At 67.4% G+C, this 54,925-nt stretch carries 57 protein-coding genes (1 of these 57 cut by a window edge); 27 read left to right on the forward strand and 30 right to left on the reverse strand.

The features are described from left to right. Positions 1-120 precede the first annotated feature (120 nt). The 4 genes from ER13_RS00005 to ychF all read left to right on the forward strand — a co-directional run bounded on the left by ER13_RS00005 (position 121) and on the right by ychF (position 5,244). Positions 121-2,199, forward strand: a complete 2,079-nt coding sequence (locus ER13_RS00005; RefSeq protein WP_035305025.1) for a TonB-dependent receptor — start codon at positions 121-123, stop codon at positions 2,197-2,199. Further along, the gene (locus tag ER13_RS00010) at positions 2,199-3,569 is read left to right on the forward strand and encodes a PepSY domain-containing protein (protein ID WP_035305027.1); all 1,371 of its coding nucleotides are present in this window, start codon (positions 2,199-2,201) and stop codon (positions 3,567-3,569) included. The genes ER13_RS00005 and ER13_RS00010 overlap by 1 nt, the downstream gene beginning before the upstream one ends. 12 nt (positions 3,570-3,581) lie before the next feature. Then, positions 3,582-4,079, forward strand: coding sequence for a copper chaperone PCu(A)C (locus ER13_RS00015; protein WP_035305029.1), 498 nt, complete (start codon positions 3,582-3,584; stop codon positions 4,077-4,079). A gap of 70 nt (positions 4,080-4,149) precedes the next feature. After that, positions 4,150-5,244 carry a redox-regulated ATPase YchF gene (ychF, locus tag ER13_RS00020; RefSeq protein WP_035305032.1) on the forward strand — a complete coding sequence of 365 codons (1,095 nt, stop codon included), beginning with the start codon at positions 4,150-4,152 and terminating at the stop codon, positions 5,242-5,244. Here ychF and ER13_RS00025 read toward each other — a convergent pair. Beyond that, positions 5,237-5,770: a hypothetical protein gene (locus ER13_RS00025; protein WP_155988040.1), complete on the reverse strand. Its 534-nt coding sequence runs from the start codon at positions 5,768-5,770 to the stop codon at positions 5,237-5,239. The two genes, ychF and ER13_RS00025, sit on opposite strands and share 8 nt — an antisense overlap. A gap of 110 nt (positions 5,771-5,880) precedes the next feature. Here ER13_RS00025 and ER13_RS00030 point away from each other — a divergent pair, with 110 nt between their 5' ends. Further along, on the forward strand, positions 5,881-8,085 hold the full coding sequence (locus tag ER13_RS00030) for a TonB-dependent hemoglobin/transferrin/lactoferrin family receptor (RefSeq protein WP_035305038.1): 2,205 nt from the start codon (positions 5,881-5,883) through the stop codon (positions 8,083-8,085). Between the two features lie 39 nt (positions 8,086-8,124). Next, positions 8,125-9,105 carry a DUF6607 family protein gene (locus ER13_RS00035; protein ID WP_035305041.1) on the forward strand — a complete coding sequence of 327 codons (981 nt, stop codon included), beginning with the start codon at positions 8,125-8,127 and terminating at the stop codon, positions 9,103-9,105. 66 nt (positions 9,106-9,171) lie between these two features. Here the strand turns inward: ER13_RS00035 and ER13_RS00040 are convergent, their stop codons facing one another. From ER13_RS00040 to petA, 5 genes are all read right to left on the reverse strand, one after another. Continuing rightward, positions 9,172-10,821, reverse strand: a complete 1,650-nt coding sequence (locus tag ER13_RS00040; RefSeq protein WP_052004621.1) for a M28 family peptidase — start codon at positions 10,819-10,821, stop codon at positions 9,172-9,174. 69 nt (positions 10,822-10,890) lie between these two features. Then, on the reverse strand, positions 10,891-12,549 hold the full coding sequence (locus tag ER13_RS00045; protein ID WP_035305043.1) for a M28 family metallopeptidase: 1,659 nt from the start codon (positions 12,547-12,549) through the stop codon (positions 10,891-10,893). 151 nt (positions 12,550-12,700) lie between these two features. After that, complete coding sequence (locus tag ER13_RS00050; RefSeq protein WP_230307486.1) at positions 12,701-13,570, reverse strand: cytochrome c1; 870 nt, start codon at positions 13,568-13,570, stop codon at positions 12,701-12,703. Positions 13,571-13,578: 8 nt separating this feature from the next. Further along, a complete protein-coding gene (locus ER13_RS00055; protein ID WP_035305046.1) occupies positions 13,579-14,907 on the reverse strand; it encodes a cytochrome b N-terminal domain-containing protein in 1,329 nt (442 codons plus the stop codon). A 16-nt stretch (positions 14,908-14,923) separates the two neighbouring features. After that, on the reverse strand, positions 14,924-15,466 hold the full coding sequence (gene petA / locus ER13_RS00060) for a ubiquinol-cytochrome c reductase iron-sulfur subunit (protein ID WP_008260246.1): 543 nt from the start codon (positions 15,464-15,466) through the stop codon (positions 14,924-14,926). Positions 15,467-15,660: 194 nt separating this feature from the next. On the opposite strand from petA, the gene ER13_RS00065 reads away from it, so the two are divergent. Beyond that, positions 15,661-16,110, forward strand: coding sequence for a tRNA (cytidine(34)-2'-O)-methyltransferase (locus ER13_RS00065; protein ID WP_035305049.1), 450 nt, complete (start codon positions 15,661-15,663; stop codon positions 16,108-16,110). Here ER13_RS00065 and ER13_RS00070 read toward each other — a convergent pair. Further along, entirely contained in the window at positions 16,107-17,717 is a 1,611-nt protein-coding gene (locus ER13_RS00070; RefSeq protein ID WP_035305051.1) for an ABC-F family ATP-binding cassette domain-containing protein, read from the reverse strand. The two genes, ER13_RS00065 and ER13_RS00070, sit on opposite strands and share 4 nt — an antisense overlap. A gap of 205 nt (positions 17,718-17,922) precedes the next feature. Between ER13_RS00070 and ER13_RS00075 the strand changes: the two genes are divergently transcribed. Next, the gene (locus ER13_RS00075) at positions 17,923-18,417 is read left to right on the forward strand and encodes a group III truncated hemoglobin (protein ID WP_052004623.1); all 495 of its coding nucleotides are present in this window, start codon (positions 17,923-17,925) and stop codon (positions 18,415-18,417) included. Here ER13_RS00075 and ER13_RS17785 read toward each other — a convergent pair. Then, complete coding sequence (locus ER13_RS17785; protein WP_081836048.1) at positions 18,414-18,707, reverse strand: type II toxin-antitoxin system RelE/ParE family toxin; 294 nt, start codon at positions 18,705-18,707, stop codon at positions 18,414-18,416. The two genes, ER13_RS00075 and ER13_RS17785, sit on opposite strands and share 4 nt — an antisense overlap. Further along, positions 18,704-18,988 (reverse strand): hypothetical protein, encoded by a 285-nt coding sequence (locus ER13_RS00080; RefSeq protein ID WP_035305053.1) that lies wholly within the window; start codon positions 18,986-18,988, stop codon positions 18,704-18,706. The genes ER13_RS17785 and ER13_RS00080 overlap by 4 nt, the downstream gene beginning before the upstream one ends. A 130-nt stretch (positions 18,989-19,118) precedes the next feature. Here ER13_RS00080 and uvrA point away from each other — a divergent pair, with 130 nt between their 5' ends. After that, positions 19,119-22,064 (forward strand): excinuclease ABC subunit UvrA, encoded by a 2,946-nt coding sequence (gene uvrA / locus ER13_RS00085; RefSeq protein ID WP_035305252.1) that lies wholly within the window; start codon positions 19,119-19,121, stop codon positions 22,062-22,064. Between the two features lie 28 nt (positions 22,065-22,092). Here uvrA and ER13_RS00090 read toward each other — a convergent pair whose 3' ends face one another. From ER13_RS00090 to ER13_RS00100, 3 genes are read right to left on the reverse strand one after another with little or no spacing between them, the layout of a single operon-like run. Beyond that, positions 22,093-22,974 carry a hypothetical protein gene (locus ER13_RS00090; RefSeq protein ID WP_035305055.1) on the reverse strand — a complete coding sequence of 294 codons (882 nt, stop codon included), beginning with the start codon at positions 22,972-22,974 and terminating at the stop codon, positions 22,093-22,095. Positions 22,975-23,003: 29 nt separating this feature from the next. Beyond that, entirely contained in the window at positions 23,004-23,963 is a 960-nt protein-coding gene (locus ER13_RS00095) for a hypothetical protein (RefSeq protein WP_035305058.1), read from the reverse strand. Next, positions 23,956-24,759 (reverse strand): hypothetical protein, encoded by an 804-nt coding sequence (locus ER13_RS00100; RefSeq protein WP_035305061.1) that lies wholly within the window; start codon positions 24,757-24,759, stop codon positions 23,956-23,958. The genes ER13_RS00095 and ER13_RS00100 overlap by 8 nt, the downstream gene beginning before the upstream one ends. A 71-nt stretch (positions 24,760-24,830) precedes the next feature. Here ER13_RS00100 and trmFO point away from each other — a divergent pair, with 71 nt between their 5' ends. Further along, entirely contained in the window at positions 24,831-26,225 is a 1,395-nt protein-coding gene (gene trmFO / locus ER13_RS00105) for a methylenetetrahydrofolate--tRNA-(uracil(54)-C(5))-methyltransferase (FADH(2)-oxidizing) TrmFO (RefSeq protein ID WP_035305063.1), read from the forward strand. On the opposite strand, the gene ER13_RS00110 is transcribed toward trmFO, so the two are convergent. Beyond that, the gene (locus ER13_RS00110; protein ID WP_035305066.1) at positions 26,222-26,875 is read right to left on the reverse strand and encodes a squalene/phytoene synthase family protein; all 654 of its coding nucleotides are present in this window, start codon (positions 26,873-26,875) and stop codon (positions 26,222-26,224) included. The genes trmFO and ER13_RS00110 overlap by 4 nt on opposite strands. Beyond that, the gene (locus ER13_RS00115; protein WP_035305255.1) at positions 26,865-27,839 is read right to left on the reverse strand and encodes a polyprenyl synthetase family protein; all 975 of its coding nucleotides are present in this window, start codon (positions 27,837-27,839) and stop codon (positions 26,865-26,867) included. The genes ER13_RS00110 and ER13_RS00115 overlap by 11 nt, the downstream gene beginning before the upstream one ends. A gap of 172 nt (positions 27,840-28,011) precedes the next feature. Here ER13_RS00115 and ER13_RS00120 point away from each other — a divergent pair, with 172 nt between their 5' ends. Then, positions 28,012-28,761 carry a tRNA1(Val) (adenine(37)-N6)-methyltransferase gene (locus ER13_RS00120; RefSeq protein WP_035305257.1) on the forward strand — a complete coding sequence of 250 codons (750 nt, stop codon included), beginning with the start codon at positions 28,012-28,014 and terminating at the stop codon, positions 28,759-28,761. A gap of 180 nt (positions 28,762-28,941) precedes the next feature. On the opposite strand, the gene ER13_RS00125 is transcribed toward ER13_RS00120, so the two are convergent. Further along, positions 28,942-29,724, reverse strand: a complete 783-nt coding sequence (locus ER13_RS00125; protein WP_035305070.1) for a HisA/HisF-related TIM barrel protein — start codon at positions 29,722-29,724, stop codon at positions 28,942-28,944. Between the two features lie 115 nt (positions 29,725-29,839). Between ER13_RS00125 and ER13_RS00130 the strand changes: the two genes are divergently transcribed. Both ER13_RS00130 and ER13_RS00135 read left to right on the forward strand, forming a co-directional pair. Continuing rightward, the gene (locus ER13_RS00130) at positions 29,840-30,109 is read left to right on the forward strand and encodes a type II toxin-antitoxin system Phd/YefM family antitoxin (RefSeq protein WP_035305073.1); all 270 of its coding nucleotides are present in this window, start codon (positions 29,840-29,842) and stop codon (positions 30,107-30,109) included. Positions 30,110-30,114: 5 nt separating this feature from the next. Beyond that, the gene (locus tag ER13_RS00135) at positions 30,115-30,492 is read left to right on the forward strand and encodes a type II toxin-antitoxin system VapC family toxin (protein ID WP_231492408.1); all 378 of its coding nucleotides are present in this window, start codon (positions 30,115-30,117) and stop codon (positions 30,490-30,492) included. On the opposite strand, the gene thiS is transcribed toward ER13_RS00135, so the two are convergent. Further along, entirely contained in the window at positions 30,493-30,690 is a 198-nt protein-coding gene (gene thiS, locus ER13_RS00140) for a sulfur carrier protein ThiS (RefSeq protein ID WP_035305079.1), read from the reverse strand. 115 nt (positions 30,691-30,805) lie between these two features. Here thiS and aroQ point away from each other — a divergent pair, with 115 nt between their 5' ends. From aroQ to lepB, 6 genes are all read left to right on the forward strand, one after another. Then, entirely contained in the window at positions 30,806-31,252 is a 447-nt protein-coding gene (gene aroQ, locus ER13_RS00145; protein ID WP_035305081.1) for a type II 3-dehydroquinate dehydratase, read from the forward strand. A gap of 47 nt (positions 31,253-31,299) precedes the next feature. Next, positions 31,300-31,791 (forward strand): acetyl-CoA carboxylase biotin carboxyl carrier protein, encoded by a 492-nt coding sequence (gene accB, locus ER13_RS00150; RefSeq protein ID WP_035305082.1) that lies wholly within the window; start codon positions 31,300-31,302, stop codon positions 31,789-31,791. Between the two features lie 9 nt (positions 31,792-31,800). Next, positions 31,801-33,153, forward strand: a complete 1,353-nt coding sequence (accC, locus tag ER13_RS00155) for an acetyl-CoA carboxylase biotin carboxylase subunit (protein WP_035305084.1) — start codon at positions 31,801-31,803, stop codon at positions 33,151-33,153. Positions 33,154-33,180: 27 nt separating this feature from the next. Next, positions 33,181-34,197: a 2-hydroxyacid dehydrogenase gene (locus ER13_RS00160; RefSeq protein ID WP_035305087.1), complete on the forward strand. Its 1,017-nt coding sequence runs from the start codon at positions 33,181-33,183 to the stop codon at positions 34,195-34,197. Beyond that, positions 34,194-34,880, forward strand: coding sequence for a leucyl/phenylalanyl-tRNA--protein transferase (gene aat / locus ER13_RS00165; RefSeq protein WP_052004625.1), 687 nt, complete (start codon positions 34,194-34,196; stop codon positions 34,878-34,880). The genes ER13_RS00160 and aat overlap by 4 nt, the downstream gene beginning before the upstream one ends. Before the next feature lie 81 nt (positions 34,881-34,961). Beyond that, a complete protein-coding gene (gene lepB / locus ER13_RS00170; RefSeq protein ID WP_008261214.1) occupies positions 34,962-35,717 on the forward strand; it encodes a signal peptidase I in 756 nt (251 codons plus the stop codon). On the opposite strand, the gene ER13_RS00175 is transcribed toward lepB, so the two are convergent. From ER13_RS00175 to ER13_RS00205, 6 genes are all read right to left on the reverse strand, one after another. After that, positions 35,714-36,055 (reverse strand): hypothetical protein, encoded by a 342-nt coding sequence (locus ER13_RS00175; protein WP_035305262.1) that lies wholly within the window; start codon positions 36,053-36,055, stop codon positions 35,714-35,716. The genes lepB and ER13_RS00175 overlap by 4 nt on opposite strands. A 21-nt stretch (positions 36,056-36,076) precedes the next feature. Next, a complete protein-coding gene (locus ER13_RS00180; protein WP_008260685.1) occupies positions 36,077-36,742 on the reverse strand; it encodes a DUF2155 domain-containing protein in 666 nt (221 codons plus the stop codon). After that, the gene (locus tag ER13_RS00185) at positions 36,739-37,131 is read right to left on the reverse strand and encodes an NADH:ubiquinone oxidoreductase subunit NDUFA12 (RefSeq protein ID WP_035305092.1); all 393 of its coding nucleotides are present in this window, start codon (positions 37,129-37,131) and stop codon (positions 36,739-36,741) included. Before ER13_RS00185 ends, ER13_RS00180 begins: the two co-directional genes overlap by 4 nt. A 212-nt stretch (positions 37,132-37,343) precedes the next feature. After that, the gene (locus tag ER13_RS00195) at positions 37,344-38,612 is read right to left on the reverse strand and encodes a TolC family protein (RefSeq protein WP_008258841.1); all 1,269 of its coding nucleotides are present in this window, start codon (positions 38,610-38,612) and stop codon (positions 37,344-37,346) included. Next, positions 38,609-38,812 (reverse strand): DUF2892 domain-containing protein, encoded by a 204-nt coding sequence (locus ER13_RS00200; protein WP_008259227.1) that lies wholly within the window; start codon positions 38,810-38,812, stop codon positions 38,609-38,611. Before ER13_RS00200 ends, ER13_RS00195 begins: the two co-directional genes overlap by 4 nt. Positions 38,813-38,841: 29 nt before the next feature. After that, the gene (locus ER13_RS00205; RefSeq protein ID WP_035305103.1) at positions 38,842-40,119 is read right to left on the reverse strand and encodes an NAD(P)/FAD-dependent oxidoreductase; all 1,278 of its coding nucleotides are present in this window, start codon (positions 40,117-40,119) and stop codon (positions 38,842-38,844) included. 118 nt (positions 40,120-40,237) lie between these two features. On the opposite strand from ER13_RS00205, the gene ER13_RS00210 reads away from it, so the two are divergent. Genes ER13_RS00210 through ER13_RS00225 form a run of 4 tightly spaced genes read left to right on the forward strand, consistent with a single transcriptional unit; the run spans position 40,238 to position 45,180 of the window. Continuing rightward, positions 40,238-40,576 carry a rhodanese-like domain-containing protein gene (locus tag ER13_RS00210; protein WP_008261203.1) on the forward strand — a complete coding sequence of 113 codons (339 nt, stop codon included), beginning with the start codon at positions 40,238-40,240 and terminating at the stop codon, positions 40,574-40,576. Positions 40,577-40,616: 40 nt separating this feature from the next. Next, positions 40,617-41,642 (forward strand): efflux RND transporter periplasmic adaptor subunit, encoded by a 1,026-nt coding sequence (locus tag ER13_RS00215; protein WP_035305106.1) that lies wholly within the window; start codon positions 40,617-40,619, stop codon positions 41,640-41,642. After that, positions 41,639-44,860, forward strand: coding sequence for an efflux RND transporter permease subunit (locus ER13_RS00220; RefSeq protein ID WP_035305110.1), 3,222 nt, complete (start codon positions 41,639-41,641; stop codon positions 44,858-44,860). The genes ER13_RS00215 and ER13_RS00220 overlap by 4 nt, the downstream gene beginning before the upstream one ends. Then, on the forward strand, positions 44,857-45,180 hold the full coding sequence (locus tag ER13_RS00225; protein WP_035305112.1) for a helix-turn-helix transcriptional regulator: 324 nt from the start codon (positions 44,857-44,859) through the stop codon (positions 45,178-45,180). The genes ER13_RS00220 and ER13_RS00225 overlap by 4 nt, the downstream gene beginning before the upstream one ends. Before the next feature lie 32 nt (positions 45,181-45,212). Here ER13_RS00225 and ER13_RS00230 read toward each other — a convergent pair whose 3' ends face one another. Beyond that, positions 45,213-45,650, reverse strand: coding sequence for a helix-turn-helix transcriptional regulator (locus ER13_RS00230; protein WP_035305115.1), 438 nt, complete (start codon positions 45,648-45,650; stop codon positions 45,213-45,215). Continuing rightward, positions 45,647-46,306 carry a peroxiredoxin gene (locus tag ER13_RS00235; RefSeq protein WP_035305117.1) on the reverse strand — a complete coding sequence of 220 codons (660 nt, stop codon included), beginning with the start codon at positions 46,304-46,306 and terminating at the stop codon, positions 45,647-45,649. Before ER13_RS00235 ends, ER13_RS00230 begins: the two co-directional genes overlap by 4 nt. A gap of 417 nt (positions 46,307-46,723) precedes the next feature. Here ER13_RS00235 and ER13_RS00240 point away from each other — a divergent pair, with 417 nt between their 5' ends. Genes ER13_RS00240 through ER13_RS00255 form a run of 4 tightly spaced genes read left to right on the forward strand, consistent with a single transcriptional unit; the run spans position 46,724 to position 50,299 of the window. After that, a complete protein-coding gene (locus ER13_RS00240) occupies positions 46,724-47,077 on the forward strand; it encodes a hypothetical protein (protein ID WP_154725215.1) in 354 nt (117 codons plus the stop codon). A 2-nt stretch (positions 47,078-47,079) separates the two neighbouring features. After that, positions 47,080-47,682 carry a cysteine hydrolase family protein gene (locus tag ER13_RS00245; RefSeq protein ID WP_008259980.1) on the forward strand — a complete coding sequence of 201 codons (603 nt, stop codon included), beginning with the start codon at positions 47,080-47,082 and terminating at the stop codon, positions 47,680-47,682. Further along, a complete protein-coding gene (locus ER13_RS00250) occupies positions 47,669-49,753 on the forward strand; it encodes a glycoside hydrolase family 65 protein (protein ID WP_035305120.1) in 2,085 nt (694 codons plus the stop codon). Before ER13_RS00245 ends, ER13_RS00250 begins: the two co-directional genes overlap by 14 nt. Positions 49,754-49,768: 15 nt before the next feature. Beyond that, positions 49,769-50,299, forward strand: a complete 531-nt coding sequence (locus ER13_RS00255; RefSeq protein WP_008261341.1) for a hemerythrin domain-containing protein — start codon at positions 49,769-49,771, stop codon at positions 50,297-50,299. 211 nt (positions 50,300-50,510) lie between these two features. Here the strand turns inward: ER13_RS00255 and ER13_RS00260 are convergent, their stop codons facing one another. The 6 genes from ER13_RS00260 to ER13_RS00285 all read right to left on the reverse strand — a co-directional run. Then, on the reverse strand, positions 50,511-51,686 hold the full coding sequence (locus ER13_RS00260; protein ID WP_035305121.1) for a zinc-dependent alcohol dehydrogenase: 1,176 nt from the start codon (positions 51,684-51,686) through the stop codon (positions 50,511-50,513). A 32-nt stretch (positions 51,687-51,718) separates the two neighbouring features. Continuing rightward, on the reverse strand, positions 51,719-52,288 hold the full coding sequence (locus ER13_RS00265) for an SRPBCC family protein (RefSeq protein WP_008263669.1): 570 nt from the start codon (positions 52,286-52,288) through the stop codon (positions 51,719-51,721). Between the two features lie 242 nt (positions 52,289-52,530). After that, positions 52,531-53,256: a Crp/Fnr family transcriptional regulator gene (locus tag ER13_RS17500; protein WP_155988041.1), complete on the reverse strand. Its 726-nt coding sequence runs from the start codon at positions 53,254-53,256 to the stop codon at positions 52,531-52,533. A 118-nt stretch (positions 53,257-53,374) separates the two neighbouring features. After that, a complete protein-coding gene (locus ER13_RS00275) occupies positions 53,375-54,274 on the reverse strand; it encodes a Crp/Fnr family transcriptional regulator (RefSeq protein WP_231492410.1) in 900 nt (299 codons plus the stop codon). A gap of 36 nt (positions 54,275-54,310) precedes the next feature. After that, complete coding sequence (locus ER13_RS00280) at positions 54,311-54,538, reverse strand: hypothetical protein (RefSeq protein WP_035305126.1); 228 nt, start codon at positions 54,536-54,538, stop codon at positions 54,311-54,313. A gap of 23 nt (positions 54,539-54,561) precedes the next feature. Further along, positions 54,562-54,925: the final stretch of a manganese catalase family protein gene (locus ER13_RS00285; protein ID WP_008258843.1), read on the reverse strand. The gene runs 536 nt beyond the window's last position; only the last 364 of its 900 coding nucleotides appear in the window; the start codon falls outside the window, past its right edge; the stop codon is at positions 54,562-54,564.

Here is a 54,925-nt window from a genome sequence, read left to right on the forward strand (position 1 = left end):
CCCCCGGCGCGCGCGCCGCCGCGTCCGCCGTCCACCGCACCGCCCCACGCCTGAACCAGACCCAAAGCCCGCGCCGGCCCTTCGCCCGCGCGCCCTTCTCGTTCTGACTTCAGGATCACCATGTCTCTCAAGACCACTGCGGCGCCCTGCGCCCTGCTGCTCGCCGCCCTGGCCGGCCCAGCCTTCGCTCAGCAGCCCGCCACGCCGCCTTCAGAGCCGACCGTGCTGGACAGCGTCATTGTCACCGCCCGCCGCAACGCCGACGACCCCGCCGTTGTCGCCGAGGCGCGGGCACGCCTGTCGCGCACGCCCGGCGCGGTCGCCGTCGTCTCGGCCGAATCCTACGCTGATCGCTACGCGCCCAATCTGGCCGACGTTCTGCGCGACGCCCCCGGCGTCTATGCCCAGAAGAAGTGGGGCGGCGACATCCGTCTGTCGATCCGCGGCTCGGGCATAGGCAACTCCAGCCACAATCGCGGCACCCTGCTGGCCCAGGACGGCGTGCCGTTCAACGAGGCCGACGGCTTCGGCGACTTCCAGCTGATCGACCCGCTGATCGCCCGCTATACCGAGGTCTACAAGGGCGGCAACGCCCTGCGCTTCGGCGGCGCCCTGCTGGGCGGGGCGATCAATCTGGTGACGCCGACTGGCCGCACGGCGGCGTCGAACCTGAACCTGCGTCTGGACGGCGGCTCTTATGGCACGGTGCGCGCCCATGCCGAGGTCGCGGGCGTGCGCGGCGACTGGGACGGCTTCGCCGCCGTCACCGGCCAGAGCGTGGACGGCTGGCGTCAGCAGAGCGAGGGCAAGTCCCTGCACCTGTCCGCCAACATCGGCCGTAGCTTCGGTCAGGACCGCGAGGTGCGCCTGCTCGTCTCGGGCGGCGACATCCACCAGGAAATCCCCGGCAGCGTCAGCCTGAACGACGCCCTGACCCAGCCGGAGAAGGCCAACCTGGGCAATCTCAGCCTGAATTATCAGCGCAATATGCAGTCGATCCGCACGACGGTGCAGACGCACTGGCGGCTGGACCAATCCACCGTGTTCGAGGGCGCCGTCTATGGAACCTGGAAGGATCTGGACCACCCGATCTTCCAGGTCATCGACCAGGAAAGCCGCAACTACGGCGCCTTCGGCCGGTTCGACTGGCAGGGTCAGGTCGCCGGCCTGCGCGCCGACGCCTTCTACGGCGCCTGGTACCGCCAGGGCGATCTGGACGCCAAACAGTGGGCCAATCTGGCCGGCCAGCAGAACGGTCTGCGCGCCCGCAGCTTCCAGAACGGCAAGGGGCTGGACGTCTTCGGCGAGGGGCGGCTGTTCGTCACCGACCGCCTCGCCCTGGTCGCCGGGGGAACCTGGGGCCGCGCAGAACGCGACTATCAAAGCTATGTGGTCCCCGGCGTCGCCGGCACGATCGACCTGAGCGTCGATAAGACGTTTGACTGGTTCGCGCCCCGCGCCGGCCTGTTGTGGGAAAGCGAGGAAGGCGATCAGGTGTTCGCCAATGTCACCCGCTCGGTCGAACCGCCCAACTTCTCGGCCCTGTCGCCGACGGCCGACGGCTATCAGCCCCTGGTTCCGCAGGAGGCCGTCACCTGGGAAATCGGCACGCGCGGTCGCCGCGGCCCCGTGACCTGGGACGTCACCGCCTATCGCGCCGAACTGGACCACGAACTGCTGAACTTCCTGCCTAATGTGACGGGGCTTCCCGCCACATTCAACGCCGGACCGACCGTTCACCAGGGGATCGAAGCGGGGCTGGATTGGCGGATCGCGCCGCAATGGCGGCTCCGCCAGACCTACGCCTTCTCGGACTTCTTCTTCGACGGAGACAAGGTCTACGGCGACAATGACCTGCCGGTCGTGCCGCCTCATCTGTACCGGGCCGAGCTGAGGTATGATCACCCGGCCGGCTGGTTCGTGGCGCCCAGCTTGGAATGGTCGATGGCCGATTCCTGGGTCGACTACGCCAATACGCCGACCCTGAAGTCGCCCGCCTATACGGTGGCGAACCTGAACATGGGCTGGACCGTGCGGGACGGACTGACCGTCTTCGCCGACGTACGCAACCTGTTCGACGAGGCCTATGTCTCGAACTTCAGCGCCGTCACCGACGCCAGCCTGGCCAGCGTCTCGACCGCCGTCTTCTTCCCCGGCGAGGGCCGCTCGGCCTATGTCGGCGTGAGGATGAGCTACTGATGGCCGGCAAGGCCGCAACCTCGGCGCCGGACGATCTGTCCGGCGCCTACCGGGCCGTCTGGCGCTGGCATTTCTACGCCGGCGTCTTCGTCATGCCCATGCTGATGCTGCTGGCCCTGACCGGCGGCCTTTATCTGTTCAAGGACGAGATCGACGGCGCCCTCTATCGCGACATGATCCGCGTGCCGGCGGTTCAGTCCCAAGCAGGTCAGGCCCAGGCAGCCCCAGAAACATGGCTGACGTCGGCGGTCCAGGCCGCCGGCGGCGGCCGGGTCGCCAATCTGGTCCTGCCCGCCCGGCCGGACCAGGCCGTCCGCCTGCGGGTGGATCGGCCCGACGGGGTGCAGAAGACGGTCTTCGTCGATCCGCACACAGGCCGCGCCACCGGCGTGATTCCCGCCGGCGGTTTCATGGAGCTGGTCAAGAAGACCCACAGCCTGACCCTGCTGGGTCGGCCGTTCAACGTCCTGGTGGAGATCGTGGCGGGCTGGACCATCATCCTGTTCGCCACCGGCCTCTATCTGTGGTGGCCGCGTGGGCGGGCCGTCGCCACCGTCTCGCTCCGAACGACCGATGCCCGACATCGCCCCTTCTGGCGCGACCTGCACGCCCTGACCGGCGTCTATGTCGGCGGGGTCGTGCTGTTCCTGGCGGTCACCGGCATGCCCTGGTCGGCCTTCTGGGGCGCTACGGTCATGGACGTTGTCAAATCCAGCGGCCTGGGCCGCCCCCCGGCCCCCGTCGCCGGGGCCTGGCAAAGGGCCGAACATCATGACCAGCCGCTCGGCGCCGGATGGACCCTGGAGGGCATGGTCATGGCCCACGATCATGCGGGCCACGGCGCCCTGGGTCGGGTGCTGAAGACAGCCGACGACGCGGGTCTCGCCCGCCCCTACGCCGTCTCCATTCCCGCCGCCCCGGGCACGGCCTATACGATCACGACCCAGGCCCGCCGGGTCCAGGACAGCCGTTCCCTGTATGTGGACGCCGCCTCGGGCCATGTGCTGGCCGACCTCGGCTACGACCAGTTCGGCGCGGGCGCCAAGGCGATCGAATGGGGCGTCTACACCCACCAGGGCACACAGTACGGCCAGGTGAACCGGATCGTCATGCTGCTGGGCTGTATCGGCGTCTGGCTGCTGGCGATCAGCGGTCTGGTCATGTGGTGGAAACGCCGCCCGCCGAACCTGTCGCGGCTTCGCCTGGGCGGCCCGCCCGCCCCGCCGGGACCGCGCGTCCGCGCCGCCGTGCTGGGCATCGTCCTGCCCCTCGCCCTCCTCTATCCCCTGACGGGCCTGAGCCTGGTCTTCGCCGTATTGCTCGATCGAGCCGTGCGGCCGATGATCCGGCGCAGTCCCGCCGTTTCCTGAAAGAACGACGCCATGAAGACCCATCTATCCCTCGCCGCCATCGCCCTCGCACTGGCGGCCTGCAACCCGCCGCAAGAGGCCAAGACGGCGCCGGAGTCGCCCACAGCCACGGCGGCCGTGACCGCCGCCAACGCCTGGTGCCGGCCTTCGCCGAACGGGGCCAAGGCCGGCGGCTGCTACGTCACCCTGACCGCGACCACCGACGACCGACTGACCGGCGGCGCCACACCCCGCGCCGGCGAGCTTCAGGTCCACGAGATGAAGACCGAGAACGGCATGATGAAGATGGCGCAGTTGACCGAAGGCCTGCCGCTACCGGCCGGTCAGGCGGTCGGTCTGGCGCCCGGCGGCAATCATCTGATGCTGATCGGCCTGACCGCCCCCCTGGTCGCCGGCGAGACCGTGCCCCTGACCCTGAAGTTCGCCTCGGCGCCCGAGGTGACGGTGCAGGCGGCGGTGCGCCAACCCGCAATGGCGGCCATGGCGGGCATGGATCACGGCGCGCACTGACGCCTTTTGAAGCGCGAGCCTGACAAACCGGTTTGAACCGGCTAAAGGCTCGCGCCTCACGAGGAATACCATGGCCCTTAAAGTCGCGATCGTCGGCCTGCCCAATGTCGGCAAGTCCACCCTGTTCAACGCCCTGACCAAGACGGCGGCGGCCCAGGCGGCCAATTATCCGTTCTGCACCATCGAGCCGAACACCGGCGACGTGGCCGTGCCAGAGCCGCGCCTGAACGCCCTGGCCGAGGTCGCCGGGTCCAAGGAGATCATTCCCGCCCGCATCACCTTCGTCGATGTCGCCGGCCTGGTGCGCGGCGCGTCCAAGGGCGAGGGCCTGGGCAATCAGTTCCTGGCCAATATCCGCGACTGCGACGCCGTGGCCTTCGTCGCCCGTTGCTTCGTCGATGACGACATCACCCACGTCGAGAACCGCATCGATCCGATCGCCGATCTGGAGATCATCGAGACCGAGCTGATGCTGGCCGACATGGAAAGCCTGGAGCGCCGCCGGCCCCAGCTGGAGAAGCGCGCCAAGGGCGGCGACAAGGAGTCCGGCCTGACGCTGAAACTGGTCGATCTGGCCCTGACCCAGCTGAACGCCGGCAAGCCCGCCCGCACCGCCGAGGTGTCCAAGGAGGACGCCAAGGCCTGGCACATGCTGCAACTGCTGACCGCCCTGCCCGCCCTCTATGTAGCCAATGTCGAGGAAGGCTCGGCCGACAAGGGCAATGAGCTGTCGGACAAGGTCGCCGCCCGCGCCGCCACCGACAACGCCAACTCGGTCGTCATCTCGGCCCAGATCGAATCCGAGATCGCCGTGCTGGACGACGAGGAGCAGAAGGAGTTCCTCGAGACCCTGGGTCTGGAAGAACCTGGCCTGAACCGCCTGATCCGCGAGGCCTACAAGCTGCTGGGCCTGCAGACCTATTTCACGGTCGGCCCCAAAGAGGCCCGCGCCTGGACGATCAACGTCGGCGACACCGCGCCCCAGGCGGCCGGCGTCATCCACACCGACTTCGAAAAGGGCTTCATCCGCGCCGAAACCATCGCCTTCGACGACTTCGTCGCCCTGCGCGGCGAGGCCAAGGCGCGCGAAGCCGGAAAGCTGCGTGCCGAAGGCAAGACCTATGTCGTCAAGGACGGCGACGTGATGAACTTCCTGTTCAACTAGGTTTCGAAGCGGGGGTCTCCGGCTCCTTCTTCATCATGCTTTCCAACGGATTGGCGGGATCCGGCGCGCGCGGCGAGCCGGGGCAGCGCGCCAGTTTCACCGCTTTCATGTCCCGGTCGACGTAGGTCAGGTTCATCACGTCGCCCGAGGCGGCCATATGAACCTGCTCGCGCTTGGCCTGCCCCTGAGCGGCGCAGGCCAGGGTGGCCACATAGCCCGCACCGGTCTCTTCAATCCGAGCGATGTCACAGGCGACGCCAGGGGCTTCGAACCGCATCGGCGTCAGGGTGATGGGCGCCCGCTCGCCCTGCGGATGGGCGCACCAGACGGGGTTGGCGGCCCAGATTCCCACAAAGCTGCGCGGGCCGCGGCCGGCCAGAGAGGACGGGCCCGGCGCCTCCACCTGTTGCATCGCCTCAGGCGTCCTGAGCGGACGCGCCGGCTCGTCCGGAGGATTGACCCCGTTGTCGCCACAGGCGGTCAGCAGGGCGATGGCCGCAACCATCGGGAACAACGCGTATTTCATCCGCCTACAACACCACGGCCAAGGCTGGGGTTCAAACCCACGCCTTCATTGCGGTTGATTCTGATAATCGTTCGCAGTAACACCTCCGCCTGTCATCAAGCGGGGCCATTATGCGCAACCTACTCCTCCTCTCCACCGCCGCAGCCGCCTTCGGTTCGGTCTTGATCGCCCAGCCCGCGTGCGCCGAAGCGGCCGACGCGCCGGCGACCGAGGTCGATCCGGTCATCGTGATCGGCACGCGGTCGGAGCGTCTGGCGTCACGCACGCCCGCCACGGTCAGCGTCATCAGCGCCGACCAGATCGAAACCATGCTGGCCACCGACATCAAGGATCTGATTCGGTTCGAACCGGGCGTCAGCGTGCCGACCTCCCCCGCCCGCTTCAACCTGGCGCTGTCAGGCGGCGGTCGCGACAGCAATTCGGGCTTCACCATTCGCGGCATGGGCGGCGACCGCGTGCTGATCATCAACGACGGGGTGCGCCTGCCCAGCGGCTTCAGCTTCGGCGCCCAGGCGGTCGGTCGCGGCGACTATAACGACCTGGACATGGTCAAGTCGGTCGAGATCCTGCGCGGCCCCGCATCGGCCCTGTATGGTTCGGACGGCGTCGCCGGCGCCGTCGCCTTCACCACCAAGGACCCGTCCGATTTCCTGAAGGTCAGCCAGGATTTCGGCGCACGGGCACGGGCGGCCTATAGTTCGGCAGATGAAGGCTGGACCGAGAGTCTTGCCGTCGCCGGCCGCACGGGGTCGGTTTCGGGCCTGCTGGCCTACACCCGCCGCGATCACCAGGAGACGGAGAACCAGGGCGAGGTCGGCGGCGTCGGTTCGGCCCGAACCCAACCCAATCCGCAGGACTTCACCTCCAACGCCATCCTGGCCAAGCTGGTCTGGGACGTGGCGCCCGGCCATGCGCTGCGCCTGACCTATGACCACCTCGACTCCGAAATGGACGGCGACGCGCTGACCGCCCGGTCGGCGACGGTTCTGGCCGTCACCGCCCATGACGAAGCCCAGCGCGACAGCCTCAAGGGCGAGTGGCGCTTCCAGGACTTCGCCGGCTTCGAGAGCGGTTCGGTCAGCGCCTACTGGCAGGATGCGACCACCCGCCAGTATACCTATGAAGATCGAAGCCCCGCTGTGGACCGGGTCCGCGACACCACCTTCGACAACACCGTCTACGGCTTGGCCGCCCAAGGCGCGCGCGTCTTCGGCGCGGGCGGGGCGGTGGAACACCGTGTCACGGTCGGCGGCGACTGGTCGATGACCACGCAGGAAGGCGTCCGCGACGGCGTCACCCCGCCCGTCGGCGAAACCTTCCCGACCCGCGCCTTCCCCAAGACCGACTACCAGTTGGCGGGTCTGTTCGTTCAGGACGAGATCGAGATGCTGGGCGGCGCGCTCAGCATCATCCCCGCCGTACGCTACGACTGGTACGACCTGTCGCCGGAAGTCGACGCCCTGTTCCCTGCCTCGGCCACGGGCCAGTCGGAAGACCACATCTCGCCCAAGCTGGGCGTCGTCTGGTGGGCCGACCGTCGCTTCGGCCTGTTCGCCAACTACGCCGAAGGCTTCCGCGCCCCGTCGCCGATGCAGGTGAACAACTATTTCGAAAATCCCGTCTACGGCTACACCTCGATCCCCAACCCGGACCTCAAGCCCGAAACCAGCGACAGTATCGAAGGCGGCCTGCGGTTCCGCGACATCGCGGCCTTCGGGGGCGAGCTGCGGCTCCAGACCACGGCCTTCAGCACCCATTATGACAACTTCATCGAACAGGTGGTGGCGTCGGGCACGGGCGTGCCGGGCGTCGATCCGCTGATCTATCAGTACGTCAACCTGACCAATGTCGACATCTGGGGGCTGGAAGCCAGAGGCGACATCGCCTGGAGCAATGGCCTCAGCCTGATCGTCTCCGCCGCCTTTGCGGACGGCGAGCAGGAAACGGACGGTGAGAAGACCCAGCTCAGCAGCGTCGATCCGATCAAACTGGTCGGCGGCCTGAACTATGCCGCGCCTTCGGGGGTCTGGGGCGGTTCGGCCGTCGTGACCTGGTCGGACAGGAAGGACGCCGCCACCTATGAACTGTCGTGCGGATCGGCCTGCTACACCGGCGACAGCTTCACCCTTCTCGACGTGACCGCCTATTGGAACGTCACCGAGCGCGCCACACTGCGGGCCGGCGCCTTCAACCTTCTCGACGAGAAATACGGCTGGTGGAGCGACGTGCGCGGCCTGTCCGCCGCCTCGTCCATCAAGGACGCCTACACCCAGCCGGGCCGCAACTTCGGTCTGTCCCTGACCCTGCGTCTGTAAGCGACCATGCACATCCCCCACATCAAGAGCCCTCGTCCCATGCGCGCCATCCTGATCGCCGCCGCCCTGCTGACCGCCGCTGCGCCCGCCGCCCAGGCGCTGGAAGCCGGAGCCGTCGCCCCGACTGCGGCTTCCACCCCCGCCAGCGCCTTCGAACGGGATCGCCAGTCGATCCTGGCCCAGGCCGGCCAGTATCGCGTCCATTTCGACATGCGCGAGAACGTCAGCTTCCAGGCCGACTACGACCCGCTGGAGGAGCAACTGTCGGGCGGCAGCGAGATCGTCCGCGTCGTCTATGACCAGGGCGACCGGATCAGTCTGCAACACATCCTGGTCATGGAGCATGAGGGCCAGGTCATCGTCATCAAGCACTGGCGTCAGGACTGGGTCTATCAGCCTCAGACGGTGCTGACCTACGCCGGGCCGAACCAGTGGGTGCTGACGCCCGTCCCGGCCGATCAGCGCCAGGGCGCCTGGTCCCAGACCGTGTGGCAGACCGACGACTCGCCCCGTTACGGCGGCGTCGGTCGCTGGACCTATGACAACGGCCTGTCGGCCTGGACGTCCGACCCGACCTGGCGGCCGCTGGCGCGGCGCGATGCGGTGCGGAACCCCGTCTATGACCGCTATCTGGGGACCAACCGCCACATCCTGACGCCGAACGGCTGGGTCCATATCCAGGACAATGTGAAAATGTCGGGCAAGGCGGGCGGCGCGCCGGTCGCCGTGGTCCAGGAGGATGTGATCAACACCTATGACCGGTCGACCGGCTATTCCCCTGCGGCCGGCGACGCCTATTGGGCCAAGACCCAGGGCTTCTGGGCCGCCGTGCGCCAGGCCTGGGATGACGCCATCGTCGCCGGAAACGGCGTCCATCTGCAGCAGGAGGCCCAGACCGGCTCCGTCACCGGCGCGCCGCTGATGGACCTAGCCCAGTCCCTGGCCGACGGCGAAACTACAGAGGCGGACGCGATCGCCCAGGCGCGCGTCCTGATCGCCGAGGCGACATCCGCCCGCTGACCGCTAAGGCCAGCGACGGATGATCGACGGCGGCCCGGGCTCCCCTCCGGGCCGCCGTTTTCGTATTTAGCGCCGCTGATCGGCGCTGGCGTCGCGGATGGCGTTGAATTCCGCGCTGGGTTTCCAGGCCGGCCAGGTCTCGCTGTCGGCCACCGTCAGCCCCAGCCGGTACAGCAGATCCAGGTTCTGGAAGGCCGCGGTGAAGTCGTAGTCGGCCCGCCATTCGTCGGTCAGCTTGTGATAATAGCGCGCCATCTGGGCCTCGTAGTACGGCGCGCCCGCCTCCAGCCCGCCCTCTACGAAGTCACGACCGCTCCACGGCATCAGGGCCGGCACCCCGCCCGCGGCGAAGTTGAAATGGTCGGAGCGGTAGTAGAAGCCTTCCTGCGGATAGCCGTCGCCGGTCACCGTGCGGCCCTGCACGGCGGCGAACCGGCCCAGGATGTCTTCCAGCTCCGACTTGCCGACGCCGAACACCGCCACGTCCCGCGTCGCGGGGGTGAAGGGCAGCATGTCGATATTGATGTCCGCCGCCGTCTTCGCCAGCGGATAGACCGGATCGGAGGCATAGGCTTCCGAGCCCAGCAGTCCCTGTTCCTCGGCCGTGACGTGCAGGAAGACCACCGTCCGTTCCGGCGTCGGTCCGGCCTTGAAGGCGCGCGCCATCTCGATCAGGCCCGCCGTGCCAGAGGCGTTGTCCCAGGCGCCGTTGAAGATGTCGTCGCCCTCGGTGTTCGGTTCCCTGGCCTTGCCGACGTGGTCCCAATGGGCGGAATAGACGACATATTCATCGGGCCGCGTCGTTCCGGGGATCTTGGCCAGCAGATTGTTCGAGTGAATGACCTCGGTCGTTTCGGCGATATCGACGTCCAGCCGCACGCCCAGATCCACCACCCCGCCCAGGCCGCCGGTCTTGGCGCGCGCCAGGGCCTCGGTCAGAACGTCTCCACCGATGGCGGTCCCCGTCGCCGGACTGATGGATCCGGTGAACCGCGCATCCTTCGCGCCCTTGACCGTCATCTGCGGCCGGGTCGCGCCGCCGACGGCCCGACGCCAGCGACCGTCGTTGTCCTGAAGACTGATCACCCCGACCGCGCCGTGCTTCAGCGCCTCCTGGGTCTTGTGCGTGCCCGAGCCGTAGAAGTTCGGATCGACGCCCAGGGCGTCGGGCTGGGCGCGCAGGATCACCACCACCTTGCCCGTCAGATCGGCGTCGCCATAGTCGTCCCATCCCCGCTCCGGAGCCACGATTCCGTAGCCGGCGAAGACCAGCGGCGCACCGTCGATCTTGACCATCGGATCGGCCGGCCCCGCGCGCAAGGTGATGTCCGTTCCCGAAACCAGGGCGTGGCGGACGCCGTCGGCGCCGGTCCAGGCGGCCGTCGGCGCACGCTCCGGCGTGAACCGCACCAGATCGACCGGTTGCAGCCAGGATCCGTCCCGTCCGCCCGGCTCCAGCCCCATGGCCTCATACTGGCGCTGGAGATAGGCCAGAGTCAGTTGCTCGCCGATCAGGCCGGGGAAGCGGCCCTCCAACTCGTCGGAGGCCAGGTACTTGATGTGGTCGGACAGACGCTGGGCGCTGAACTGCGGCGTCGCCGCCGAGGCCGTGGCGAAGGCGTCCAGCCGGGCGGGCGGCGGGCTGACGGACGCGCCTGCGCAGGCGGTCAGGACCAGCGCCGCCAGGGCGATGAAGGGGGAACGACGAAGGATCATGCGGGCGGCTCGAACAGACGAATAGGTAGGGGGCCAGGATCGCGTCCCGGCCCCCGGTTTTCACGGATATCAGGGACGCTCGGACGCCGTCGTGGCCCGCACGGGGCCGAACTCGGACCCCGTCTTCCATTCCGGCCAGTCCCGGCCGTTCGCCAGGGCGCGACCGACATCATAGAAGACCGTCAGATCCTCGATCATGCCGCTGTAGTCCCAGTCCGGCGACCATTCGTCCGCCGCCTGGTGATAGCGTTTGGCGCCATATTCGGCGCGCGCGGCCTGGCGTTCGGCGATCGGTTCATCGCGGAAGTCGCCCCGGCTGCCGGCGTAGGCCATGGGCACGCCGCGCTTGGCCAGGGGGAAGTGGTCCGAGCGATAATAGGTGCCGGCCGCGTTCTCGTAGTCCGGGACCAGACTACGGCCCTGTGACTGGATCGCGACGGCCAACCGCTCATCGAAATCGGACTGGCCGTATCCGGTGACGCCCAGCCCCGTGACGCGGCCATAGACGTTCATCGAATCCATGTTGAACCCGCCCACCGTCCTGGGCAGCGGATAGACCGGGTTCACGGCGTAATATTCCGAACCCAGCAGACCGCTTTCCTCGCCGGTGAAGCTGATCATAACGACAGAGCGTTCGGTGCGAGGGGCGCGTCCGTACATCCGCGCCAGTTCCAGCAGGCCGGCGGTGCCCGAGGCGTTGTCGACGGCGCCGTTGAAGATCCGGTCGCCCGTCGCGTCCGGCTCGCCCATGCCGATATGGTCCCAGTGGGCGGTGTACAGCACCGTCTCGTCCGGATGGGTCGTGCCCGGCAGGCGGGCGATGACATTGTGGCTGGTGACCTGGTTGGTCGCCACGTCGAACTCGGTCGAGAAGGACGCGCCGGTCAGGGCCACGGGCTGGAAGTCGCGGCTGCGCGCCTTGACCTTCAGCGCATCGAAATCCAGCCCCGCGCGGCGGAACAGGTCCACCGCAACATCGCGCTGGATCCAGCCCTCCATCGGCACCCGCTCGGCCGCCGCATTGGGCCTCAGGATGTCGAACTGCGGCACGCCCCAGGAGTTGGCGACCGTCGCCCAGCCGTAAGAGGCCGGCGCCGTCTCGTGCACGATCAGCACGCCCGCCGCCCCGTGCTTGGCGGCCTCCTCGTACTTGTAGGTCCAGCGGCCGTAATAGGTCATGGCCTTGCCGCCGAAGGTGTTCAGCGCCGGTTCTTCGAAGTCGGCGTCATTGACCAGGACGACCAGGATCTTGCCGCGCAAGTCCTGGCCCTTGAAGTCGTTCCACTGGCGCTCAGGCGCATTGATGCCGTAGCCGACGAAGACCAGGGGCGCGTCCTTCAGGCTGACATGCTCGGCCGGACGGCGGGTGGAAATGGCCACCTCGCGGCCCTGGGTCATCGGCAGGCTCCAGTCCCCCAGCTTCAGCGAGGCATGGACGTTGGACTGGACGAAACGGTTCAGGATGACGTCCTGGGTCCACTGGCCGTTGGGACCGCCCGGCTCGAAACCGGCGGCCGCATATTGAGCGCTCAGGTACTGGACGACCTTCTCTTCAGCCGGGGTGGCGATGCCGCGTCCCTCATAGGCGTCGCTCGACAGGACGCGGATATCCTCCGAAATCCGCGCGGCGTCGAAGGACGGCGCGGCCTGATCCGCTCCGACGGTGGCGCAGGCGGACAGGGTGACGCCGGCCATCAGCACGGCGGCGAAAGAAGAGACGATACGCATGAACACGAGGCCCCACAGCCGGAAATGAAGTCGCCGACCCTAGGGGGCGAAATCCATCATGTCGATTCCGTGTCACGCGCCATTTGTCGCAAACAAAAGCCCGCCGAAGCGGACTTCGGCGGGCTGATGATCAGGTCATTTGAACCTGCGCCTAGTGGGCGACGCCCTTCCAGACGCGGCGATAGCTGGCGTAGGTGAGGCCGGCGAAGATCAGCAGGAAAATGATCACACCGAAGCCGGCCTGTTTGCGTTCGACCATCTTCGGTTCGGACGTCCAGGCGATGAAGGCGGCCACATCCTTGGCGTACTGGTCCACCGTCTGGGGCGAGCCGTCGTCATAGGTCACCTGGCCGTTCCGAAGCGGCGGCGGCATGGCGATGAAGCCCCCCTCCGGCACATGGTGCTTGTCCCCCGTCCAGAAGGGCGTCAGGTCGCCGGCCATATAGGGGTTGTAATGCTGCCCCTCTCGGATGGTCAGGCCCGCCGGCGCCGCGCGATAGCCCGACAGCAGAGAGTAGATATAGTTGGCGCCGTCGTGGCGGGCCTTGGCCATCACCGACAGATCAGGCGGCGCCGCTCCGCCGTTGCCTGCGGCGGCGGCCGTCGCGTTCGGGTAAGGGCTGCGGAACTTGTCGGCCGGAGTGGCGTCGCGCTGGATCGGTTCACCGGTCTCGCTGTCGATGTCCGGGACCTGGACCTCCTTGGCCAGGGCCTTGACCACCGGATTGTCGTTCGGGTTCGGATATTTCGGATTCCAGAACGGCCCGTGGCGATCACCCAGATTGCGATAGTGCATCAGGTTCATGCTGTGGCAGGCGGCGCAAACCTCCTGATAGACCTTGTAGCCGCGCTGAAGCTGGCCCTGGTCATAGACGCCGAACGGCCCTTCGAAGCTGAACCCGCCCGAGCGCGGATGGGCGGCCCCGCCAGCAGCCAGGGCCGGGGCCGCGGCCAGCAGGCCGAAAGCTACAGCCGCCGAGGCGATGAGCCTGGACATCGAGGCGTTGGTTTTCACGGTCATCATGGCCCTCACCCCCTCTTCTCGGGCGAGGCCGGGGCGAAAGCCGGCATCGCGTCCGCACCGGTCAGGACCGGCTCGGAAATGGTCGCCGGGATCGGCAGCGGCGTCTCCTTCAAGCCCACGAACGGCAGGATCACCAGGAAGAAGAGGAAGTAGTAGGCCGTGAACAGCCGCGTCAGCCACAGGTAGGAGTTCAGGTTGCCGTCCAGCAGAACCACGCCGCCCAACCCCGGAATGACCGGCGCGTCCGGAAGCTGACCACCGCACCAGCCCAAGCCCACGCCGACCACCAGGAAGATGAAGAAGAAGGTCCGCATGGTCGGGCGATACCGCATCGACCGCACCTTGGACGTATCCAGCCAGGGCAGGACGAACAGCACGCCGATGGCGCTGAACATCGCCACCACGCCGCCGAACTTGTCCGGAATGGCGCGCAGGATGGCGTAGAAGGGCAGCATGTACCACTCGGGCACGATGTGCGCCGGCGTCTGCAGCGGATTGGCCGGGATATAGTTGTCGGCGTGGCCCAGGGCGTTCGGCTGATAGAAGACGAAGATCGCGAACAGCAGCAGGAACAGGATGATCGCGAACCCGTCCTTCAGCGTGAAATAGGGGTGGAAGGGCAGCATGTCCTTCTTCGAGCGATCCGCAGGGATCAGGATGCCGACCGGATTGTTCTGACCCGCCGAGTGGAGCGCCCACAGGTGCAGGACGACGCAGCCCAGTATGGCGAAGGGCAGCAGATAGTGGAGCGAGAAGAAGCGGTTCAGCGTCGCATTGTCGATCGCCGGTCCGCCGCGCAGCCAGATCAGGATCGGCTCGCCGATCACCGGGATGGCCCCGATCAGATTGGTGATCACCTCGGCGCCCCAGAAGGACATCTGGCCCCAGGGCAGGACGTAACCCAGGAAGGCCGTCGCGATCATCAGGAAGAAGATCACGCAGCCGATGATCCAGATCATCTCGCGCGGCGCCTTGTACGAGCCGTAGTACAGCCCGCGCAGCATGTGCAGATAGACGGCGATGAAGAACATCGACGCGCCGTTGGCGTGCACATAGCGGATCAGCCAGCCGCCGTTGACGTCGCGCATGATCCGCTCGACCGAGGCGAAGGCCAGGTCGACGTGCGGCGTATAGTGCATGGCCAGAACAATGCCGGTGACGATCTGCGTCATCAGACACAGGGCCAGGATGCCGCCGAAGGTCCACCAGTAGTTCAGGTTTCTGGGTGTCGGCAGCGACATGTAGTCTGCGCCGAAGCGGATGATCGGCAGCCGGGTGTCCAGCCACTTCTCGACGCCCGTCTTAGGGACGTAGGTGGATTCGTGTTCGCTCATTTCCTCCCCCTGGCCCTCACCCGATCTTGACGCGAGTGTCGGACGCAAATTCATAGTCGGGCACCACCAGGTTCAGAGGCGCGGGCCCCTTCCTGATCCGCCCGGACGCATCATAGTGCGAACCGTGGCAGGGGCAGAACCAGCCGCCGTAGTCGCCGGCGCCAAAGGTCGGCACGCAGCCCAGGTGGGTGCAGGATCCGACCACGACCAGATATTTCTCGTGGCCTGGCTTGGTGCGCTCGGCGTCCGTCTGGGGCTGTTTCAGGTCCGATGCGTGATCATCGGCGATGACGCGCTGCAGTTCGGCCGGCGTGCGATAGCGCACGAAGACCGGCTTGCCCTGCCATTTGATCACGACCTGCTGGCCTTCCTGCACCTTGGTCAGATCGAACTCGATCGAAGCCAGGGCCAGGGTGTCGGCGGCGGGGTTCATCTGGTTGATCAGCGGCCAGGCGATCATCGCCCCGGCGCCGACCGCAGCGGCGCCCGCTGCGATATGGATGAAGTCGCGGCGATTCGGATCGCCCTCGCCTTCCGGAATCACACCCGTCTCGGCCACGTTTCACCTCTCGAAAACCGCCGGGACCGCCTGTATTGGCGCTCCTCTTTTGCGGCACGAACCCTAAAAGCGAGACCCAGTATTCCCCTCGGTCTGTATTTGCGGCCTAAGGCCGCAAGTCGCTGACGTTTCTTGCGAAACGTTCGCAGACAGACCGCGACAAACCCCCAGGCCGCGTATATCTAGGGATTAGAATGCGTCTCGCTCTTTTTCAACCGGACATTCCTCAGAACGTCGGCGCCTGCATCCGGCTGTCGGCCTGTTTCGGGGTGGAACTGCACGTCGTGGAGCCTACGGGCTTTCGTTTCGACGACCGCGCCATGAAGCGAGCGGCGCTCGACTATGGTCCTTTGTCGCACATGACCCGGCACGCCGACTGGGATGCGTTTCAGCGCGACCGCCCCGTCGGCCGACTGATTCTGTTCACCACCCGCGGCGCGACGCCCCTGTCCGATTTCGTCTTTCACCCCGACGACACGCTTCTGTTCGGCAAGGAAACATCCGGCGCGCCGGACTATGTCCACGCCGCCGTCGACGCCCGCGTGGTGATTCCGCTGCGTCCTGAAGCGCGTTCGCTGAACCTGTCGGTCACCGCAGGCATCGCCCTGTGGGAGGGGCTGCGCCAGACGGGCGGGATCGGCTAGAGGGCGATCGTCCGCTCGATCCGTATGGCGTCCAGAAAGTCGGCGTCATGACTGACCACGATCAGGGCGCCGTCATAGGCCCGCAGCGCGACTTCCACGGCGGCGACGGAATCGAGGTCCAGGTGATTGGTCGGCTCGTCCAGAATCAGCAGTTGCGGCGGCTTCGCCCCGGTCATGACGCAGGCCAGAGCCGCCCGCAGCCGCCCGCCGCCCGACAGCGCGCCGACTTCGCGATGCGCCGCTACATTCCGGAACAGAAACCGCGCCAGCGCCGCCTGGGCGTCATTGATCGAGCCCTCGGGATTGAGCCGCCGCCAGGCTTCGACCAGGGTTTCCTCCGGTTTCAAGATCGCAGCCTCTTGGTCCAGCAGCACCGCTCGGCCCGGCCGTTCCACCCGTCCGGTCGTCGGCTCCAGCGCCCCATGGATCAGTCGCAGCAGGGTCGTTTTCCCCGCCCCGTTCGGCCCCGTGATCGCCACCCGTTCCGGCCCTGTCAGCCGCAGGCTGACCGGACCCACGACGGTGCGCCCCTGCGGCGTCTCCCAGGTCGCATTGTCCAGAACCAGCAAGGTCCGCCCTGAAGCCAGCCCGCTCGATGGCATGGGGATCGACAGGGCGCGGGTGCGCTCCACCCGCTCGCGCGCCGACGCCAGGGCCGCCTCCGCCTCTGCGGCTTGCCGCGCCGCCAGCAGCCGGTCGCCGGCGCCGCTGTTCTCGGCCCGCTCCGCCCTGGCGCCGATCAGGATCTTCGGCATGTCGCCCTTGGCGCCCTTGCGCCGTCCGGCTGCGTCGCGCCGCGCCTTCATCTCCGCACGGCGCTGGGCGTCCGCCCCCACCCTGGCGGCCGTCCGTTCGGCGCCCGCCAAATCGCGTTCCGCAGCCGCCCGCTCGGTCGCCTTGCGCTCAGCGAAGAGGTCGTAGTTTCCGCCGTATACGGTCACGCCCAGACCAGAGACCTCGACGATCCGGTCCATGCGCCGCAGCAGATCGCGGTCATGGCTCACCACCACGGCCCCGCCGTCCCAGCGGCCCAGCACCTCGGCGATCAGTCGCCGCGCCCCGACATCCAGATGATTGGTCGGCTCGTCCAGCAGGATCAGGTCCGGCCGCGCCAGCAGCAGGCCGGCGAGCCGCAGCCGGGTCTGTTCGCCGCCGCTCAGACTGATCGTCGCCCGGTCCATGGCCAGGTCCGCCAGCCCGACCTCGGCCAGAATCTCGGCGATCCGCAGTTCCAGCGTCCAGTCGGCGTTCGCGAGATCTTCTGCGTCGCCCTCGCCGGCCAGCACGCGTTCGATTACCGCCAGGGCTTCGCCGACGCCCAGCGTTTGGGCGACCGTCTCGCCCAGCGCAGGATCATGGCGCTGATCCAGCACGCCGATCGTCCCGACGCGCGTCACCGCGCCCTCGGCCGGCGACAGGTCGCCCGAGATCAAGCGCAACAGGGTGCTCTTGCCCGCGCCGTTGCGACCGACGACGCCGGTGCGCTCAGGCTCGAACGTCAGGCTCAGATTGTCGAAAAGCGTGACGCCGGCGGGCGTTCTAGCGGCGACCTTGTCGAGAGTCGCGAGCGCGGACGGGAACGCGCTTCGGCTTGGGCTGGTTGGCATGGAGGATCACGAGCAGCATGGCGGACAGGGCGGAACCGGTGGCCAATGCGATGATCATGATCGTCAAACCTTCTGCAAAACGCGTCAGAACAAGGAGGATGGGTCGTAATCCCGCAATGTGCAAGTCTGGCGTCGAACACGGCCGCGTGAGGTTGGGCGGATCGTCCAGTGGCGCGAGCTTCAACGCCCGGCTATTCCCCGCCCTATGGAAAGCCGTTTCCGCATCGAAGACCCCGCCGGCGCCGCCGCGCGCCGCGAAGCCGCCGTCCAGCGTTTGCGCGACGAGACCGGCATAGACGAGGCGATGATCGACGCCCTGGTCGAGACCTTCTACGCCCGCGTCCGTGACGACCGCCTGATCGGCCCGATCTTCGCCGACCGCATCACCGACTGGGCGCCGCACCTGGCGCAGATGAAACTATTCTGGTCGTCCGTCGCCCTGTCGACTGGGGTCTATCAGGGGCGACCTATGCCGAAGCACCTGCCCCTGCCCATCGACGCCCGCCATTTCGATCGCTGGTTGGAGGTTTTCGTCGAGACGGCCCGCGGCCTGTGCCCGCCCGTGGCCGCCAACCACTTCATCGAACGCGCCCGCCGCATCGCCGAAAGCCTGGAGCTTGGGATCGCCACCGCCAACGGGGTGATGCTGGCCAAGGGCGAACGGTTCGTGCGGACTACGCAGGCGTGGACGCCGGATTAGGGTCCGAAAGGGCGATGTTCGCGGGTGTGGAAGATGCGCAGCACAACCACATCCGTCCGCTCAATACGGTAACGGATGATATAACCTGCCTGTCCGAATGGAACGACCAACTCCCTTGATGCAGCCCCTGTTTTGGGCGCGCGCTCTGGGAACAACTCGAGCGTTCTAAGCGCTTCATCCAAAACGTCAGCCGCCCTCAATGCAGCTCTGGGGGCGACATCCGCGAGGAAGTTGGAGACGCGGATCAGATCGCTGCGCGCAGGCGGCAGCAAGCGAACCCGATATTTCAACGCTTCTCCGCCAGGCGCCGCGCCAAGTTGTCGTGAAAATCGCGAAGTGCATCCTCCAGCGGCACGGTCACGCCCGTCCGCTCATACTCGGCCCAGCGTTCCGCGTCCTCCGAGACCCAGGAGGCCGGATATTCGCTCACGCCTGCGATGCCGATATCCCCAATCACGCCTTCCAGCGTCTGGATCGCAAAGGCCGTCGGGTCCAGCCCCGCCGCCTCGGCCACCGCCTTCAGCCGCCGCGCCTGATCTTCGTTCAGGTGGATGTCGAAACCCTCGGCCATGCGCCGACGATACCTCAGCCCACAGGGCGCCGCAATGTTCCCACATTGTTCTTGCTTCAATCGCGCGATTCATCCCCATATAGCGATGTCGCGCCGGACCCGCCCGGCCCTTCCCGCGTTCCCGGACAGCATGACCGAAAAGCACAACTTCATCCGCGTTCGCGGCGCCCGCGAGCATAATCTCAAGGGCGTGGACCTCGACATTCCCCGCGAACAGCTGGTGGTGATGACCGGCCTGTCAGGCTCGGGCAAGTCGTCCCTGGCGTTCGACACCATCTACGCCGAAGGCCAGCGCCGCTATGTCGAGAGCCTGTCGGCCTATGCGCGCCAGTTCCTGGAACTGATGGGCAAGCCGGACGTGGACCTGATCGAGGGGCTGTCCCCCGCCATCTCCATCGAACAGAAGACGACGTCCAAGAACCCGCGCTCGACCGTCGGCACGGTCACCGAGATCCACGACTATATGCGCCTGCTATGGGCGCGGGTCGGCGTCCCCTATTCCCCCGCCACCGGCCTGCCGATCGAGAGCCAGACCATCAGCCAGATGGTCGACAAGCTGGTCGCCCTGCCGGACGGCGAGCGGATCCTGCTGCTGGCCCCCGTCGTCCGGGGCCGCAAGGGCGAATACAAGAAGGAAATCGCCGAGTGGCAGCGTCAGGGCTTCCAGCGGCTGAAGATCGACGGCCAATTCTATCCGATCGACGAAGCCCCCACCCTGGACAAGAAGTTCAAGCACGACATCGACATCGTCGTGGACCGTATCGTCACCAAGCCTGACCAGGAAGCCCGCTACGCCGACAGTCTTCAGACCGCCCTGGGTCTGGCCGATGGAATCGCCAACGCCGAATGGGCCAGCACGGCCGAGGGCGAGACGGCGCCGCGCAGCCTGCTGTTCTCGGAACGGTTCGCCTGTCCGGTGTCCGGCTTCACCATCTCTGAGATCGAGCCGCGGCTGTTCTCGTTCAACAATCCCTTCGGCGCCTGCCCGGTCTGCGACGGCCTCGGGGTCAAGCTGGCCTTCGACGCCGATCTGGTGATCCCGGACCGCGACAAGAGCCTGCACAAGGGCGCCGTCGCGCCATGGGCGCGCGGCCCCTCGCCCCTCTACACCCAGACCCTGCAGTCGCTCAGCCGCCACTACGGCTTCTCGATGGACGTGGCCTGGCGCGAGCTGCCGGCCCAGGCGCACAAGGCGATCCTGTATGGAACCGGCGCCGAGAAGATCAAATTCACCTACGACGACAACGCCCGCAAATACGAGGTCTCCAAGCCGTTCGAGGGTGTGCTGCCGAACCTGGAGCGTCGCTGGCGCGAGACCGACAGCGCCTGGGTGCGCGAGGAACTGGCCCGCTACCAGTCCGAGACCCCGTGCGACGCCTGCCACGGCAAGCGGCTGAAGCCCGAGGCCCTGGCGGTCAAGGTCGGGGCCCAGGACATCGCCGACATCTCCACCCTGTCCATCAAGAAGGCCTACGACTGGGTCCAGGCCCTGCCCGAGGCGCTCAGCGACAAGCAGATGGAGATCGGCCGCCGCATCCTGAAGGAGATCGGCGACCGGCTGCGCTTCCTGAATAACGTCGGCCTCGACTATCTGTCGCTGTCGCGATCCTCCGGCACCCTGTCGGGCGGTGAGAGCCAGCGCATCCGTCTGGCGTCGCAGATCGGCTCGGGCCTGACCGGCGTGCTCTATGTGCTGGACGAGCCCTCCATCGGCCTGCACCAGCGCGACAACACCCGCCTGCTGGAAAGCCTGAAGGGGCTGCGTGACCTGGGCAACTCAGTGCTCGTCGTTGAGCATGACGAGGAAGCCATCCTGACCGCCGACTATGTCATCGACATGGGCCCCGCCGCCGGCGTCCACGGCGGCACGGTCTGCGCCGAGGGCACGCCCGCCGAGGTCATGGCCAATCCCAACTCCCTGACCGGTAAATATCTGACCGGCGAGCGCGAGATCGAGATCCCCGTCGACGGCCGCCGTCCCATCGACCGCAAGCGGATGCTGAAGATCAGCGGCGCCAGCGGCAACAATCTGAAGAGCGTGACCGGCGAAATCCCCGTCGGCGTCTTCACCTGCATCACCGGCGTGTCCGGCGGCGGCAAGTCGACCTTCACCATCGAGACCCTTTACAAGGCCGCGGCCCGCCGTCTGAACAATGCGTCAGACGCCCCCGCCCCGTTCGACCGGATCGAGGGGCTGGAGCATTTCGACAAGGTGATCGACATCGATCAGTCGCCGATCGGCCGCACCCCGCGCTCGAACCCGGCGACCTACACCGGCGCCTTCGGCCCGATCCGCGACTGGTACGCCGGCCTGCCGGAATCCAAGGCCCGCGGCTACGGACCCGGCCGGTTCAGCTTCAACGTCAAGGGCGGTCGCTGCGAGGCCTGCCAGGGCGACGGCGTCATCAAGATCGAGATGCACTTCCTGCCCGACGTCTATGTCACCTGCGACGTCTGCAAGGGCAAACGCTACAACCGCGAGACCCTGGAGATCGTGTTCAAGGGCAAGTCGATCTCGGACGTGCTCGACATGACGGTCGAGGAGGCCGCGACCTTCTTCAAGGCCGTGCCGCCGATCCGCGACAAGATGCTGACGCTGGAGCGCGTGGGCCTGGGCTACGTCAAGGTGGGCCAGCCGGCGACCACCCTGTCCGGCGGCGAGGCCCAGCGGGTCAAGCTGTCCAAGGAACTGTCGAAGCGCGCCACCGGCCGCACCCTCTACATCCTCGACGAGCCGACCACCGGCCTGCACTTCGAGGACACGAGGAAACTGCTGGAAGTGCTTCAGGAACTGGTCGAGGCCGGCAACACCATCGTGGTGATCGAGCACAATCTGGATGTCATCAAGGTCGCCGACTACCTGCTCGACTTCGGCCCCGAAGGCGGCGACGGCGGCGGCGAGATCGTCGCGGTCGGCACGCCGGAACAGGTGGCGGACAACGCCGCCAGCTGGACCGGCAAATACCTCAAGGAGGTGCTGGACCGGCACGAGACCCGCCGCAAGGCGCGGGTCGCGGCGCTTGGCGGGTCGGTGGGTGAACATGTGAAGAAGAAGCGGGTGAAGGCGTCGGCCTGACGCCTTCACCGCCGGTTTGCGGGTCGGTTCAGCGGTCCCGCAGACCCTGCCAGGCCGCCGAGAAGGGCGCATAGAGCACCGCCAGCTGCAGGGCGGACATCAGGGCGTTGACCACGGACCAGACCAGGATAGCGGGCCAGGCGCGCGCCAGGACATCCAGGGTGGACAGGCCGTCCATGCCCGCCAGAACAGAGATGCCGCCGGTCGCAAGATCCGTGCCCGCGCTGATGATCGTGCCAAGAATGCTGACGATCAGGCTCATGATCACGGCGATGATCGTCATGCCCAGCAGGGGCCAGAACTGGCCGTTGGTGGCCTTGAACGACTCGAACAGGGTGAACTTGCGCCGGTCGATCGTCATCGGCACGGCCAGGCAGAGCTTGATCGAAAGCCAGATCACGAGAGCCGCCGCGGCCAGGCCCAGGATCAAGGCGAGCAGATACATGACCGCCTGACCCGAGGCGACCCCGAGGCCGAACACGGTCACGACGATGGCGGAAAGCACCCCGCACAAAAGCCCGACGATCACCCCGATCGCCAGCGTGACCGCGAACACCCGAACCTCGTCCATGCCCAACCGCAGATAGCCCCAGGCGTTCTCGGCGGGCCGCAGCACCGACCGCGCCACGGCGGCGCTGAGCACAGCCCCGATCACCAGGCCCAGAGGCGCCAACCAGACGAGCAGGCCCATATAGGCCTGCCCCAGGGCCATCATCTCCTCAGGCGACGGATTGGACGACTGTTCCAGCGTCTGGGCCGAGGCCATGATCGCGGCCCATTGGCCGGCGCCCAGACCGAAGGTCGCCACATACAGGACCAGATAGGCCAGACCCCAGATCAGGGCTGTCACCGGATGGCGACGCACCACCCGAAATCCTTCGAACGCCGCGTCGGTGGCGGAAAAGCTCATGCTGCACTCCAGATCAGATTGGCGCGATCCTAGACCATCGTGTCGGCCGCGTCGCCCGCCGAGGTGGCGGCGGGCGACGTCGCTGCGGCGAACACGGCGCCGGACGGCCCATCCAGAAGCTGACGGCAGGCGGAGGCGAAGGGCGCGCTGAGCAGGGTCATGACCGCCCCGTAGACAAAGCCGCCGGGCACAAGCATCAGCCCGGCCACCGTCGCCAACACCGGCGGCGATGGAAACAGCTCGCCCAGGGTGGCGGGAGGCGACTGGGCCGTGATGTCCGCGAGAACACCGCTGGCGAACAGGGCGACGATCACGACGAAGGCCAGGACGAAATAGACGACCAGATAGACCAGCCAGGTGCAGACCAGCAGGCCCAGCAACGGCAGGGTGCGCCCGCGGCCCAGGGCCCAGCCCTCGACGAAGGCGAACCGTTTCAGGATCAGGGTGGCGGGCGCGATGAGGGACAGCCGCGCCATGGCGACGACGACCAGTGCGATCAGACCCAGCACCAGAACGAAGCCGCCGATCATCGCCGCCGCCTCATTGGCCTGCCACAGGGTGGCGACGAGGGCCGCGCCCAGCAGCACCAGAATGATCACGGCGATATAGGCCCCGACAAACAGCGCCAGCCCCACGACCACCAGCCGCAACTCGTCCATTCCCGCGCGCAGGAAGAAGGTTTGTTCGGGCCGGCCGATCATCAACGTCGCCCGCATGGTCGCCGCCCAGATCACGACCGCCAACACGGCCTGTCCGACGTTCAACAGCATGGACAGGCCCTGAACCGCCATCAGTTTCCCGAACATTTCCGGCGGCGGCTCGGCGCCGTCCGTCAGAGGCAGGTCCGCCAGGGTTCCGAACATCAGAGCCACAGCCAACAGGCTGAAGCCCATCATCAGAAATCCCCAGACGAAGACCGCCATGGGATGGCGCCGGATCACGCGTCCCGGCGTCGCCATGGCCTCGCCGATGGAAAATATCTCAGTCATGGGGGGCTCCTTGCGGTGTCCAGTACTCGAGTCTGCGATAGGCCGCACCCAGCAAAGCCAGAGCCAGGGGCGCCTCGAACGCGGAGATCACCACCGCCCACACGATCCACGTCGCCACGCCGGATGGCAGGCCCGCCCCCGTCAGGATCAGCAGTCCCAGGATCGGCAGGCCCACGACCACGACCAGTCCGCCCAGCAGAGGCCGGAAACTGCCCTGGGCGATCCCCATGCTGTTCAGGGACACCATGTGTCCGCGCCCCAGGGTGGCCGGGGCGAACAGCGACAGGCGCACGACCATCACCAGCACGCCGTAGAAGGCCAGCAGGGTCACGACCGCCAGCAGGACCAGTTTCCAGATCGGCCCCACCGCCGCCCAGTCCCGCAGGCGGATCGCCTCGGGGTTCAGCTCGGCCATGCCAAACACGGCCAGCAGCACTAGGGCCACGACCGACAGGATCATGGCCATGAAGACCGAACACAGCAGGGCGGCGCCCAGCAGGCGCAGTTCAGGCAAACCCAGTTGCAGACCCGCCGCCCCCAGGCCCAGCCGCCGCGCGTCGTTTCGGTCGTCGCTGATCGCCGTGCGCGCCAGGGCGCCGATCAGGATGAGGCCGGCGACCAACGCCGCCGCCGCCCAAACCCACGCCAGGACGCCGACCATGAAGGGTCGCACGGCCCACACAAGGGCGCAGACCGCCATGGCGCCCCAGGCCCAACGCCACGCCCTGACCAGGCCGACGACCGACGCCTTCAGCGCCTCGCCCAGCCGCAATCGCCTGTCGTTCGTCACGATCATCGCCCCATATCCCCGCCTCAGACATAGCAGGGGATCATGACATCACGCCAGACGACCGCTAGAAGGCCGCGATGACTGCTTCCCCCTCTCCTTCCCCTATTCACGTCATCGGCGGCGGCCTCGCCGGCTCGGAGGCCGCCTGGCAGATCGCCCAGGCCGGCGTGTCCGTGATCCTGCACGAGATGCGCGGCGTGCCCGGCGTGAAGACCGACGCTCACCAGACCGACGGCCTGGCCGAACTGGTCTGCTCCAACTCCTTCCGGTCGGACGATTGGGAATACAACGCCGTCGGCCTGCTGCACGCCGAGATGCGGGCGCTGGACTCGATCATCATGGCCTGCGGCGACGTCAACCAGGTGCCGGCAGGCGGCGCCCTGGCCGTGGACCGCGACGCCTTCTCCGACGCCGTGACGGCGAAACTGGCGGCCCATCCGCTGATCACCATCGTGCGCGAGGAGATCGCAGGCTTGCCGCCTGAGGACTGGGACAATGTCATCGTCGCCACCGGCCCCCTGACCTCGCCCGCCCTGGCCGAGGCCATCCTGAAGGCGACGGGCGAGGAAAGCCTCAGCTTCTTCGACGCCATCGCCCCCATCGTCCACGCTGACTCGATCGACTTCGACATCGCCTGGCGTCAGTCGCGCTATGACAAGGAAGGCCCGGGCGGAGACGCCGCCGCCTACGTCAACTGCCCGATGGACAAGCCCCAGTACGAGGCCTTCATCGACGCCCTGCTGAACGGCCCCAAGGCCGAGTTCAAGGACTGGGAGCACGTGCCCTATTTCGACGGCTGCCTGCCGATCGAGGTCATGGCTGAACGCGGCCGCGAGACCCTGCGCCACGGCCCGATGAAGCCGGTCGGCCTGACCAACCCGCGCGACCCGCTGGTCAAGTCCTACGCCATCGTCCAGCTGCGTCAGGACAACGCCCTGGGCACCCTGTTCAACATGGTCGGTTTCCAGACCAAGCTGAAGCACGGGGCCCAGGCCGAGGTCTTCCGCATGATCCCCGGCCTCCAGAACGCCCAGTTCGCCCGCCTGGGCGGCCTGCACCGCAACACCTATCTGAACAGCCCCCAGCTGCTGGACAAGCAGCTGCGGCTCAAGGCCATGCCCCGCCTGCGCTTCGCCGGCCAGGTGACCGGGGTCGAGGGCTATGTCGAGAGCGCCGCCATGGGCCTGCTGACCGGCCGCCTCGCCGCGGCGCAAGCTCTGGGCCGCGACCTGTCGGCGCCCCCGCCCGAGACCGCCATGGGCGCCCTGGTCGAACACATCACCGGCGGGCACCTGGAAGGGTCCAAGTTCCAGCCGATGAACATCAACTATGGCCTGCTGCCGCCGCTTGAGGCGCCCAAGGTCGATGAAGACGGCAAACGCATCCACCCGAAGGAACGCGGCCGGGCCAAGAAGCGGCTGCAGAGCATCCGGGCGATGGAAAACCTGAAGGCCTGGCGGGACGCGGGCTAAACCCGTCCGCGCACCGTCGCCCAGATCAGTCGCAGGCGCTTGACCGGTTCCGGCTCGTCGGGCGTCGTCAGGGCGGCCGAGGCCACGGCCGGGAACCCCTCGGCCGGCAAGCCCTTCAAGGCGGCGTTGGCCTTGGGCCGCGCGGCCTTCGCCTCGTCGGCCCGTCCGACTTGGCCCAGCCCCCGCACCCGCCCGGCCTCGACCACCTTGTCGGCATGACCCGGACCGGCCAGCACCTGGACCGCCGCCTGCATCGGACCGACGTAGAAGGCGTCCAGGTCATGCGGCTCGCCGTGGACGCGGCCGATGTGGGCCTCGATCAGGGCGTCGAGGGGGGCGCGGTCCAGGGCGTGGCGGACGACCAGGTCGGTCAGGGCCTCCAGCACCGGATGGCCCTTGCGGGGGATCCCGGCGAAGACCCCGTCCAGCTGTTCCGCCCACCAAGTGTAGCGCATCTCGGCCAGCAAGGGCTGGGTCACGCGCGCGGGGATCGACATCAGCTCGGCCTCGAAGGCGTAGAGCGTGATCAGATCGGCGCGGGCGCGCGCGTCGGCGACCAGGCGGGTGGACAGCCAGCGGTCCAGATCGGCGGCGCGAACCTGGGCGTCCAGGGTTCCCGCCACCGCCGCCGGATCGGGTTCAGGCGGCACGCGAAACGGCGAAATCGGCCAGGTCTTCCAGGGCCGCGCGCCAGTCCGACGCCGGCAGGACCGACAGGGCGGCCTTGGCCTGATCGGCGTAGTCGCCGGCCAGATCCAGGGTCGCGCCGATGGCGCCGGAACCGACCACCAGTTCGCGGGCGCGGGCGAAGTCCTCGGGCGTGCGCTCGCCCTTGGTCACGGTCCGCTCCCAGAAATCGTCCTCGCGACCCCGAGTGCGGGCCACCGCCAGCAGCAGCGGCAGGGTGGCCTTGCCCTCGTTGAAGTCGTCGCCGGCGTTCTTGCCGAGGGCCTCGGCGGTCGCGCCATAGTCCAGGGCGTCGTCGGCCAGCTGGAAGGCGATGCCCAGAGCCATGCCATAGTCGCGCAGGGCGGCGGTCGCTGCCGCATCGGCGCCGGCGCCCACGGCCCCCGCCTCGGCGGCGGCGGCGAACAGTTCGGCGGTCTTGGCCGAGATGATCTGCAGATAGGTGGCCTGGTCCAGGTTCAGGTCGTGGGCGCGCGTCAGCTGCAGCACCTCGCCCTCCGAGATCACCCGCGACGCCTGGGCCAGGATGCCCAGGGCCCGCATCGAATCGGTCTCGACCATCAACTCAAAAGCGCGGGCGAACAGGAAGTCGCCGACCAGAACACTGGTGGGCGCGCCCCAGATCAGGTGGGCCGCGACCTTGCCGCGTCGCAGTTCGGAGGCGTCGACGATGTCGTCGTGCAACAGGGTGGCGGTGTGGATGAACTCGACCGCGGCGGCCAGCTTCTTCGGCGACAGGATGTCGCCCTCGGCGCCAGAGGCGCGGGCGGCGGCGACGGTCAGCAGGGGCCGCAGGCGCTTGCCCCCGGCCGAAACCAGGTGTTCGGCCAGTTTGGGGATGATCGGCACATCCGACTGCATCCGATCGATGATCAATGCATCCACCTCGGCCATGTCGGTTCCGGCCAGCCGGACGAGGGCGTTCACATCCCCCTTCGGACGGGGAGAGGCGGCGAGGACTGCGTCCAAGGGATATTCTTTCACACGTCGCGCGACCTGGGCCGCGTCAGGCAATTCCGACCGCGTCCGCTTGCCGGATCGCGATGCGGCGCACAATGGTGATAGGCCCACGGAGGGTCAAGGAGATTGAGGCTTGGACATGGCTCCCGCCGCCCCGGATGTCGTCGAGAACGCTCTTCTGGACGGGCGTGTCCGCCTGCGTCAGCCCGCACGCGGCTATCGGGCGGGCATGGATGCAGCCTTGTTGGCCGCCGCCGTCGCTCCCCGTTCTGGCGACCGCCTGTTCGAGGCGGGCTGCGGCGCCGGGGCCGTGCTGATGCAGATCGCGGCCCGTCATGCCGGAGTTTCGCTGACCGGGCTGGAGCGCGATTCGGTCGCCGCCGGCCTCGCGCGCGAGAACGCCGACCTGAATCATTCTGCTGATCGAATCAGGATTCTCGACGGCGACGTGGCCGACGGGTTCCGTCCTTTGGACCTGCCCCCGTTCGACTGGGCCGTGTCGAACCCGCCCTTCTTCGACGACCCCGGCGCCCTGCGCGCCCCGGCGCCCGGCAAACAGGGTGCCTGGATGGCCGACGACGGCCTGTCCGCCTGGACCGGCCTGCTGCTGAAAGCGGTGCGCGAGGGCGGCCGGATCGTGATCATCCACCGCGCCGACCGTCTGGCGGACCTGCTGACCCTGCTGGGCGAAAAGGCCGGCTCCTTCGCCATCCGCCCGATCCAGCCCTTCGCCGACGAGCCGGCCAAACGCGTGCTGGTCCAGGCGATCAAGACCGGCAAGGCCCCCCTGCGCCTGCTTCCGCCCCTGGTGCTGCACGACCGCTCAGGGGCCAAACACACGCCCGAGGCCGAGGCGATCCTGCGGGGCGAGGCGGCGCTGGGGTGGTAGGGTCTGGCGCCCGCGATCTTCCCCCGCTTGCGGGGGAAGTGTCAGGTCGTGGCGCGTAGCGACACGCCTGACGATGGGGGAAGTCTTCTTCTGGACGAGACTTCCCTCTCCGTCGCTGGATCGGCTTCGCCGATCGACGCGACACCTCTCCCGCAAGCGGGAGAGGGTCTATGAAGTTCCCTAAATCAAACCCGCCAGCGGCGAGGACGGATCCGCATACATCCGCTTCGGCATCCGCCCCGCCAGATAGGCGTCACGCCCCGCGATCACCGCATGCTTCATCGCCCGCGCCATGCGGATCGGATCCTTGGCCCCGGCGATTGCGGTGTTCATCAGCACGGCGTCGCAGCCCAGTTCCATCGCCCGGGTCGCGTCCGAGGCCGTGCCCACGCCGGCGTCCACCAGAACCGGCACCTTGGCCTGTTCGACGATGAGGCGGACATTGACCTCGTTCTGGATGCCCAGGCCTGAGCCGATCGGGGCGGCGGCCGGCATGATGGCGGCGGCGCCGGCGTCTTCCAGCCGCTTGGCCATGACCACGTCGTCGGTGCAATAGACCATGACGTCAAACCCGTCCTTGATCAGCAGGTCCAGCGCCCGCAGCGTCTCGATCATGTCGGGATACAGATGGGCGGTGTTGGACAGCACCTCCAGCTTGACCAGGCTCCATCCCCCCGCCTCGCGCGCCAGGCGCAGGGTGCGCACCGCGTCCTCGCCGGTGAAACAGCCGGCGGTGTTGGGCAGGAAGGTGAACCGGTCCGGCTTCACATAGTCGACCAGCATCGGCTGGTTCGGATCGGTCAGATTCACCCGGCGCACGGCCACGGTCACGATCTCGGCGCCCGCCGCCTCGGCGGCGGCGGCGTTCTGGGCGTAGTCGGCGTATTTGCCGGTGCCCACGATCAGGCGCGAGGTAAAGGTGCGGCCGGCGACGGACCAGGTTTCGGGGGCTGTATCGGTCATGGGTGGTGACCTAGTCCTGTCGCGCCCGATGCGAAAGGGCGGATCGATCACGCCGCGTTGCGAGATGGCCCCCAAAGGACTAAACTAAGTGGACTAAGTTCACCCGGAGCGACGCATGGAAACGGTCAACGTCCACGAGGCCAAGACCCACCTGTCGCGCCTGCTGGACCGTGCGGCCAAGGGTGAAACCATCACCATCGCCAAGGCGGGCAAGCCCATCGCCAAACTGGTCCCCATCGAAGAGACGCCGATCGACACTTCGCGTCGGTTCGGTTTCATGCGCGGCCAGATGAAAATCCCCGACGACTTCGACACCATGGGTCAGGCCGAAATCGAGGCGATGTTCTATGGCGAAGGCGTTCACGAGGGCGGCGACGGCCAATGAGGCTGTTGATCGACACCCACCTGCTGCTCTGGGCGTCGGAGGATCGCAAACGACTTCCCGCCAAGGCGGAAGCCTTGATGGCCGATCCCGACAATCAACTGGTGTTCAGCGCGGTCAATATCTGGGAGGTCGTAGTCAAGCATGGCCTGAAGCGACCTGACTTCAACGTGGACGCCCTGGTGTTCCGCCGCCAGTTGCTGGACGCGGGTTATGAGGAAATTCCGGTGACCAGCCTGCACGCGCTGGAACTGGCAGGATTGCCGCTGATCCACCGCGACCCGTTCGACCGGCTGCTTATCGCCCAGGCCATGGCCGAAGGCATGCGACTGCTGACGGCCGACCGGCAGATCGCCTTCTACCCCGGCCCCGTCCTCAAGGTCTGATCACCCCCCGCCGACGAACTGGACCAGTTCGATCCGGTCCCCCTCGGCCAGGGCGGTGACGGCGTAGAGCGACCGGGGCACGATCTCCAGATTACGCTCGACCGCCACCTTGCGAGGGTCCAGCGCCAGTTCCTGGACCAGGTCCAATATGGTCGCGGCGTAGACTTCGCGTTGATCACCGTTGACTTGAATGCGCATGACGTTAGGTCAACCCGTTTCCACGCTGCGCTTTGACCCGCGCCGCGCCTAAGCTACAAGGCCGCCCCTGAACCGTCAGAGGTCGCCCGATTCCGGAGCCTCGATTCGAGAACCGATGTCCGACACGTCCGTCATCTATGTGCTGAACGGCCCCAATCTCAACCTTCTCGGGGTGAGGGAGCCGGAAATCTATGGTCGCGACACCCTCGCGGACATCGAACAGCGCTGCGTGACGGCGGCGGGCGACGCCCGGATCGTGTTCCGTCAGACCAACCACGAAGGCGTCCTGGTCGACTGGATCCAGGAGGCGCGTGAGAGCGCGCAAGCCCTGATCATCAATCCGGCGGCCTATGGCCACACGTCGGTCGCCCTGCACGACGCATTGAAGACGTTGTCGATCCCGGTGATCGAGCTTCATCTGTCCAATCCGGCGGCGCGCGAGGCGTTCCGTCATCACTCCTATGTGTCGTCCGCGGCGACCGGCGTCATCGCCGGTTTCGGCGCGGTCGGCTATGAACTGGCCGTCCAGGCGGCTCTCACCAAGGTTCGGGAACGCGCCTGAGGGCCGACCCGTTCGCATTCCAAGACGAAAGACAAAGGCGCACCCCAATGGCCGATGACAAGAAACACGCCGAGATCGACGCCGCCCTGGTTCGCCAGCTGGCCGAGATCCTGAACGAAACCGACCTGACCGAGGTCGAGGTCGAGCGCGGCGAGCTGCGCATCCGCGTGGCCCGCGAAATCACCATGCACGCCGCCCCGGTCCAGTACGCCGCCGCCCCTGCGCCCGCCGCCGCGCCCGTGGCCGCCGCCGCCGCTCCGGTCTCCATGCCGTCGGACCCGGCCACCATCGTCGCCCGCGCCGGCGAAGAGGTGAAGTCGCCGATGGTCGGCACCGCCTATCTGCAGGCCTCGCCCGAAGCGCCGCCCTTCGTGCAGCCGGGCGACAAGGTCAAGAAGGGCCAGACCCTGCTGATCGTCGAGGCCATGAAGACCATGAACCCGATCCAGGCGCCCCGCGACGGCGTCGTGGCCGAGATCCTGGTCGGCGACGCCCAGCCGGTCGAGTTCGGCGAGCCCCTCGTCCTGCTGGAAGCCTAAGGCGCCCTGATGTTCACCAAAGTCCTGATCGCCAACCGCGGCGAGATCGCCCTGCGCATCCACCGGGCGTGCAAGGAGATGGGCATCTCCACCGTCGCCGTGCACTCGGAAGCCGACCGCGGCGCCATGTGGGTGCGGCTGGCCGACGAGAGCGTCTGCATCGGCCCCGCCTCGGCGGCCAAGTCGTATCTGAACATCCCGTCGATCATCGCGGCGGCCGAAATCACCGGCGCCCAGGCGATCCACCCCGGTTACGGCTTCCTGTCCGAGAACGCCCGCTTCGCCGAGATCGTCGAAGCCCACGGCATGACCTTCATCGGTCCCAAGCCCGAACATATCCGGGTCATGGGCGACAAGATCAGCGCCAAACAGACCGTCATGGACGCCGGCATCCCCGTGGTCCCCGGCTCCAAGGGCGAGGTCGAGACCGTCGAGGCGGCGATCGAGGCGTCCAAGTCCATCGGCTTCCCCCTGATCGTCAAGGCGGCGGCGGGCGGCGGCGGACGCGGCATGAAGGTGGCCCTGACGGCTGATGATCTCGTGGAGGCGGTGCAGACCGCCCAGTCCGAGGCCAAGGCCGCCTTCGGCAACGGCGCCGTCTATATGGAGCGCTATCTCCAGAAGCCGCGCCACATCGAGATCCAGGTCATTGCCGACAGCCACGGCAATGTCGTCCACCTGGGCGAACGCGACTGCTCGCTGCAACGCCGTCACCAGAAGGTGCTGGAAGAGGCCCCCTCGCCCGCCCTGTCGGCCGAGGGTCGCAAGCAGATCGGCGAGACGGTCAACAAGGCCATCGCCGCCATCGGCTATCTGGGCGTCGGCACCATCGAATTCCTGTGGGAGGATGGCGAGTTCTTCTTCATCGAGATGAACACCCGGCTGCAAGTCGAGCATCCGGTTACGGAAATGATCACCGGCGTCGATCTGGTCCGCGAACAGGTTCGGATCGCCGCCGGCTTGCCGCTGTCCTTCACCCAGGAGGACATCGAGTTCAAAGGCCACGCCATCGAGGTGCGGATCAACGCCGAGAACCCCGAGACCTTCACCCCCTCGCCGGGCAAGATCACCGACTTCCACGCCCCCGGCGGCCTGGGCGTGCGTCTGGATAGCGCCATCTACGCCGGCTATTCGATCCCGCCCTATTACGACAGCCTGATCGGCAAGCTGATCGTCCACGGCCGCGACCGTGAAGAGGCCATTGCGCGCCTGAAGCGCTCGCTGAACGAGATCGTCATCGGCGGCGTCGACACCACCATCCCCCTGTTCCAGAAGCTGTTGCAGGAGCCCGACATCCTGTCCGGCGACTATGACATCCACTGGCTGGAGAAGTGGGCCGCCCGTCAGAAGGGCGACGCCTGACGCTGGCTTGATCAGAGGAACCGGCCCATGCGTATCGCGGTCTTTGCGACCAAGGCCTATGACCGCCGGTTCCTCGATCTGGCCAACGCCGAGTTCGGTCACGACCTGAGCTGGTTAGAGGCGAGGCTGGACGAGACCACCGCGCCGCTGGCCGACGGTTTCGACGCCGTCTGCGTCTTCGTCAACGATCGGCTGGACGCCGCCGCCCTGACCCGGCTGGCGCAAGGCGGGGTGCGCGCCGTGGCCCTGCGCTGCGCCGGCTACAACAATGTCGATCTGCGCGCCGCCGAAAGCCTGGGCCTGACCGTCATCCGCGTGCCGGCCTATTCGCCCGAGGCGGTGGCGGAGTTCACCCTGGGCCTGCTGCTGGCGATGAACCGCAACATCCCCCGCGCCTCGGCCCGGGTGCGCGAGAACAACTTCGCCCTGGACGGCCTGATCGGCCGCAACCTGTCGGGGCGGACGGCCGGCGTCGTCGGCACGGGCAGAATCGGCGCCCTGGTCGCGCGGGCGCTGAAGCTGGGCTTCGGCTGCGAGGTGCTGGCCCATGATGTGGTCGAGGACGCGGCCCTGACCCAGATCGGCGTCCGCTACGTGGACCGCGAGACCCTGCTGCGCCAGTCCGACATCATCAGCCTGCACTGCCCGCTGACGCCCGAGACGCGCCATCTGATCGACGGCCCGACCCTGGCGGCGGCGCGGCCGCGGGTGATGATCGTCAACACCAGCCGGGGCGCCCTGATCGACACCCAGGCCCTGATCGACGCGCTGAAGAACCATCGTGTCGGCGGCGTCGCCCTGGACGTCTATGAGCAGGAAGGCGACCTGTTCTTCGAGGACCTGTCGAACGAGATCATTCAGGACGATGTATTCCAACGCCTGCTGACCTTCCCCAATGTCCTGGTCACCGGCCACCAGGCCTTCCTGACCGAAGAAGCGCTGACAGCCATCGCCGTGACCACCCTGTCGGGCCTGACCGAGATCGAGGCCGGACGCGTCCCCGCCAACCGCGTCACCGCCGACCAGGTCCGCCCCGCCCCATGACCGAGCCGGACTTCAGCGCCCGCGGGCCTTCCGACGGCTTCGGCCCCGAGGACCTGCTGGGGTGCTACGCCCGGGGCGTGTTCCCGATGGCCGAGTCGCGCGACGATCCGCGCGTCTTCATCATCGAGCCGGAGCAGAGGGGCGTCATACCCCTGGACGCCTTCCATATCCCCACACGCCTGCGCCGCACCGTGCGCAACGAACCGTTCGAGGTGCGGGTCGATACCGCCTTCGAGGCGGTGCTGGACGGCTGCGCGGCGGCCCAGGGGCCCGAGCGCGAGGAGACCTGGATCAACGCCCCGATCCGCCGCCTGTACGCCGCCCTGTTCGCCCAGGGCTTCGTCCATTCCGTCGAATGCTGGAAGGACGAGCGGCTGGTCGGCGGCTTGTACGGCGTCTCCCTGGGCGGCGCCTTCTTCGGCGAGAGCATGTTCAGCCGCGAACGCGACGCCTCCAAGGTGGCCCTGGTCCATCTGGTCGCGCGCCTGAGAAAAGGCGGCTGGACCCTGCTGGACGCCCAGTTCCTGACCGAGCACCTCAGCCAGTTCGGCGCAGTGGAGACGCCCCAGGCGGCCTATCTGCGACGGCTGAAACCCGCGTTGAAGGGGACGGTGGACGAGACCGTCCTGATCGCGCCGATGACGGGGGCCGAGGCGGTGGACTGGGCCTTAAGACCGGCCTGAAGCCCTGTCCGGACAAGATGGGCGCGGTGTCCGGACAAGGCCGGGCTGGCTTGCCCGAGAATGCGGCGCCTTGTTGGGCCCATGCCCAAGACCCCATCGCCCCCGACCTCCGCCCTGAATGAAGCCCGCGAAATTGGGAGCGTCCTGCTCGGCGCCCTGGTCCTGGCGAGCTTGATCCGGATTCTGCTGTTTCAGCCCTTCACCATTCCCTCGTCCTCGATGGAGCCCGGCCTGGTCACCGGCGACTATATCGTCGTGTCCAAATACGCCTATGGCTGGAGCCGGGCCTCCCTGCCCTTCAACCTTCCGGTCTGGAGGGGCCGCCTGTTCGAGCGGCCGGCGGCGCGGGGCGACGTCGTCGTCTTCCGCCTGCCGCGTGATCCGGAACAGGTCTGGATCAAACGGGTGATCGGCCTGCCCGGCGATAGGGTTCAGGTCCGGGCCGGACAGGTCTTCGTGAACGGCCGCGCCATAGACCAGACCCGGCAGAGCATCGTCCGCGACCATGACGCGCCCCAGCGGAGCGTGCTGGAAGTCCGCGAAACCCTGGCCGGCGGCAAGACCTATGTCACCTACGACGGCGGCCCCGATCAGGCCGGCGACGACACGTCGGTCTATCGGGTCCCAGCGGGTCAGTATTTCATGATGGGCGATAATCGCGACAACTCGCTGGACAGCCGCTGGCCGTCCGCCATCGGCGTCGGCCTGCTGCCGGCCGCGAATATCGTCGGTCGGGCCGAGATCGTCGTGGCGTCCTGGAAACCCGGCGCCGGCCTGTTCAAGCCCTGGACCTGGCTGAACCTTCAGTGGGGTCGGTTCCTGGCCCCTGTCCGCTAGCGGGCGCGAAACTCGTCGAAGCGGATCACGCCGTCATGGTTGCGGTCCAGGCGGTCGAAGTCGGCTTTGCTCGGCGCGACGGACTGGGCCAGCGAAGGCGCGGCCGCCGCCCCCAGCGCCAGGCCGGCCACGGCGGCGGCCAGCAGCGGACGCCATCCCATGCCAACCGACGGCCGGGCTTCAGCGGATCGGTCGAGCTCGGCCTCTATGAAGCTGCGGATCGCGTCGCTGGCCGTGCGGCCTTCGGCGCGGCACCGGCTCATAAAGGCCGTCTTGGTCACATAGGGCAGGCGAACCTCGACCGTTTCGCTCTTTTTCGGCGGTCTTTGTCGGTTCATCTCGCCCTCCATGGCGACGGTCTAGTTCTTACAGCCCACCACCCAGGCGTCGTAATTGGGATTCTGAAGCCCGCTGACGGCCGGGGACGAGGCGAACATCCAGCCGCGGTAGATCTGGCGCGGTTCGGCCGGCTGGTTGGCGCCGCGCGATTGCAGCGAGACATCGACGTAGGCGATAGCGTCTTCGGTCAGTTCGTCAGGCGTCGAGACTTCGCAGGCTCGGACGCTGAAGATCAGGTTGCGGTTGAAGCGGACCGGACGGCCGCCGACTTCGACCTCGAACTTCATGGTCTCGGCTGTGGTCTTGTCGATAGCCTGGATGACGGCGAACTTGCGCCGCTGGCGGCGAGCGGGCGTGGCCGGCTGTTCGATGGCCTTTTCGACCACCGGCTTTTCGGAGGCGGCTTCTTCCTCGGCCTTTTCCGCGACGGCCTCATCCTCGGCGATGACGACGGAGGGCGGCGGCGTCACCGCCACCGGCGTCCGGGGCGCGGGTGCGGCGGCCGGGGCGGTCTCGGTCGGCGCATTGGCGGGTTGGGCCGGCGTGGTGCGCAGGATGTCGCCGATGGGATCCTGGACCGGACGGGCCTCGCGCGGCGAGTCCTGAAGGACGCTGGCGGTCACCGCCCCGGCGCTGAGCGCCGCGACGACGGCCGCCCCGCCCAGCAGGAGCCGATTCGGTCTCACTCGGGCGTCCAGGCCTGATAGTCGCCGGTCGCGGCGGGGCGTTTGGCCTCGGCGGCCAAAGAGCCTTGCGGACGCCAGGCCATCGGGGTGCCGGTGAAATTCGGCAGGTGATCCTTCTCCCACGCGCGGCGCGGCAGAGGCGCCTCGGTGGGCGGCAGGTCGAAGGTGTAGCGCAGCCAGCCGTGCCAATCGGCCGGCACCTTGGACGCGTCGGCATAGCCTTCGTACACGACCCAGCGGCGCTTGCGGCCGTCGTAGCTCGAGTTGTCCTTGGCCTCGTAATATTTGTTGCCGATCTCGTCGGTCCCGACGAAACGGCCGCGCTTGGCGATCGTGAAGAGGGTGCCGATCGTGGCCCCGTTCCACCAGGCGAAAATCTTGTTCAGCACGTCGTCAAAACCCACGCGAAATTCCCGCAGAAAAAGAGCCTGCGGCCGGAGCGGATCATAGGAACACTCGCCCCCTTCGTCCAGCAGACACGTTCGCAGAAGCGGGAAAAGCAGTCGGCATGAACCGTCTTGCAGAACTCGGGCTCCGCGATCTGACGCGCCGCCCGCCGAAACGCCTCCACGACCACCATCCGTCGGAGCCCTGTCGCCCCCTAACCCAAAGCTGATCCGATCAGGCTCTTCAGGCGATAGGCGGCGACGATCCGGGCGGTCCTGGCCTGGGTGGCGGCAGCGGCGGCGGCCGTGGCTTCGCGCTCGGCGTTCAGCAGGTCGATCTGGGGTTTCAGTCCGACGCGGACTTCATGTCGAACGCTGGCCAGGGCCTGGACCGCGGCCGCGCTTTGTTCGTCGGACGCCTGGGCCACCAGTTCGGCGGTGTGAATGTCCTGCCAGGCGGCGAGAACCTGTTCCTCCAGGCCCATGCGGGCGGCGCGCAGCCGGGCGGAGGCGGCGCGGACATCGGCGCTGGTCTCGGCGATCTTGCCGGACGTCAGGCCGCCGCTGAACAGAGTCCAGCGGCCGCGGATTCCCACGGTCGCGCTGTCGGCGCGATAGTCCGGAAAGAACTGGTCACGAACCGAGCCCGCCTCGACGAAGGCGCTGACGGTCGGCAGGCGTTCGCCGCGCGCGGCGCGGGCGGCGGCCTCGGCCGCCTCGAGATCGGCCCGCGCCTGACGCAGGGCGGGGCTGCCGCCCATGGCGATCGCCATCGCATCGTCGAGTGAGCCGGGCAGAGGCGGATTGGGTGGAATCGGTTGCAGATCAACCGGCTCGAGGCCGGTCAGATTGCGGTAACGGGCGCGGGCGGAAACCTGCATTCCCTCCGCGCGGGCCAGGTCGGCGCGGGCCTCGGCGGCGCGCGACGCGGCCTGGGCGACGTCGGTGCTGGGGGTTTCGCCGGTCCGGAAGCGCTCGCGCGCCTGTCGCTCGATTTCCACCGTCTGGCCCGCCAGCTCGCGATACAGCCTCAACACGTCGCTGGCGGCGAGCATATCGCCATAGGCCTGAACCACCGCCAGGACGACCTGCCCCTGAACGGCGTCGCCGCCGGCCTCGGCTGCAGCCATGCCTGCGCGCGCTTGCGCGATCCCCGCCGCCGCGCGTCCCCCGGTGAACAGGGGCTGTTCGAGCGTCAACTGGGCCGCCCGAGGCGTGACGTCCGCCGCGCCCAGACCGAAGAACGCCTTCGGATCAAGCCGGCCCTGACCGACCGTCCCGCTGAGGCTCAGCGAAGGCGCTCGCGCTGAGCGCGCCTGCTGCAACCGGCCTTTCGCGGCGTCGGCGCCGGCGTCGGCCTCGGCGATTTCGGGCGCATGGGCGATAGCGGCGGCGATGGCCTCCTCCAGCGTCGTCGCCTGCGCCAGACCGGGTGCGGCCAGGAACAGGACCAAGGCCCAGGGCGCAGCGTGGCGCAGGCTCATCGGAAGGCGTTCCCCGGACGCAGACCCAGCGCCTTGAACACCATGGCCGCCGGGCAGAAGCCGGTGAAACCGGACTGGATCATGTTCAGCCCTGCGAAGACGGTCAGGGCGATCCACCAGGGATGGACGGCGTAGGACAAGGCCACGCCCGCCAGCACGACGCATCCGGCGAAGATCACGACAGCACGATCAAGGTTCATCGGTAGGCTCCAGATTTAGAGGGAGGGGGTCACATGCGAAGCTTGCGGATGCCCATGATGTGCATCGCCAGCCGCTCGTAGGAGGGTTCGCTTTCGCCCCTGCGCACCTTGCGCAGGAAATATTTCTCGAAGCCGACCTTGGCCAGGTGGACCCATTTGCCGCTCGCGGCCCAGTTGACGTTGCGCGGCGGGATCTGCGGCTGGGCCACGAAGGCGACGCCGCCGTCCCCGAAGTCCGCCAGACAGACGGCGTTCCAGGTCGCCTCGGCCTCGGGCGTCTCGCCAGCGATCAGGGCGGCCAGATTGGCGGCGACGGCGGTGACCATGCTTTCGATCATGAAACCGGTCTTGGGCACCCCAACGGGAACAGGCGTCGGGCCGGTCGGGGCGATGGCGACACAGACGCCCAGAGCGAAGATCTCCGGGAAGGCGGGATTGCGCTGATGCTTGTCGATCAGGATGAAGCCGCGCGGATTGGTCAGGCCCGGGATGTCGCGGACCGCAGGCACGCCTCGGAACGCCGGCAGCATCATCGAATAGCCGAAGGGCAGTTGATGGGTCTTGGCGACAGCGCCGTCCTCGGCGATCTCCTCGACGTGCATCAGGCCCGGCTCGACCTTGGCGACACGGGCGTTGGTGATCCACTTGATGTGCCGCTCGCGCAGCTTGCTTTCCATCAGGGACTTGGTGTCCCCGACGCCGTCGAGGCCGAGGTGGCCGATATAGGGCTCGGCGGTGACGAAGGTCATCGGCGCCCGATCCCGGATCTTGCGCCGTCGCAGCTCGGTATCCAGGATCAGCGCGAACTCATAGGCCGGGCCGTAGCAGGACGCGCCCTGAACCGCGCCGACGACGATGGGGCCGGGGTTCTCCACATAGGCGTCGAACATGTTGGCGGCGTGCGAGGCGTGCGACGTCTGGCAGACGGACACCGTGTAGCCATCCGGCCCCAGCCCTTCGATTTCATCGAAGGCCAGATCGGGGCCTGTCGCAATTACGAGATAATCGTAATCGACACTGTCGCCGTTGTTCAGCTCGACCCTTTTTTCTGCAGCGTGAAGCCGTTTCGCCCCCACCGCCGTGAAGCCGATCTTCTTGCGGGCGAAAATCGGCGGCAGATGAACCTGAATCTCCTCCGGCTCCCGCCAGCGGACAGCGACCCAAGGGTTTGATGGAACGAAAGAATAAGTCTCCGACTCGGCGATCATCATCACCTCGGCGCGCCCCTTGACGGCCGCTCTTATCTCATAGGCGGCGATTGTGCCGCCCAGTCCGGCGCCGATGATCACAATCTTGGGCTTGGCCATGTTTCCCTCCAGAAGGCGTTTCCATCGCCCTTATGTGCTTGACCGAATATAATGATTACATGATATACACAATAATAAAAGTATGACACCGCGTTCGGCGGGTCCATGGAGGTCGAAAATGTTCGGATTTGGAAAGCCCAAGGCCCATCGGGAGATCGGCCCGGCCGATCTTAAAACCATGCTCGCCCAGGATCAGGTCCTGCTGGTCGATGTGCGGGAAGCGGGCGAGTTCGCCGCCGAGCATATCGCAGGCGCCGTGAACCTGCCGCTCTCGTCCTTCGACCCCGCGCGCCTTCCCCAGGCGGACGGAAAGACGGTCGTCCTGCAATGCGCGGGCGGAAAGCGGTCGGGCATGGCGCTGGAACGCTGCGCCAAGGCCCAGGCTGCGATCGATACGCACCTGGCGGGCGGACTCGGGGCCTGGAAGTCGGCGGGCCTTCCGGTCGAGCGCGGCTGACGTGCGATTGATCGGCGGGGATGGTGGAAGGACGACGGCGATGAAGATGTGGACCCTGATGGCTGCGGCCGCGCTGACGCTGTCGGCGTGCGGCGGCGCGGATGAAAAGCGCGAGCCGACCGCGAAGGCGGCGCCCGCCGGCGAGCAACTCGTCCTGGCCTCGAACCTCCTCGCCGACACCAAGACGGTGGCGGGCGAGATCACCACCCGCGACCAGTCGCAAGCCCGGGCGCGCATCTCCGGCGTCTTGGTCGTCCTGTCGGTGCGCGAGGGCGATATGGTGAGCCGCGGTCAGCAGATCGGACGGGTTGTCGACGACCGGATCGGTTTCGAGACCAGGGCCTATGGCGCCCAGGTCGCCGCCGCCGAGGCGGAGGCGACGCGCGCCCGCGCCGACCTGGGACGGATCCAGGACCTGTATGACCACAATGTCTACGCCAAGGCGCGCCTGGATCAGGCCGTCGCGGCGTCCCGCGCCGCAGACGCCCAGACTGCCGCCGCCCGCGCCGAACGCGGCGCCAGCGCCAGCATGGCCGGCCAGGGGGCGATCCTGGCGCCGGCCGCCGGCCGCGTCTTGAAGGTCGAGGTCACGGCCGGATCCGTGGTCAGCCCCGGAATGTCGGTCGCGACGATCACCGCAGGCCCCCCCGTGCTTCGTCTCGAACTCCCCGAATCCCTCGCCGGCCGGGTCAAGCCCGGCGCGCGCGTCCTGCTGACGGCGGACGATCTGCCGGTCGAAGCGCGCCAGGGACAGGTGACGCAGGTCTATCCCGCCATCGTCGGCGGGCGGATTCAGATCGATGCGGCCGTACCGGGCCTGACCACCGAACTGGTCGGCCGCAGGGTCGCGGCCTCGATCGAGATCGGCCAACGTCAGGCCCTGACCGTACCCCGGCGTTTCGTCACGACGCGTTATGGTCTGGACTATGTGGAAGTGATTTCACCTGACCGGAAACCCAGCGCCGTCCCGGTTCAGACGGCCCCCACGAACGACCCTGAAACGGTCGAAATCCTGAGCGGCGTCAAGGCCGGCGACAGGCTGGTCGCGACGAGGACGCAAGGATGAAACTGGGCCTGTCCGGGCGCCTGACGCGCTTCACCATCACCTCTCCGCTGACGCCGCTGTTCCTGCTGGCGGCCATCGCCGTCGGCCTGCTGGCCCTGTTCTCGATCCCGCGTGAGGAAGAGCCGCAGATCAGCGTGCCCATGGTCGACATCCAGGTGGCGGCGCCCGGTCTGGCGGCCCCCGATGCGGTCGAACTGATCGGGATTCCCCTCGAGACCATCGTCAAGAGCGTGAACGGGGTCGAGCACGTCTACACCCAGGCCGAAGACAATGGGGTGCTGGTGACGGCGCGCTTTCTGGTGGGGTCCAACCCCGAGGACGCCGCCATCCGGATCGAGGAGAAGCTGCGCGCCAACCGGGACCGGATTCCGGTGGGGGTCCCCGATCCCAAGGTGACGGTGCGCGGCATCGACGACGTGCCGGCCATCGTCCTGACCCTGACCCCGAAACCGGGCGCGGCGGGCCAATGGACCGATCAGGCCCTCTATGATCTGGCGCACAAGCTGCGCACCGAAATCGCCAAGGTCGATAATGTGGGCCTGACGTTCGTCACCGGCGGTCGGCCCGACGAGATCCGCATCGCTCCTGATCCCGCAAAGCTGAATCAGTATGGCGTGCCGCTGGGCCGTGTGATCGAGGCGGCGTCTCAGGCCAACCGCAGCTTCCCGGTCGGCAATGTCCGCGAGGACGGCCAGGCCGTGGCCGTCACCTCCGGCCGCACCCTGTCCTCGGCCCAGGAGATCGGCCTGCTGACCGTCCGCTCCGTCACCGGCGCGCCGGTCTATCTGCGCGATGTCGCGGACGTGGCCCAGGGGCCGCGTGAAGACCAGGCCCGGGTGTGGCGCTGGGCCCGGCATGACGGGCAGTGGGCCAGCACGCCCGCCGTCAGCATCGCCATCGCCAAGCGCGCCGGCGCCAATGCGGTGGTGGTGTCCGAAGCCGTGCGTCAGCGCGTCGAAAACCTGGAAGGCAAGCTGATCCCCGAGGGGGTCGAGGTCGCCGTCAGCCGCGACTATGGCGAGACGGCGAACGAAAAGGCCAACGAACTGCTGTTCCACCTGGCCCTGGCCACGGTGTCGATCGTCGTGCTGATCGGCTTCGCCATCGGCTGGCGCGAAGCCGCCGTCACCGCCGTGGTCATTCCCACCACCATCCTGCTGACCCTCTTCGCCTCCTATGTGATGGGCTATACGATCAACCGCGTCAGCCTGTTCGCGCTCATCTTCTCCATCGGCATCCTGGTCGACGACGCCATCGTCATGATCGAGAACATCGCCCGTCACTGGGGGATGCGCGACGGGCGCAGCCGAACCGAGGCGGCCGTCGAGGCGGTGGCCGAGGTCGGCAATCCCACCGTCGTGGCGACCCTGACCGTCGTGGCGGCCCTGCTGCCCATGCTGTTCGTGTCAGGTCTGATGGGTCCCTATATGGCGCCCATCCCGGTCAACGCCTCGGCGGCGATGATCTTCTCCTTCTTCGTCGCGGTGGTGATCGCGCCGTGGCTGATGATCCGGTTTGCGCGAAAGACCCTGGCCCATGGCCAGCACGATCACGCCCATGAAGACGGCGGCGGCAAGCTGGGACGGCTGTACGCCCGCGTGGCGCATCGCGTGATCGACAAGCGGTCCTCGGCCCGCAACTTCCTGATCGGCGTCGGCCTCGCCACCCTGGTCGCCTGTTCGATGTTCTACTTCAAGGCGGTCACGGTGAAACTGCTGCCCTTCGACAACAAGTCGGAGATCCAGGTGGTGGTCGACATGCCCGAAGGGACCAGCCTGGAAGCCACCTCCCGCACCCTGGACGAGGCGGCGGCTCAGATTCGCACCCTGCCCGAGGCGGACGCCATGGAAGCCTATGCCGGGGCCTCGGCGCCGTTCAACTTCAACGGTCTGGTGCGGCACTATTTCCTGCGCGACCGGCCTGAGATGGGCGATCTGATGATCTCCCTTCTGCCCAAGGACGAGCGCAGCCGCTCCAGCCACGCCGTCGCGCTGGATCTGCGCGACAAGCTGAAGGCCCTGCCCCTGCCCTCCGGCGCGTCGATCAAGGTGGTCGAGACGCCGCCCGGCCCGCCCGTCCTGGCCACCCTGCTGGCGGAGATTTATGGCCCCGACGCCGAAACCCGGCGCAAGACCGCGCTGGAAGTCGAAAAACTGTTCCGCTCCGTCCCCTATATCGTCGATGTCGACAACAGTTTCGGCCAGGAACGGCCGCGACTGCGGCTGGTCCCCGTTCGGGATCGCCTGGACTATTACGGCCTGTCCGAACGCGAGTTGCAGGATTCCATCGGCGCGATCCTGGCCGGCTCCACGGTCGGCTATGCGCCGCGCGGCGACGGCCGCTCGCCCCTGCCGATCACCGTCGCCCTGCCGCAATCGGCGCGCAGCTGGAGCCGCACCCTGGCCACGACGCCGGTGGCGGTGACGACCGGCCCGACGGGACCGCGCCTGATCGAACTGGGCGAGGTCGTTGACGGCCGCCGCGAGGCGGGCAGCTACGCCGTCTTCCGTCGCGACGGCCGACCGCTCGACATGGTGACGGCCGAACTGGCCGGCGAATACGAGGCGCCCATCTACGGCATGCTGGCGGTCAATCGCGCCATCGAGGCCCATGACTGGGACGCGCTGGGTCTGCAGAAGCCGGCCGTCCGCCTCAATGGCCAGCCGGAGGATGAATCCGTTCCCACCCTGCTGTGGGACGGCGAGTGGGAAATCACCTGGGTCACCTTCCGCGACATGGGCGCCGCCTTCATGGTCGCCCTTCTGGGGATCTATGTGCTGGTCGTGGCCCAGTTCCACAGCTTCAAACTGCCCCTGGTCATCCTGACCCCCATCCCCCTGACCCTGATCGGCATCGTCATCGGCCACATGCTGTTCGGCGCGCCCTTCACCGCAACGTCGATGATCGGCTTCATCGCCCTGGCCGGCATCATCGTGCGCAACTCGATCCTGCTTGTGGACTTCATCCGGCACACGGCCTCGCCCGACAAACCCTTGCGCGACGTCCTGATCGAGGCGGGCGCCATCCGGTTCAAGCCGATCCTGCTGACCGCCCTGGCGGCCATGATCGGGGCGGCGGTGATCCTGACCGATCCGATCTTCCAGGGTCTGGCGATCTCGCTCCTGTTCGGCCTGGCCTCCTCGACCCTGCTGACCGTCCTGGTCATTCCGGCCATCTATGTCGTGCTGCGGGATGACGGAAAACCCGCGACCCGATGACGCCGCACCAAGCCCCCATGGCGGATCTGGCCAGGCACGCCCATGCGGCCGCTGCGGAGTTGAAGCTGCTGGCCAATGAGCATCGCCTGTTGCTGCTCTGCCGGCTGACGCAGGAGGAACTGTCGGTGGGGCAGCTTGTGGGGCTGTGCGGCCCGTCCCAGTCCGGCGTCTCTCAGAATCTGAGACGGCTGCGCGAGGGCGGGCTGGTGAAGACGCGTCGCGACCGCTCAACCATCTATTACAGCCTCGCCGACGACACGGTTCGCCAACTCATCGACATCTTATGCGACCGCTTCGCCCGCCCTCGGACACCCGACTAGACGAAAGGACGCCAGTCCCCTCCGCCCGCGCCTTATCGACGGGGCGCCGGGGTGACGCGGGCGAACCGGGCGGCGTCCCCACGGGGCGGGGCTGACGCCTCGGTCGAGGGCGCCGAAGCCCCGGCGGAGGGCAGAAGGCGCGCGCCGACCGCCTGTCCGTCGCCGCAGAAGATTTCGTACAACATGCCCATCACCGCCTGGGCGCGTTCGTCGGCGATGGAATAGTAGATCGAACGCGACTGGCGCCGGGTCTTGACCAGGCCGTACTGGCGCAACTCCGCCAGTTGCTGCGACAGAGCCGGCTGCTTGATGCCCAGATCCGCCTCGAGCTGTCCGACGGATCGCTCCTCCGCAGCAATATGGCAGAGGATCAACAGCCGATTTGTATTGGCCAGCTGACGTAGCAGTTCGGCGGCCTGGGGCGCCTTGTCCTTCAGCCGCCCCATGGCCGCGGCCTGGTCGTCGCTCATGCGCGGCGCTCGCGATAATACCAGGGCGCATCACCGTCGCCGTCAGCCAGGGCCGCATCCAGAGTGGTGGCGGCCGGCTCCAGCAGGGGCTCGCCGGGCGACCATCCGGCCGGCGTCGACGCCTGCTCACGGTCGGCGGTCTGCAGCGCCGTCACCAGCCGCAGCAGTTCATCGACCGATCGGCCGATATTCATCGGATACCAGCTGATGGCGCGCACGATCCCGGTCGGATCGATGACGAAGCTCGCCCGCACCGTGGCGCTGTCGCTGGAGCCGGCGTCGACCATGCCGAAGGCGTGACCGATGGCCATGGACGGATCCTCGATGATGGGGAAGGCCACCTTCACGCCGAAGCGGCGATAGATGTCCTTCAGCCAGGCCAGGTGGGAATAGAGGCTGTCCACCGACAGAGCCATCAGGTCACAGCCCAGAGCCTCGAAAGCGTCCGCCCGCCTGGCCAGGGCGATGAACTCGCTGGTGCAGACCGGCGTGAAGTCGGCCGGGTGCGAGAACAGCACCAGCCACCGCCCGCGATAGTCGCTGAGCCGTTTCTCGCCCTGGGTCGTGCGCGCGATGAAGTCCGGAGCCGGATCATTGATACGGAGGGCGCGGAGGGCGCTGGGGCTGTGTGGCGGGGCGGTCTCAGTCGAATCCATGGGGCGGAATCTAGTGACTTTCAGGCCGCTTCGCCATACTGAAATACATACCTGCAAGAACTATGAAGGTGTTTATACGTCGATCGCGGACACGGACGGCTCGAGCTCCGCAACCCACCCGCGACCAGGTCGCCATATCCAGGGAGGTATTCACCCGCGTCAACGGTGTGGACGCCTCTGGCGCCCAGGTGTGGTCGGCGCAGGTTCTAGTCGTCGGTCCAGGTTTGATGGCGGAAGCGCGCAGGCCGGGTTCGGCCGTGGCCGGCGCCGACCTGCCAAGGGCGTCAGCGAACAGCCTGGCGATGTAGGCCGAGCCGTTGCCGGTCATGACCCGCTCGACGACGATGCGTGACGCTGAGGGTGTCCAACACCGCACACAGGGAACGGTCGGCCGATGTGAGGCGCTATGCGCTTGAGATGAGCGGTTCGCCCGCCGCTCCAGGAGCCGCCCATGCCCATGAAAATCTCTCACTTTCCCAACCCGACTTCCGGGGCACGGACGCAGCCAGAGACGATCACATGAACGCCCGGTCGACGTCGGGCCTGGCGCAGGGCGGTCTCGGCGGGCCCGAAGATCAGCTGCTGGAAGACGGACAGGAGGAAGTCTTCTCCCGCGCCGAGATCGAGAGCGGGCGCATCGAACACCATGCCAATACCCAGACCGCCCCTGATCCGGGCGAGATTGAACCTTCGTCCCCTAACTCAGACCAGAGCCTGACCGCGCCGGCGGACGCCCGCGCCAAAGACAAGGCCCGGGGCGCGGCGGCCTGAGCATGGTTCAAGGCCTACGCGACCCCATCCCGGACACGGCGGTTCATCTTTGCGTCGACATGCAGCGGATGTTCGTCGAGGACACGGAGTGGCGCACCCCCTGGGCAGCTCGCGTGCTGCCCGTCATCGAACGGCTGTGCGAAGCGAAGCCGGAACGCAACGTCTTCACCCGCTTCATCCCCGCCGCGCGCCCGGGCGAAGGCAGGGGCACATGGCGCGGCTACTGGGAGAAATGGTCGTCGATGACTCTCGACGCCCTGGGCACTGAATTGGTGGATCTGGCGACGCCGCTTCAACGCTTCGTCCCTCCCGGACGCCTGATCGACAAACACGGCTACTCGCCGTGGTTCGGAACCGATCTCGACCCGGTGCTGCGGCGAAGCGGCGTGGACACCCTCGTCGTCACAGGCGCGGAGACGGATGTGTGCGTCCTGGCGGCGGTGTTGGGCGCGGTCGACCTTGGCTACAGGGTCGTGGTCGTCAAGGACGGCCTGTGCAGCTCTTCGGACGCCTCTCACGACCGACTGATCGCCCTCTATCACGAGCGCTACGGCCAGCAGGTCGAAGCGGCGGAATGCGCGGAGGTTCTCGATGCCTGGCGCTGACAGGGACGCCTGGCGGCCGATCAGTCCGCCCGACGAGAACGGCCCCCGCGACGGCGCCCTCCCGGCCTATGTCGCCAATGGGCTGATCGGGCTTCGGGTCAGGGAAATACCGCTCATGGCAGGCATGACCCTGGTCAACGGGGTGGTCGGGGAAAATCCGGAGCGGCGGGTGGAAGCGGCCGCCCCCGTCCCCTACCCGCTCGCCGCCGATCTCTGCGTCAATGGCGTCTGGATGTCCGATCAGCCTTGGGCGGTCTCGGACCTTCGCCAGGCCTACGATTTCGCCACGGGTGAACTCACCAGCCGGTGCCGTGTCCGGCTCGGCGGAGTGGATGCCGCCATCGAGATCCTGACTCTCGCCAGCCGTACCGCGCCGACCCTGGTGATGCAGGAAATCCATGTGCGGCCGGACGTGCCCTGCCACATGCGTTTGCGCGCCGTTGTGGCGACCACGGACCTGCGCGGACGGGTCGCCCGACGCCGCACCGACACGCCGGGCGAGCCTGAGCCGGCCTGTGACGGGTCTCTGCTGTGGTCGACCGAGGGGGACCTGTCCACATGCGGTGTCGCCCTGGCGACCGAGACCACGCCGGGGGCCTCCCCCGACGTCACCGCCTGGGACGCGACCGGACCATTGCAGACCACCTACGACCTCGGCACGGTCGGCAAGCGGGGCGCGAGCCTCAGACAGATGGCCGCGCTCATCCCCTCGCTGATCCATGCACGCCCCGACGAAGAGGCGGTCCGCCGGGTTGCGCGGGGCGCCCAGACGGGTTTCGACGTCCTGAGAGCCCGAAACCGAGACGCGTGGCGCGAACTGTGGCGGGGACGCATTGTTGTCGATGGGGCGACGCCAGACCACCAGGCGCTGATCGATGCGGCCTATTTCTACCTGAACAGTTCGGTGCATCCAGCCTCGCCGTCCGCAACTTCGATCTTCGGCCTCGCGACCTGGCACGACTACAATTATTACTTCGGCCACGTGATGTGGGACATCGACGCCTTCTGCGTGCCGCCCGTGATGCTGTCTCAGCCGGACGCGGCGCGGGCGCTGCTGGATTTCCGGAGCCGGGGCCTGAGGGCGGCGAAATCGAATGCGCGGCTCTCGGGCCGGCAGGGCGTGCAGTTTCCATGGGAGGCCGCGCCCCTGACGGGGCAGGAGGCGGCGCCGGGGGCCGGGTCGGCGGCGGCGCACGAAGACCACGGGTCGCTGCATGTGGCGCGGGCCTTCGCCCTGTTCGCCGACGCGACGGGCGACGAGGCCTTCTTGAGGGACGACGCCTGGCCTGTGCTGGAAGGCGTGGCCGACTGGATCGTCAGCCGCCTGACGCGCACCGCGCGCGGATATGAACTGATACGCGCCACGGGCCCCGCCGAAGTGCCGGATCCGCCCGACAACGACGCATTCAGCCTGATGTTGTCGCACGACGTGCTGTGTCGCGCTGTCGCCGCCGCCGAAGCGACAGGACGCACGCCCCGGGCCTCATGGGCCGAGGTCAGGGACAACCTCTATCTGCCGGTGCGGTCCGACAAGGTCATCGCCGCGCATGACGCCTTCCGCATCGACGAACCCAAGGGCGCGACTCCCTCGCCGCTGGGGGGCCTCTTTCCAGGCGGGTACCAGACCGACGAAGCAGTCGAACGCCGGACGCTCGACTTCTACCTGGCGCACTGGCGCGATTATGTCGGCGCGCCGATGCTCCCCGCCCTCTATGGCGTCTGGGCCGCCCGGACCGGCGATCGCGCCCTGGCGCTGAAGCTGTTCGAGGAGGGGTACGCGGCCTATGACGCGGGGCGATTCCACCAGTGCCTGGAATACCGGCCCGACCACCCTGACAGCGAGACTGCGGCCGGTCCCTTCTTCGCCAACCTGGGCGGGATGTTGCTGGGGCTGCTGTTCGGCTTCACCGGCCTCGATGCGAAGGGCGATCCCGCCCATTGGCCTGATCGCCCTGTAGTCCTGCCCGAAGGCTGGCGTGCCATCTCCGTCGAACGTCTCTGGTTCGGCGGACGAACGGCCGCCCTGAGGGCGGATCAGGGGGCGGAGCGGGCCGTCATCAAGTTTCATTGAAAAGGAAAGAGACCCATGTCCGTCATCGACAAGGCGCTGGCCGCCATAACGCCTCAGCCTAACGAAGAGAAACGCCAAGAGGCCACTCAGAAGGCCAGAGAGGCGGCGGCGCCGGGAGATTGGCTGTCGCTGGCCCTGGATCACCATGACCAGATCCGCGCCGCCTTCGCCGAAGGCCGCAATGTCCGTTCGGCGGCTGACCGCCGCGCCGCCATGGACCGGCTGGCTCTGGTGCTGAACGGCCATTCCCTGGCCGAAGAGATCGTCCTCTATCCGGCTATGGCCCAGAACGGTCACAAGATGCAGGCGGGCGTGGCCTATTCCGAACAGACGACCGCCAAGATGCAGATGGCGGAGTTGGAGAACATCGCCCCTTCCTCGGACGCCTGGCTCGACAAGTGGGGCCACATCGAGGGCGCGGTGCTGACGCACATGTTCGAGGAGGAGAACGGCTGGTTCATCCACCTCAAGGAAAAGGGCGAACATCAGGACCGCCTGACCGCCCGTTACAAGGAGGAGTTCGAGCGCTACGCCGGCGCACTGTGACCGCGTCGCAGTCTGGGCGTTAAGGGCGTTCCGTCTGAACCCGCCCCTTGAAGGGACGGGTTCAGACGGCCGGGGCCGTGAGCTCACTTCCCCTGTACATCCGCCTCCCGGCGCCGGGCCACGGTCGAACGTATCGATCGGTGACGCGGCAGGACCTGGCCGTCGAGGTCGATCATCAGACCGCTTCTCGCCAGCCCGGCTGGTGCAGCCGTCAATGCGGCTTCAGGATCACCTTGGTCCATTCATTCTGGTTTTCCTTGAAGTTCTTGTAGCCCTCCGCCGCCTGTTCGAGAGGCAGGCGGTGGCTGATCAGGTCGGTGGTGTCGATCCCCCCCTCCAGGATCAGCTGAAGCAGCTGCGGCAGGTAGCGCTGGACGTGGGTCTGGCCGGTCTTGAGCGTCAGCCCCTTCTCCATGAAGGCCCCGACGGGGAACTTGTCGGCAAAGCCGCCATAGACGCCAGGCACCGAGACAGTGCCGCCCTTTCGGACCGCCATGATGGTTTCGCGCAGCACATGGGGGCGGTCCGTGCCCAGCCGCGTCTCCTGCTTGACCGCATCGATGATATTGTCGGGCGAGAAGCCGTGGCTCTCCATGCCCACCGCATCGATGCAGCTGTCGGGCCCCAGACCCGCAGTCATCTCCAGCAGGGCTTCGCGCACCTTGACCTCGTGATAGTTCAGCACCTCCGCGCCGTTAGCCTTGGCCAGCGCCAGACGGTTGGGATGATGGTCGATGGCGATGACCCGACCTGCGCCCTGCAGGATGGCGCTCTTGACCGCGAACAGCCCCACCGGGCCGCAGCCCCAGATCGCCACTGTGTCGCCGGGCTGGATCTGCGCGTTCTCCGCGGCCATCCATCCCGTCGGAAAGATGTCCGACAGGAACAGGACCTTCTCGTCCTCGATGCCGTCCGGGATCTTGATCGGACCATAGTCGGAATAGGGGACGCGCGCATATTCCGCCTGCCCTCCCGCAAAGCCGCCGGTCAGATGGGAATAGCCGAACAGGCCGGCGACCGACTGCCCATAGGCGATCTCGGTAGCGTCCGCCTTGTCGGCCGGGTTGGAGTTGTCGCACGCCGCCGGCATCGACTTCTCGCAGAAGAAGCACTGGCCGCAGGCGATGACGAAGGGCACGACGACGCGGTCGCCCTTCTTCAGGCTGGTGTTGCCCCGGCCGACCTCGACCACCTCGCCCATGAACTCATGGCCCAGGATGTCGCCGTTGGACATGCCGGGGATCATGCTGTCGTACAGGTGCAGGTCCGAACCGCAGATGGCGGTGGCGGTGATCTTGATGATGGCGTCGCGAGGATTGACGATCTGCGGGTCAGGGACGGTGTCGACCTGAACATTGTGTTTGCCGTGCCAGGTGAGCGCGCGCATGGGCGTATCCTTATCGAATGGGGACGGAAAAATCAGAAGTGGCGAGAGGCGCGGGGCGCGGCGTCAGGCGCCTTGGAGGTCGAGATCTCGCCCGTCTCCATCAGCTGCTTGAAGCGACGAAGCTCGCGTCGGGCCTGGATGCGGGGTTCGCGCTGCATCACCTTGGCGACGACCTTGCCGACGATCCCCGCAGGCGGCTCGTAGCTGATGAAGACCCGCACCTCCGTGCCCCGCCCGAAGGCGTTGTCTCTGAACGCCACCCAGCCTTCGTGGTCGACGTCGGAGCCTTCGCTGGAGGTCCAGGCGATGCGTTCGCCGGGAACGTCCTCGGTGATTTCGCTGGTCAATTCGACGTCCTTGTCGCCTGGGCCGGCGACGATCCAGCGCGAGCGGCCGTCTCCCAGCACCTCGACCGACTTCACGGTCTCCGAGAAGGTCGGCAGGTTCGTGAGATCGCGCCAGTAGGCGTATAATTCATCGCGAGGCCGATTGATCAGGACGGCCCTGAGGCTGGACGCCTCGTATTCGCCCTCGCGTCGATCCTTGTCGACGAATGCGGTCGACCCGACATCGGCGTCGGTCGAAACTTCACTATAAGACATGGGCTTAGCTCCGGTCAGCTGAGTCTGGTCAACCACCCGGCCGGAGCTTCGTTCCCAGTGTCCGCGAAGGAACAGGCGCGGCTGCCGGGGGTCGGAAGCCGGACCCAACCCCGGAGTTCCCATGACAGACGCCCTCGCCCAGACCGCCGCCGAAAACGCCCGGCCCTGGCCGAGCAGGCAAGATGGCGGAGCCTGGCTCCGGCGCCTGAGCCGAAGCCAGACAGGAGATCGCCCGCCGATCCTCACGGGGCGGCGTGACATCCGCAGGCGGTCTTCGTCAGGCCGCTGGCATCCAGGATCCGGATCTTCCCCCGCCCGGTGCGCGCTCCCCCGGCGCCCTCAAGCGCCCGGCACGAGCCGTTGACCGTGGAGCGACGGAGCCCGAGCATGTCGCCGATACGCTCCTGCGACAGCAGGATGTCCTGGCGCGGGGCCGCGCGGTGAATGGACAGCAGAAGGTCCGCGACGCGAGCGGTGGCGAGATGTCGGCCGACGCAGACGAGGCGGCGTTCCAGCCTGGCGCGTCTGCGGTCCTCTGCGTCCAACAGGTGGAGCATCCCTGCCTCACCCGCCCGATCGAGCCAATCGACCAAAGCAACCCGATAGATTTCCCCGTCGGTGATCCACTGACCGGCGACGGAGCGGCCGGTCCCGGTCGCCACCACGTGACCCGGTCCCAGGATTTCGGCCGACAGGTCCGAGCCCGCCGCCTCGGTGGCCAGGCAGCCGGAAACGATCACCGCCACCTCCCCCGCCCCGAGGTGGAAGTCGCCCGCGCGGCGGGCCTCGACGACGCCCACCGACAGCGCCCAACGACGTCGCTCAGGCGGCAAGGGCGCGAAGGCCTGCCACAGGCGCAGGGTTTCGGTCGTCAGACCCGAAGCGGCCGAGGCCGGCCGTTGACGCGCAGGCGCGCTCGCATCCGCCAAACAGTCGGGCGCAAAAGCGGAGGATTGTTCTTGGGGCATGCTCTTTCCTGCGCCTCCGTTTCGGGGGGCGCATTCACATAGGTGAACGACGCCCCGGGAACCTCTAGTCTCTGTCAGATCGCCGCGACGCCGTGAGGTGGTCGCGGCGATCTGACGCTCAGACAGGCTCGCACTGAAGCCGCAGGAAGGCGGGGTCGAACTCCGCCAGTTCTGCGAGCCTGTCCCAATCCAGAATTTCGATCCGTCCCTGGCCCCAGGTCAGGATGTTCCTGGCGCGGAGATCGGCCACCAGCCGGTTCACGTGCACCGTGGACAGGCCCAGCACGTCGGCCAGGACGGCCTGCGACAAGGGTAGTTCGAACCTACAATCGGTGGCGTGACGCACGACCTCGAGCCGCTTGTAGAGTTCGCACACAAGGTGCGCGAGGTGCGCAATGGCGCTCCGCCGGCCCATGGACGCGATCCACTGGCGATGGATCGCCGCGTCGATCACGGTGTCGAGCCACAGCAGCCGGGTAAGGTGAGGATGCTCCTCGGTAAGCCGACGCAGAACGGTGTGAGGCGCCGGGGCGATCACGCACTCCGTCAGGGCGACGACGCCATGGTCCATCTGCTTCATCATGAAGCTATGCAGATCGACAAAGTCGCCGCTGACATTCAGTTCGGTGATCTGCCGTCCGCCATCCGCGAGTGTCGAATAGCGAGCCGTGAAGCCGCTGGTGAGCAGAGTGCTGTGCTCCGGCCGCGCGCCCTCCCGGACGATGTCGGTCCCGGCGGCGACGCGTTGCAATGGCCCCAGCACCTCACGAAGCGCCGCCGCTTCTTCAGGCGTCAGAGCATCCCTGCGGCTCAGCTTTTCGATCAGACCGTACAAAATCACCCCACCGCCGCCTAACGTGTCCGGGGTCCAAACGTTGCGAGGCGGCGGGACGTTCACATGGGGATGCGCGTCGCAGAACACGCGCTCGGGGTTGGCCCATGAGGCGCGCCAACCTGCTTCTGCTTCACCCAGTCGGGTGTGGGTGCGGCGCTCCCGAGGCGGGCCCTCGACGGCCATGGAGGACCGGCCTGGGAGTTGGACATCCTTCCAGGGCTAGTCTTCGTTCAATCTCGCCAGCATATGGGCCACGGCCTTCGCCGACATCGCTTCGGCGATCAGCCCGGTGACGACAGCCCCGGCGGTGTCCGTGCAGAGAATGCGGAACGGACCCGCGCCCCGGACGTCGATCTCGCCGTCCCGCAGCACCTCGCCCGCCAGATCCTCGCCGTCGAGGTCCCGGAATGGGCGTCCATTCAACATGTGAAAATGATAGTGCGGCATGGACGCCCGGCGGTTCGAGGGGATCAGTCGAGGAGGACGGTGGTCTTGCCCGCGCCTGGTCCTGCGCCCAAGTCGGCGCCGGTGACGGGGTTCGCGTCCGGATCCGACGCGGTTCGCAGCGCGAAGGCGTTCACGGACGACTCGTCGGCTGACTCGAGGACGACCGAAGCCGAACCGTCGCCGCCGTCGACAGCCATCTGGTTCTCCTGATCCTCGACATATTCCCACTGCTCGCCCTCGTTCCAGGGACCGCGTGTATTCCCCTCGCCCTGCGACAGGTCATAGTATTTGTCGCTGAACTCGGGCACGCCGCCGATCTTGCCGGCGGGGAAGTTGGGATCGATGGCGTAGAGCGCCTTTTCGAATGACTTCTGGTGCGCGACCTCG

This window comes from Brevundimonas sp. EAKA, assembly GCF_000698025.1.
In the GTDB taxonomy this organism is placed as follows: domain Bacteria; phylum Pseudomonadota; class Alphaproteobacteria; order Caulobacterales; family Caulobacteraceae; genus Brevundimonas; species Brevundimonas mediterranea_A.

What these genes read in the sequence shown, in the direction of transcription:
- ER13_RS00130 (WP_035305073.1), top strand. Translation starts at nt 29,840, where the DNA reads ATGGAAACGGTCAACGTCCACGAGGCCAAGACCCACCTGTCGCGCCTG.
- ER13_RS00175 (WP_035305262.1), bottom strand. Translation starts at nt 36,055, where the DNA reads ATGAACCGACAAAGACCGCCGAAAAAGAGCGAAACGGTCGAGGTTCGC.
- ER13_RS00050 (WP_230307486.1), bottom strand. Translation starts at nt 13,570, where the DNA reads ATGACCGTGAAAACCAACGCCTCGATGTCCAGGCTCATCGCCTCGGCG.
- ER13_RS00040 (WP_052004621.1), bottom strand. Translation starts at nt 10,821, where the DNA reads ATGATCCTTCGTCGTTCCCCCTTCATCGCCCTGGCGGCGCTGGTCCTG.
- ER13_RS00095 (WP_035305058.1), bottom strand. Translation starts at nt 23,963, where the DNA reads ATGACTGAGATATTTTCCATCGGCGAGGCCATGGCGACGCCGGGACGC.
- ER13_RS00035 (WP_035305041.1), top strand. Translation starts at nt 8,125, where the DNA reads ATGCGCGCCATCCTGATCGCCGCCGCCCTGCTGACCGCCGCTGCGCCC.
- ychF (WP_035305032.1), top strand. Translation starts at nt 4,150, where the DNA reads ATGGCCCTTAAAGTCGCGATCGTCGGCCTGCCCAATGTCGGCAAGTCC.
- aroQ (WP_035305081.1), top strand. Translation starts at nt 30,806, where the DNA reads ATGTCCGACACGTCCGTCATCTATGTGCTGAACGGCCCCAATCTCAAC.
- ER13_RS00125 (WP_035305070.1), bottom strand. Translation starts at nt 29,724, where the DNA reads ATGACCGATACAGCCCCCGAAACCTGGTCCGTCGCCGGCCGCACCTTT.
- ER13_RS00100 (WP_035305061.1), bottom strand. Translation starts at nt 24,759, where the DNA reads ATGATCGTGACGAACGACAGGCGATTGCGGCTGGGCGAGGCGCTGAAG.
- ER13_RS00120 (WP_035305257.1), top strand. Translation starts at nt 28,012, where the DNA reads ATGGCTCCCGCCGCCCCGGATGTCGTCGAGAACGCTCTTCTGGACGGG.
- ER13_RS00030 (WP_035305038.1), top strand. Translation starts at nt 5,881, where the DNA reads ATGCGCAACCTACTCCTCCTCTCCACCGCCGCAGCCGCCTTCGGTTCG.
- ER13_RS00250 (WP_035305120.1), top strand. Translation starts at nt 47,669, where the DNA reads ATGCCTGGCGCTGACAGGGACGCCTGGCGGCCGATCAGTCCGCCCGAC.
- thiS (WP_035305079.1), bottom strand. Translation starts at nt 30,690, where the DNA reads ATGCGCATTCAAGTCAACGGTGATCAACGCGAAGTCTACGCCGCGACC.
- ER13_RS00200 (WP_008259227.1), bottom strand. Translation starts at nt 38,812, where the DNA reads ATGAACCTTGATCGTGCTGTCGTGATCTTCGCCGGATGCGTCGTGCTG.
- accC (WP_035305084.1), top strand. Translation starts at nt 31,801, where the DNA reads ATGTTCACCAAAGTCCTGATCGCCAACCGCGGCGAGATCGCCCTGCGC.
- ER13_RS00160 (WP_035305087.1), top strand. Translation starts at nt 33,181, where the DNA reads ATGCGTATCGCGGTCTTTGCGACCAAGGCCTATGACCGCCGGTTCCTC.
- ER13_RS00025 (WP_155988040.1), bottom strand. Translation starts at nt 5,770, where the DNA reads ATGAAATACGCGTTGTTCCCGATGGTTGCGGCCATCGCCCTGCTGACC.
- ER13_RS00080 (WP_035305053.1), bottom strand. Translation starts at nt 18,988, where the DNA reads ATGGCCGAGGGTTTCGACATCCACCTGAACGAAGATCAGGCGCGGCGG.
- ER13_RS00015 (WP_035305029.1), top strand. Translation starts at nt 3,582, where the DNA reads ATGAAGACCCATCTATCCCTCGCCGCCATCGCCCTCGCACTGGCGGCC.
- ER13_RS00010 (WP_035305027.1), top strand. Translation starts at nt 2,199, where the DNA reads ATGGCCGGCAAGGCCGCAACCTCGGCGCCGGACGATCTGTCCGGCGCC.
- ER13_RS00230 (WP_035305115.1), bottom strand. Translation starts at nt 45,650, where the DNA reads ATGAGCGACGACCAGGCCGCGGCCATGGGGCGGCTGAAGGACAAGGCG.
- accB (WP_035305082.1), top strand. Translation starts at nt 31,300, where the DNA reads ATGGCCGATGACAAGAAACACGCCGAGATCGACGCCGCCCTGGTTCGC.
- ER13_RS00045 (WP_035305043.1), bottom strand. Translation starts at nt 12,549, where the DNA reads ATGCGTATCGTCTCTTCTTTCGCCGCCGTGCTGATGGCCGGCGTCACC.
- ER13_RS00075 (WP_052004623.1), top strand. Translation starts at nt 17,923, where the DNA reads ATGGAAAGCCGTTTCCGCATCGAAGACCCCGCCGGCGCCGCCGCGCGC.
- ER13_RS00005 (WP_035305025.1), top strand. Translation starts at nt 121, where the DNA reads ATGTCTCTCAAGACCACTGCGGCGCCCTGCGCCCTGCTGCTCGCCGCC.
- ER13_RS00205 (WP_035305103.1), bottom strand. Translation starts at nt 40,119, where the DNA reads ATGGCCAAGCCCAAGATTGTGATCATCGGCGCCGGACTGGGCGGCACA.
- ER13_RS00090 (WP_035305055.1), bottom strand. Translation starts at nt 22,974, where the DNA reads ATGAGCTTTTCCGCCACCGACGCGGCGTTCGAAGGATTTCGGGTGGTG.
- uvrA (WP_035305252.1), top strand. Translation starts at nt 19,119, where the DNA reads ATGACCGAAAAGCACAACTTCATCCGCGTTCGCGGCGCCCGCGAGCAT.
- trmFO (WP_035305063.1), top strand. Translation starts at nt 24,831, where the DNA reads ATGACTGCTTCCCCCTCTCCTTCCCCTATTCACGTCATCGGCGGCGGC.
- ER13_RS00245 (WP_008259980.1), top strand. Translation starts at nt 47,080, where the DNA reads ATGGTTCAAGGCCTACGCGACCCCATCCCGGACACGGCGGTTCATCTT.
- ER13_RS00225 (WP_035305112.1), top strand. Translation starts at nt 44,857, where the DNA reads ATGACGCCGCACCAAGCCCCCATGGCGGATCTGGCCAGGCACGCCCAT.
- ER13_RS00055 (WP_035305046.1), bottom strand. Translation starts at nt 14,907, where the DNA reads ATGAGCGAACACGAATCCACCTACGTCCCTAAGACGGGCGTCGAGAAG.
- ER13_RS00215 (WP_035305106.1), top strand. Translation starts at nt 40,617, where the DNA reads ATGAAGATGTGGACCCTGATGGCTGCGGCCGCGCTGACGCTGTCGGCG.
- ER13_RS00255 (WP_008261341.1), top strand. Translation starts at nt 49,769, where the DNA reads ATGTCCGTCATCGACAAGGCGCTGGCCGCCATAACGCCTCAGCCTAAC.
- ER13_RS00260 (WP_035305121.1), bottom strand. Translation starts at nt 51,686, where the DNA reads ATGCGCGCGCTCACCTGGCACGGCAAACACAATGTTCAGGTCGACACC.
- ER13_RS17500 (WP_155988041.1), bottom strand. Translation starts at nt 53,256, where the DNA reads ATGCCCCAAGAACAATCCTCCGCTTTTGCGCCCGACTGTTTGGCGGAT.
- ER13_RS00070 (WP_035305051.1), bottom strand. Translation starts at nt 17,717, where the DNA reads ATGCCAACCAGCCCAAGCCGAAGCGCGTTCCCGTCCGCGCTCGCGACT.
- ER13_RS00195 (WP_008258841.1), bottom strand. Translation starts at nt 38,612, where the DNA reads ATGAGCCTGCGCCACGCTGCGCCCTGGGCCTTGGTCCTGTTCCTGGCC.
- ER13_RS00265 (WP_008263669.1), bottom strand. Translation starts at nt 52,288, where the DNA reads ATGTCTTATAGTGAAGTTTCGACCGACGCCGATGTCGGGTCGACCGCA.
- ER13_RS00235 (WP_035305117.1), bottom strand. Translation starts at nt 46,306, where the DNA reads ATGGATTCGACTGAGACCGCCCCGCCACACAGCCCCAGCGCCCTCCGC.
- ER13_RS00240 (WP_154725215.1), top strand. Translation starts at nt 46,724, where the DNA reads ATGAGCGGTTCGCCCGCCGCTCCAGGAGCCGCCCATGCCCATGAAAAT.
- ER13_RS00275 (WP_231492410.1), bottom strand. Translation starts at nt 54,274, where the DNA reads ATGGCCGTCGAGGGCCCGCCTCGGGAGCGCCGCACCCACACCCGACTG.
- aat (WP_052004625.1), top strand. Translation starts at nt 34,194, where the DNA reads ATGACCGAGCCGGACTTCAGCGCCCGCGGGCCTTCCGACGGCTTCGGC.
- ER13_RS00280 (WP_035305126.1), bottom strand. Translation starts at nt 54,538, where the DNA reads ATGCCGCACTATCATTTTCACATGTTGAATGGACGCCCATTCCGGGAC.
- ER13_RS00065 (WP_035305049.1), top strand. Translation starts at nt 15,661, where the DNA reads ATGCGTCTCGCTCTTTTTCAACCGGACATTCCTCAGAACGTCGGCGCC.
- ER13_RS00210 (WP_008261203.1), top strand. Translation starts at nt 40,238, where the DNA reads ATGTTCGGATTTGGAAAGCCCAAGGCCCATCGGGAGATCGGCCCGGCC.
- ER13_RS00220 (WP_035305110.1), top strand. Translation starts at nt 41,639, where the DNA reads ATGAAACTGGGCCTGTCCGGGCGCCTGACGCGCTTCACCATCACCTCT.
- lepB (WP_008261214.1), top strand. Translation starts at nt 34,962, where the DNA reads ATGCCCAAGACCCCATCGCCCCCGACCTCCGCCCTGAATGAAGCCCGC.